The sequence below is a fragment of the Streptomyces sp. NPDC057616 genome (genome assembly GCF_042800575.1).
In the GTDB taxonomy this organism is placed as follows: domain Bacteria; phylum Actinomycetota; class Actinomycetes; order Streptomycetales; family Streptomycetaceae; genus Streptomyces.
In genome coordinates this window covers 1-57,671 of sequence record NZ_JBHVGU010000042.1, presented here as the reverse complement: position 1 = coordinate 57,671, position 57,671 = coordinate 1, and the positions used below count along the sequence as shown (strand labels likewise).

Sequence of the window (57,671 nt, the reverse complement as noted above, 5' to 3'; positions counted from 1 at the left end):
TGCTCACCGTCTTCAGGCCCGCCAGCTTCAGCGCGGTGTGCCCGACCACCGCTCCGGCCAGGCTCTGCCGGGCGCGCGGCGCGGAGATGCCGGGCAGTTCGGCTCGCTCGGCGACCGGCAGGGCGGCCAGCCGGCCGACCGCGTCCCGCAGGTCCCGGCGGTGCATCTGCCGCTCCTCGAACGGGCCGTGGCGCCCGGGTGCCGCCCCGCACAACCGCCCCAGCTGCTGGAACGTACGCGAGGTGACGACCGCGGTGCGCGGTCCTTCCCAGCGGATCCGCGCCGCCACGTCCCGCAGTTGGTGGCGGACCTTGCGGCGCAGCGCCCGCACCTGATCCGGGGCGGGGGGCTCGTCGTCCGGGAAGAACTCATGGGTCAGCCTGCCCGCGCCGAGGGGCAGCGAGGCTACGAAGTCCGGCAGCCGGCCGCGTCCGAAGGCCACTTCGAGGGAGCCGCCCCCGATGTCCAGCAGGGCGAGCGGTCCCGACCGCCAGCCCATCCAGCGGCGCGCCCCCAGGAACGTCAGCTCGGCCTCCACCTCGCCCGGCAGGGTGCACAGCGCGATCCCGGTCTGCGAGCGGACGGCGCGCAGCACCTCCTGGCGGTTCGGCGCGGCCCGCACCACGGCGGTCGCGAAGGCCAGCGGACCGGCGGCACCCCAGCGGGTCGCGGTCCGGCTCGCCTCCGCGACCGCCGTGACCAGCCGCTGCACCGCGTCTTCGGGGATGGCGGCGCCCGGCTTCACCTGCTCGCTCAGCCGCAGCCGCCACTTCGCGGTGTGCACCGGCAGCGGCACGCCGCCCTCGGCGTCCGCCACCACGAGCCGGACCGTGTTAGATCCCACGTCCACCACGCTTGTTCTCATGGCCCGGTGGGTACCCCACTCCGGACTCCCACACTCTCGCCGCGGGTGCCGAAAGCGAACCGGCAAAGCCGCGCGAGGGCACGGGACATGGCGGGCGCAGGCACGGGACAGGGAAGCCGTCCGCATGCGGAGGGGCCGCCGTCTCCCTGCGGACGGCGGCCCCTTGGACCGATGCGGCTCAGGTCCCCCGGATCACATGTGGACGACGGGTGCGGCGTCCTCGTGCTGCTCCGGAACCCCGCGGCGGTAGAGCAGGAACGCGATCACCGCGCCGACGGCGAACAGGCCCGCCGACCACCAGAAGGCGGTGGTGTAGCTCTCGATCGTCGCCTGGGCCCGGGCCAGCTTGTCGGCCGGGTTCTTGCCGACCAGGTAGTTGGTGGCGGCGCTCGCGGCCAGCGTGTTCAGCAGCGCCGTACCGATCGAACCGCCCACCTGCTGCATGGCGTTGACCGTGGCCGAGGCCACGCCCGCGTCCTCGGCGGCCACTCCGCCGGTGGCCAGCTGCATGGCCGCCGGCATCACCAGGCCGAGTCCCGCGCCGGTGACGATCAGCTGCGGCAGCACCGCGCCGGAGTAGGTCGAGCCGAGGTCGATCCCGGCCAGCCAGGCCATGCCGACCGCTGCGATCGCGAAGCCCAGCGGCACGACCGCCTTCGGGCCGATCCGCGGCACCAGGACCGTGGTGCCGAGCTGCGCGGCCACCATCAGCGCGCCGACCATCGGCAGGAACGCCACACCCGTCTTGGTCGGGCTGAAGCCGAGGTTGAGCTGGAGGTAGTAGGTGAGGAAGAGGAAGACGCCGAACATGCCGCCGGCGGAGATCAGCACGGCGAGGAACGAGGCGGCGCGGTTGCGGTCGAGCAGGATGCGCAGCGGCAGCAGTGGGTGCTCGGCCCGCGTCTGCCACCAGGCGAAGGCCGCCAGCAGCAGGCCACCGGCGATCAGGAAGCCCCAGGTCAGCGGCGAACCCCAGTCGTGCGTCTCGGCGTTGGAGAAGCCGTAGACGAGGGAGAAGAGACCGGCGGCGACCAGCACCGTGCCCGGTACGTCCAGCCTGGCGCTGCGGTCGTCGCGGTGGTTGGTCAGCAGGATCCAGCCGCCGACGAAGGCGACGACGGCGATCAGCACGTTCACGTACAGCGTCCAGCGCCAGTCGAAGGCGTCGGTCAGGACGCCGCCGAGCAGCAGGCCCACCGCACCGCCGGCACCGGCGATGGCGCCGTAGACGCTGAACGCCCGTGCGCGCTCCTTGGCGTCGGTGAACGTGGTGTTGAGCAGCGAGAGCGCGGCCGGGGCGAGCAGCGCGCCGAAAGCACCCTGGAGGGCGCGCGCGGTGACCAGCATCCCGAATCCGTTCGCGGCGCCGCCGAGCGCGGAGACCCCGGCGAAGCCGACGACCCCTATGAGGAAGGCGGTCTTGCGGCCGAAGAGGTCGGCGATCCGGCCGCCGAGCAGCAGCAGGGACGCGAAGGCCAGGGCGTAGGCGGTGACGATCCACTGCCGGTTGCCGTCGGAGAAGCCGAGGTCGGCCTGGGCCGAGGGCAGGGCGATGTTCACGATGGTGGCGTCCAGCACCACCATCAGCTGCGCGACGGCGATGACCGCGAGGATCCACCATCGCTTGGGCGACGCCTCGGGCGGCGCCTCGACCGCACCCTGGTGGGTGCCGTCGGTCAAGGTCTTCTGGGACATGGGAGAACCACTCCAGGGAAGTCGTTCGGGCGATACATAAACGAAACGGTTTCGTACACGTCGAAGTTAGACCACCGCGAGCGAAACGGCAACGTTTCGCTGGGGGAGGTGTGGCCACTCTCTCATATGCCTTGCGCGGAATATAACCGGCGAGGCATACTGGGCCCATGTCCGACGCCGCCCTCTGGGCCGCCCTCGCCGACCCGCACCGACGGGCCATCGTCGCGCTGCTCCTGGAGCGGCCGCGGCCCGTGGGCGAGATCGTGGAGGCGTGCGGTCTGAGCCAGCCGAGCACCTCCAAGCATCTGAAGGTGCTGCGCGAGGCCGGCCTGGTCCGGGTCCGGCAGGACGCGCAGCGGCGCGTCTACGCCCTCGACCCGGCCCCGATCGCCGCGCTCGACGCCTGGCTCGCGCCCTACCGCGAGCTGTGGAACCGCAGCCTGGACATGCTGGGCCGGCGCCTCGACGAGACGGCGCCGGACGATCCCGAGGAACCCGCCCCGAAGGACTGATCCGTCATGGCCGCTGATCTCACCGGCACCTATCTGACCCTGGACGACGGCCGCCCGGCCGTCCGCTTCAGCCGCGTCTACGACCATCCGATCGAGCGCGTCTGGCAGTTCGTGACCGACCCCGCGGAACTCGCGCAGTGGTTCCCCTCCCGCGCCGAGATCGACCCGCGCCCGGGCGGCACGATCACCTTCAGCGGCGACCCGAACATGCCCGAGTCCACGGGCCGGGTGCTCGGCCTCGACGAGCCGCGCCACCTCTCCTTCGTCTGGGGCGGCGACGAGCTCCACTTCGACCTGGAGGCGCTGGACGAGAAGCGCACCCGATTCACCCTCACCAACGTCCTGCAGGCCGCCGACACCGCGTCCCGCAACGGCGCCGGCTGGGAGGTGTGCCTGGCCGCCCTCGACGCGAAGGCGCGCGGCGAGCGCGTCGAAGGACCGCCCGCCGGGGCGAGCGCGTCGTGGAAGGAGTTCTACGACGGCTACCTCGAGGCCGGTGTGCCCAGCGGGGCGCCCGTTCCCGGCCTCGACTGACCCCTCACGCCATCTGGCGCCGCACCAGCTCGTGCAGCCGCCCGCCCGTGTCCGCGAGGAGCTGCGCGGGCGGCCCCTGCTGGGCGATCTTGCCGTCCTCCATCACGATCACGCGGTCCGCGTCCATCACGGTGGACAGGCGGTGCGCGATGACGACGCGGGTGGCGTTGAGCGCCTTGGTCGACTCGATCACCGTGCGCTGGGTCTCGTTGTCCAGGGCGCTGGTCGCCTCGTCGAAGAAGAGGATGCGCGGCCTGCGGATCAGCGCCTGCGCGATCATCAGGCGCTGGCGCTGGCCGCCGGAGACGGCACCGCTGCCCGAGACGATGGTGTGCAGGCCCATCGGCATCCGCTTGATGTCCTCGGCGAGGCCCGCCATCTCGGCCGCCGCCATCGCCTCCTCCGGCGTGTACGGCTCGGTGCCGCAGATGACGTCCAGGATGGAGCCGGTGAACGGCTGCGCGTGCTGCAGCACCACACCGCACTGCCGCCGTACGGCCGACTGGTCGAGCGCGGCCAGGTCCTGGCCGTCGTAGAGGACGCTGCCCGAGACCGGCTTGTCGAAGCCGATCAGGAGGCGCAGCAGGGTCGACTTGCCGCAGCCGCTGGGGCCGACGACCGCCACGAACTCGCCGGGCCGCACCGCGAAGGAGAGGTCGTCGAGGACGAGCGGGCCGTCGTCGGAGTACCGGAACGACAGCCGCCGCGCCTCGAGCGCGCCGGTCAGCGGGCCGGGGCGGGTGCTCCCGGTGCGCACCTCCGGGGTGGCGTCGAGGACCGGCTTGATCTCCTCGAACAGCGGCAGCGCGGCCACCGCCGAGACGAAGGCGCCGGTGAGCTGGGTGACCGAGGTCAGCACCATCGTCACCGAGGTGTTGAAGGTGAGGAACGCGGCCGCCGACATCACCCCGCGCGCCGGACCCGCCAGCAGCATGAACATCAGCAGGGTGCACAGCGGCAGGTAGACGGCGCCCGTCACGGTGGTGAGGTTCTTGATCCGCCCCACCTTCTGCTGCAGCTCGCGGCTGTGCGCGAACTCCGAGGCCCAGGCCGCGTACGCGTAGTTCTCGGCCGCCGCGACCCGGAGCTTGGGCAGCCCGCGCAGCGTCTGGAACGCCTGGTTGTTCAGCTTGTTGCCGAGCACGACCAGCTTGCGCTGCCACCGCACCTGCCACAGGCCGAGCCCCAGGAAGACGGCGGAGATGACGACGAGCATCCCGATCGCCGCCAGCGCCATCGAGGCGCTGTACCAGAACAGCAGCGCCAGGTTCATCGCGCCGATGGTCACCGACTGGGCGACGACGGGCCCGACGCCCGCCATCAGCCGGCGCATCGCGCTGATGCCCATGGCCGCGCTCGCCAGCTCACCCGTCGAGCGCTCCGTGAAGAACTTGGTCGGCAGCCTCAGCAGCCGGTCCCAGACGGCCGGTTGGAGAGTCGCCTCGATCCGGCCCTCCATCCGCAGGATGGTGAGGTTCTCCAGCAGCATGAACGCCGCCGCCACCAGGCTGCTGAGCATCACGGCCAGACAGACCTGGACGATCAGGTTCGTCTGGGCCTTCGGCACGTACTCGCCGAGCACCTTGCCGGTCGCGATCGGTACCAGCGCGCCGATCGCCACCGTCACCAGACCGCTCATCAGCAGGTTGGACAGATCGCGTCCGGTTCCCTGCATGCTGAACCGCAGCAGCCCGAGCGGGCTGAGCCGGCGATCGGGGAGCGGCCGGTAGAACATCACCGCGCGGGGCTCGAACTCCTCCGCGTTGGCCTTCTCGATCGGTGTCTCGCGCCCGGTCGCGGGATGGACGGCGACGTAGCCGCCGCGCCGCCACAGCAGCGCGACCGGCGCGCCCGACAGCGCCCGGTGGCCCACCAGCGGGCCGACGTCGTCCCGCCACCAGGTGCCGTCCAGCCGGACCGCGCGGGTCCGGACGCGGGAGGCGATGGCCACGAGCTCCACCGGGTCCAGCCGGTCGTTCTCCGTGCCGCTCTGGGCGGGCTCGGCCAGCTTGATCCCGGCCGCCTCGGCGACCAGCCGGCACGCCGCGTACGAGGCGTCGGCGTCGGCGGCCGTGGTGCGCTTGGACGAGGACTTGCCGATGGAGGCGAGCAGCGTGCGGTCGGCCTCGGCCCGGACCGCCTCGCCCGCCTTGATGCCGGCCGCCGTCCGGGTCTCGTGCGTGCGCTCCAGCTGCTCGATCCAGCGGTCCAGCGTGGTCAGCAGCCGGTACTGCTGGTCGACCATGCTCTGCCAGATGCCCGGGTCCATCAGCAGGTCGGCCGCCGCCTCGGCCCCGTACAGGGAGCCGTACTGGACGCTGCCCGGCGGCACCTGCATCCAGAAGACGTCGTCGTCGGTCAGCTCGGCGGCGCGGTCGTTCGCCATCGGCGCCTGGAAGAGGATGGACAGGCTGCGGCCCACGCCGAGGGCGAGGGCGTACTCCAGGGGGCTGGTCTGCGGCGGGACGTACTGCGGATTGCCGTACTCGTCGTAGGACCAGGTCTGGGTGTTGGCCGGCTGGTACAGCTCGCGCAGTCCGATGCGGTGCACCACGCAGTCGCGCAGCGGGCGCGCCACCAGGGTGTGCTGGGGGCCGGGGACCGGGCCGAGCAGCAGCGAGCCCGCCTCCAGGCGGCCGAGGTGGTGCCAGTGGCCCTGCTGCACGGCGTCCACCGCGAACAGGTCGAGGCTGCCGGACGCGACCAGCCACAGCACCTGCGGGCCTTCGAGGTCGAGCCGGTTCAGGCCGGTGCAGTCGATGCGCGAGCCCATGGACCCGAGCGCGCCGAGGACCAGGTCGCCTTCCTGAGAGGTCGTCATCTCACCGTTCCCTGACCAGCGCGGCGTACGCGCCGCCGTGTGCCACCAGGTCCTCGTGCCGTCCGCGCTCCACGACCGTGCCGTGCTGGAGCACCACGATCTCGTCGCTGTCGCGCACCGTGCTCAGCCGGTGCGCGATCACCACGCAGGCGCAGCCGCGCCGGCGCAGGTTGTCCATCACGACCAGCTCGGTCTCCGCGTCCAGGGCGCTGGTCACCTCGTCCAGGACCAGGATGCTGGGCCGGCGCACCAGCGCCCGCGCGATCTCCAGGCGCTGGCGCTGCCCGCCGGAGAAGTTGCGGCCGTCCTGCTCCACCCTGCTGTGGATGCCGCCGGGGCGGCGCATCACCACGTCGTGGAGGGCCGCGTCGCGCAGGGCGTCCACCACCGCGTCGTCCGGGATCGACGGGTCCCACAGCGCCACGTTGTCGCGCACCGAGCCCTCGAAGAGGAAGACCTCCTGGTCGACGAAGGAGACCGAGGCGGCGAGCGCGCCGCGCGGGATGTCGTCCAGGCGCCGCCCGTCGATGCGGATCACGCCCTCCCACGGGGTGTACAGGCCCGAGATCAGCCGGGAGACGGTGGACTTGCCGCTGCCGGAGCCGCCGACGAGGGCGACCTGCTGGCCGGGGCCCACGGTCAGGTCGAACCCGGTGAGCAGCGGCTTGTCGAGCGGGTTGTAGCCGAAGCTGATGTTCTGCAGCTCCACATGGCCGTGCAGGCGGCGCGTGGAGTCGCCGGCGCCGTTGCGGCCGTAGAGCGGGTCGGCCTGGAAGTTCTCGACGTCCTTGAGGCGGGCCACGTCGGCGGCGAAGTCCTGGATGCGGCCCGCGACGCCGTTGAGGCGGGTGATCGGCGCGGTGAAGCGGGTGACCAGCGACTGGAAGGCGACCAGCAGGCCGACCGAGATGCCGCCCTCGACCGCCCGCATGCCGCCGATCCACAGGATCACCGCGCTGTTCAGCGACGCCAGCGTCGGGGCGACCACGCCCAGCCAGGCGCTCGGCACGCCGAGCCGCTGCTGCTCCTCCAGCGTGGTGGCGTGCTGCCCGGCCCATTTGCGGAAGTAGCCGTCCTCGCCGCCGGTCGCCTTCATCGTCTCGATCAGCTGAAGGCCGGTGTAGGCGGTGTTGGTCAGCCGTGCGCTGTCCGCGCGCAGCTTGGCCGTCCGGGTCGCCCGCAGGCGTACGACGACCCGCATGGCGACGATGTTGAGCAGGGCGACGCCGATGCCGACGAACGTCAGCTGCGGGTCGTAGGTGTAGAGCAGGATCGCGTAGAGCACGACGACCACGCAGTCCACGCCCGCCGCCGCCAGGTCGCGGGCCAGGGTCTCGGCCACCTGGTCGTTGGACTGCAGCCGCTGCACCAGGTCGGCCGGGCTGCGCTGGGCGAAGAACGTCACCGGCAGCCGCAGCAGATGGCGCAGGAAACGGGCGCTGGAGAGGGTGGAGGAGATGATCCGGCCGTGCAGCAGGTTCGACTGCTGCAGCCAGGTCAGCACCACCGTCAGCAGCACGCACGCGCCCATCGACGCGAACAGCACCGTCAGCAGCGAGGTCTTGCCGCCGATCAGGAACTCGTCGATGTAGGTACGGCTGAGGGCGGGGACCGCCGCGCCGACCAGGACCAGCAGGAGGCTCGCCAGCACGGCGGCGGGCATGGTGCCCGCGGTGCCGCGCAGCCGGGCCGGCATCGCGCCCAGGACGCCGGGCTTGCGGCCCCCCTTGGCGAAGCCGTCGCCGGGCTCCATCACCAGCACGACGCCGGTGAAGCTGCCGTCGAAGTCCTCCATGGGCACGAACCGGCGGCCCTTGCCGGGGTCGTTGATGTAGACCCCGCGGCGGCCGAAGCGGCGCCCCATGCCGTCGTAGACGACGTAGTGGTTGAACTCCCAGAACAGGACGGCCGGCGTCTTCACCTCGGCGAGCGCGGCCGTGTCCATCTGCATGCCCTTGGCCGTCAGGCCGTAACTGCGCGCCGCCTTCAGCAGGTTGCTGGCGCGCGAGCCGTCGCGGGAGACGCCGCAGGCGATGCGCAGCTCCTCCAGCGGTACGTGCTTGCCGTAGTGGCCGAGGACCATGGCGAGGGAGGCCGCGCCGCACTCCACGGCCTCCATCTGCAGGACCGTGGGCGTGCGGACGGTCTTCGCCCTGCCCGTGGGCACGGGGCGCTTGGGCGGAGCGGCGCGGCGCCTGCTCCGCGTCTCCTGTGCGGTGCTCACGGCAGCAGCCAATCGACGGGACGCTGGTCGGCCAGCCGGATCGAGCCCGAGGCCAGGGTCATGGAGGAGAGGCGGAAGGGCGGCCCGTCCTTGGACGACCACCGGTAACCGCTCTTCGTGCTCGACGACTTGTCCAGCTTGACCAGTACGGCCACCGGGCGGCCCTTCTTGGTGAACTGCTCGCCCAGCTGGCTGTCCCCGAGGAACGCGGCGATCTGCTGGGACGACTGCGCCGAGCGGTCGACCGACTTCACATGACCGTGCAGCACGCCGTACGTCTGGGTGGGCACCGAGGAGACGGTCAGGTCCACGGTGGCGTCGGCGGGTATGGAGGCCGCGTTCTCGGCCGGGACGTAGACCGTGGCGTAGAGCGGGTCGTCGGCCTTGGCGACCTTCTCCACGGCGGCGACGTTCGCGCCGGTCTGGATGATCTGGCCGATGGTGGCGGCGAGGCCGGTGATCCGGCCCGCGGCGACCGTGCGGACGACGGTGTCGCCCTGGGCCGTCTTGACCTTCAGGACCGGCGCGTCGGCCGGGAGGCGCTCGCCCTGCCGGGCGAGGACCGCGGTGACCTGGCCCGCGACCGGGCTCTGCAGGATGTAACTGCCCTCGCCGTGCGTGAGGATGGCGGGCGCGCCGACCGTGGAGGTCACCGAGCCGGTCACCGCCCACACGGAGGCGGCGGCCATGGCGACCACCGTCACGGACAGCACGAGCCAGCCCTGGGGGCGGGCGAAGCGCACCGGAAGGTCCAGCTCCTCCGGTGACTGGAGCTTGGCGAGGGCCTGTTGGCGGAACTGCACGGAACTTCCCTCACCTGAAAACGAGAGAGGACCGGCTCGCGCGAGCCGGCTGGTTCACGACAACCGAAGGCCCCGGAGCCGCGATACGACTCCGGGACTCAACGATCACAAAAGGTGCGATCAGAGACCGGCGACCAGGTTGGTGACCGGAGCGGTGCTCAGGCCGGTCACACCCTCGACGGTGCCGATGGCGGTGTTCAGGATGCCGGAAACCGGGGCAACGCCGTCCAGGGCACCGGTGACGGTGTTGACCGCGTTCACGGAAAGGCCGCCGGAGACGTTGTCGAGCTCGGCGTCGGAGATCTCGACGGTCTCAACACGGGGGGTGGAGTTCATGATGGAACTTCCCTTCGTATGGATATTTCACAAGGGGGGAGCGGCCCCCCTCTGGGGGACAGAGCGACGGCCGCGACCGCGAGCGCCGGGCGCCCGTTGCCGGGAACCCTTCGCGGCCCCCGCGGTGCGATGGATCAAAGCACGCTGCGGGGTCGGGCTTCCAATCAACCAGGCGCCTCACCAGGCAACTTGGACCTCAGTAATACCGATCGGTGCAGGCCTGCGCACGAATCTGTGGCGAGTTCTTCACATGCGTCACGGCATCGGTTCGCCCGGAGTCTTGCCGCCCGATCGACGAATCCGACACTCCCGTCACAACGGCGTGGGGCAAGCCTCGGGGGTGTGCAGATCCGTCGCGGGCGGTGACTCCGTTGCGTATTGGCTGTGCAGATTGGTTGAAGCTTGGATTCAGATGCGTGTTCTGGACGGAGGGTGGCCGTTCGACTGCGGACGGTGTCCGCCGACGGGGTCCCGGCCGTGTCAGCCCAGCAGCGCGTAGACCGTGCTCGCGCGCGCGGCCAGTTCCCCTGACACCGCGTCGGTCATCGAGATGTCCGCGAAGGCCATCCGGCGGCCGAGCTTGGTGAGCACCGCCTCGATCAGGACATCCGCACCGGTCACCGCCCGCTGGAACGAGGTGGACTGCTGCACCGTCGTCATCGGGACGAACGCCCCGCGCGCGGCCGACACCGCGATCACGGTGGCCGTGTCGGCGGCGGCCATCAGCGCCTGCCCCGACAGCCCGCCGCCCTCCCGCGACAGCCGGTCCGACCAGGGCAGGCGCAGCGTGGCCCGGTCGTCGCCCAACGCCTCCACGGTCAGGCCCAGTTCGAGGACCCAAGGGGCGAAGTTGGCGGAGAGGATCTTGTCGCCTTCGGCGGTGGTCATCGTCATATGGGCGATTGTTCCCCGCACCTGAGAGTCAGTCGCGGGTCATGGCCGATTCGGCATCGGGCAAAGCGAGTTGGCAAACGGAATTGAACGCACCGTGCGGCCCGTGCGTACCAACAGCCATCCAGGCGCCCGAACAGAACAGCTGCCGCACGGCGGCACAGAACTCCGGTCCCCCCAGGAGGTCGAGAAGTTTGAGTCACAAGCGAATTCCGAAGCGCAAGGCCGCGATCGCGGCGGGCAGCGTCGTGGCGCTCGGCGCGGCCGCAATCCTGCTGCCTCATGCCAACGCGTCGCAGGACGGCTCGTCGACCGACGCGGCCCCCCGGACCATGAAGGCGACCGACGCCTCGGATCTCGCCTCGCAGCTTCAGGGTCTCCTCGGTCAGGCCTTCGCCGGGTCGTACTACGACGCAGCCGCCCAGCAGCTGGTCGTCAACGTCATACCGGGCGACAACAACAACGTGGTCGTCCAGGCGAAGAAGGCGGGCGCGAAGGTCCGCGAGGTCAGCAACAGCCTCGCCGCCCTGAAGACGGGCGCGCAGACGCTCAAGGCCAAGGCGACCATCCCGGGCACGGCCTGGGCCGTCGACCCGAAGACCAACAAGCTCGCCGTCACGGCCGACTCCACGGTCACCGGCGCCGACTGGGACAGACTGACCTCGACGGTCAAGAGTCTCGGCGACGGCATGGCCACGGTGAAGCGCTCCTCCGGCACCTTCAAGACGCTGGTGTCGGGCGGCGACGCCATCTTCTCCCAGGTGCAGGGCGGCACCGTCCGCTGCTCCCTCGGCTTCAACGTCAAGGCCAGCGACGGCTCCCCGGCCTTCCTGACCGCCGGCCACTGCGGCGTGGCCGCCAAGCAGTGGTCCGACTCCGAGACCGGACAGCCCATCGCCACGGTCGACCAGGCCACCTTCCCCGGCAACGGCGACTTCTCGCTCATCAAGTACGACGACCCCAACACCCAGGCGCCGAGCGAGGTCAACACCGGCGAGGGCCAGGCCGTCCAGATCACCCAGGCCGCCGACGCCACCGTCGGTGAGCAGGTCTTCCGGATGGGCAGCACCACCGGTCTGCACGACGGCACCGTCACCGGCCTCGACGCCACGGTCAACTTCCAGAGTGAGACCGACCCGAACGGCGTCGACACCGTCACCGGCCTCATCCAGACCGACGTCTGCGCCGAGGCCGGCGACAGCGGCGGCTCCCTGTTCACCCAGGACGGCAGCGCGGTCGGCATGACCTCCGGCGGCAGCGGCGACTGCACCAGCGGCGGCGAGACCTTCTTCCAGCCGGTCACCACCGCGCTGCAGGCCACGGGCGCCACGCTCGGCGACGGCGGCGCGGGTGCGGGCGCCGGTGACCAGGGCGGCTCCGCCGACCCGTCCGCCTCCGCGGGCGACCAGGCCGGTGGCGGCGACACCGTCGGCGGTGGCGACACGGCCGACCCGTCCGCCACGGCGAGCGACGGGACCGGCGACCAGTCCGGGGCCGGTGCGGGCGACCAGGCAGGCGCGGGCGACCAGAGCGGTGCGGGCACCGGTGACCAGTCCGGCGCCGGCGACGGTTCGTCGTCGCTCACCGGAACCCACTGATCGGCCGGACCTGCGCTTCCAGGTCGACGGTGAACGGTCCGGCCCTCCGGCGGGAGGGCCGGACCGCGTCGTCCGGGCGCCCGGCCCTCAGGCCTGCGGCCGGGCCCTGAGGAGCAGCAGCGCCACGTCGTCGAGCCGGTCGCGTGCGGCCGGGCTGTGCCGTACGAGGTGGTCGGCGAGCTCGTCCAGGGGCAGCTCCCCGGCCTCGGCCAGCCGCTCCCCGAGCCCGGCGAGCGCGTCCTCGATGTCCGTGCCGGGGGACTCGATCAGCCCGTCGGTGTAGAGGGCGAGCACCGAGCCGGGCGCTAGGTCGACCTCCGTCGTCGGATACACGGCGCCGCCGTCTATGCCGAGCAGCGGACCGCCGGCCAGGTCCAGCACCCGCACCTGCCCCCCGGGCCTGCGCAGCAGCGGCGGCGGATGTCCCGCCCGCGCCATCACCGCCCGCCCGCGCGCGGGATCGAGCCGCAGGTACAGGCAGCTCGCGAACAGGTCGGCGCCGAGGTCGATCAGCAGCCGGTTGGTGCTGCGCATGACCTCCTCAGGGGCCTGCCCGACCGTCGTGTAGGCGCGCACGGCCGTACGGATCTGCCCCATCAGGCCGGCCGCGGTCACGTTGTGCCCCTGCACGTCCCCGATCACCGCCGCGGCCACCCCCTGGGAGGGGACCAGGTCGTAGAAGTCGCCGCCGATCTCCATGCCGTGCGTGGCGGGCAGGTAGCGGGCCGCCGCCTCCAGGCCGGGCAGTGACGGCAGCGAGTGGGGCAGCAGCGCCGCCTGCAGGCCGTGCGCCAGCTGGTGCTTGGCGTCGTAGAGCAGGGCGCGCTCCAGGGCCTGCGCGATCAGGCCGCCCAGACTCGTCAGCACGGCCCGCTCGTCGGCGGGGAACGCGTGCGGTTCGGCGTAGGCGAGCACACACGTCCCCACCGGCCGCCCCGAGGCGACCAGGGGCAGATAGGCCCAGGCCGCGAAGCCGTCGGGGGTGGCGTGCCGCGAGGGATACAGGCGCTCCAGCTGCTCCTGCGAGTCGAAGAACGCGGGCACCCCGGTGTTGAGGGCGTGCGTGCCCGGCGTCGGCTCCGCCAGCGGCAGCCCGTTGAACCGCTCCACGAGGTGCGGTTCCTCGTAGCCGCGGTGCCCGAGCACATGCAGCCGCCCCGCCCGTGAGCCGAGCATCACCAGCGCCTGGCTGCCCACGGCGGGCGCGATCTCGTCCGCGACCAGCTGCACCACGTCCTGCACACCCACCGCCTCGGTCAGCGCCCCGGCCAGGGTCAGCACCTGGGAGATGGTGACCAGCCGGGAGGGGGCGTCGCCGGGCTGCGGGGCGGCCTTGTGCATCTCCGACACCGCCCGCGCGCGGGTGACCCGGACGCTCAGCCCGGACGTGCTCGGGTACAGCCGGAACGACAGCCAGTCGCCGGGCGGCCGCAGCGCCACGAACGACATGGTCTGCTGGCTGAGCAGCGCGCCCCGGTAGCGGTCCTCGTAGACGGGGTCGTTGAGCCAGGGCACCGACGCCCACAGCTGGGTGCCGAGCAGCCGGCTGACCGGCAGCCCGATCAGCTCGGCCGCCGCCGCGTTGGCGAAGCTGACCCGGCCGTGCAGATCGAGCGAGCACAGCCCGTACGGCAGCCGCGACACCATACGGGCCGCCTCCACCGAGCCGAGCGAGCCCGCCGCACCGCTCACCGCCGGCACGCCGAGCAGATCGGGCTCCTGCAGCACGGGGCGGCTGTCCTCCATGGCGCGTTCCAGCCGCAGCGCGAGCCGGCCGCAGGCCGCGGTCAGATGCTCGCGCTCACGGTCCGACAGCTCGGGCGGATGGGCGCCGGGCCAGGTGACGAAGACGGCGCCGTACGCCGTCGACTCCGTCGCCACCGGCAGCGCCGCCAGCGAGAAGTGGTACGGCAGCACGACCGAGATGCGGGGATAGCTGCGCGCCATCTGCTGCTCGCCGCCGACCCACACCAGCCGCCGCTCCCGCAGCGCGTCGGCCACCGGGATCGGCGCGCTGAGCCCGACCCGCTCCCAGGGAGCGGCGAAGGCGCGGGGCAGCCCGGCCATCACGGCCATCTCCAGCACGGGTTCGTCGGGCGCCAGCAGATACACCGCCCCGGAGTGCGCGTGGACCTCGTCCATCATCGACGCGAGCGCCAGGGACAGCAGTGGCCGGCCGACGCGCGTTCTCGCGGCCGCCGGCGCCTGTACGGACCTCTGCCCGTCGGACACGCCGACCACCTCCTCGCACGGCCGGGCGACGGGTCCCAGGGACTAAATCTGCCCCGTGACGGCCGCTCGCGCACGGCGAGCGGTGCCACCGGGCGCTGGGCCGGTACCGCGGACGGGCGCAGGAGTGCCCCGAGACGGTGAAGAACGGGTGCGTACCCCCCTGGCCCGGAACCATTCCCCCTCGGTCGTTGCGCGCGGTGGTGCGCGAACGCCGGGCGTGCGCCCCCGAGCCCCGCAATGGCCGGAACTTCGCGCCCCTCGGGTGGTGCGGACGCCAGGAATGGGCACGCGTTCACCACTAATCAGACCGGCGAACGGGAAACGAGGGGCGGGCTGTGATCCGGGTATTACTGGTGCACGATGCGTGTCTGGTGCGATCGGTGCTGGCGGAGTGGCTGCGGAGGGAGCCGGACCTGCGGGTGGAGGACACGCCGTGGCGGGGGGCCCACGGCCGTGCGCGGCTGCTGCGCCCCGATGTGTGCGCGGCGGATCTGGAGGCCGCGGACACCTACGGCGTCCCCCCACTCGGCGACCTGTGCTTACGCGGCCAGGACGAGATACGGCCGCGGCTTCTCGTCCTGGCGAGCGCACACCGCCCCGGCCTGCTGAAGCGGGCCATCGAAGCCGGCGCGACCGGCTATGTGGACAAGGAGGGCTCACCGGACCACCTGGTGCGGGGGATCCGGCGGGTCGCCTCGGGGGAACGATTCGTCGACGACTCGCTCGGCTACGGCTTCCTCAAGGCCGCCGAGATGCCACTGACCCGGCGCGAGCTGAGCGTGCTGTCCCTGGCCGCCGAGGGCGCCTCCGTCGCGGAGATCGCGGGCAGCCTCCATCTCTCGCACGGGACCGTGCGCAACTACATGGCGGCCATCACCCGCAAGACTGGCGCCCGCAACCGCATCGACGCGATCCGGATCTCGCAGGGGGAGGGCTGGCTCTGACGGAGTCCCGGGCAGGGCCGCGTCCGGCGGCCCGGACATCCAGCGGCCGACGAGCTCCCGGTACAGCGGCGACCTCTCCAGCAGTTCGTCGTGGGTGCCGTACGCCGTGCCCCGCCCGTCCATGACCAGCACCCGGTCCGCGCGCCGGGCCGAGCTGATGCGGTGCGCGACGACGACGAGCGTGCCGCCCGGCCGCCGCGCGAAGGCCCGCTCGGCGCGTTCCTCGGCCTGCGGATCCAGATGGCAGGTCGCCTCGTCGAGCAGGGCCAGCGAAGCGTCCGACAGATAGGCCCGGGTCAGCGCGATCAGCTGCCGCTCGCCGGCGGAGAGCGCCGCGGGGTCGACCTGGGCGCCGGGCCCGCCGAGCGCGTCGAGCAGCGGACGGAGCCCCACGGCGTCGGCCGCCGCGAGCAGTTCCGCCTCGGGTACCGGGTCCGTCCGCAGGTGGGCGAGGTTCTCCGCGAGGGTGCCGGTGAAGACGTACGCCTCCTGCGGGATGAGCACGCGAGACCGCGCGGCCGCCGCGGAGGGAACCGGCATCCCGCCGATGCGGATCGTGCCGTGACGCGGCTCCAGCAGTCCCGCGACCAGCGCGGTGAGCGTGGACTTCCCGATCCCGCTGGGGCCGACGACGGCCAGATGGGCGCCGGGGGCCAGGCAGAGGTCGAGGTCCTCCAGCACCGGGGTCGCCGCCGCGCCGTAGGCGAAGGTGAGGGAGGCGAGGGAGAGGGCGGGGGAGTCCTCCCGGGGGTGTCCGACCGGTTCCGGCGGCGTCTTCGGCGCGGGCGCCGGCGCCAGGCGCCGCAGGACCACCGTCAGGCGTGAGCCGCTCGTGCCGAGGCCGTGGACCAGGTTGCCCAGCGCCGGCAGGAGGGACTGGGTCACGTAGGCGAGCGCGCCGACCAGGGCGCCCGCGGTCACGCCGTGGGACAGGAGCCAGGGGGCGGCGGCGAGCAGCAGCACGATCGGGAGGTGGCCGCCGACCGCGAGCGCCGCGACCCGTACGACGCCCCAGCGGGCGAGGGAGCGGGCCGCGCGCAGCTCGGCGTCGACGTACTCCGCCGTGCCGGCGGCGATCCGTTGCTCGGCGCCGGTGGCGGTGATGTCCCGCAGCCCCGGGCAGACGGCACCGAGGTGGTCGGCCAGGGCCTCGTCGGCGACGAGGAACGCCTCCTGCCGGCGGGCCAGCGGCCGCAGCGACGCCGCGAACAGGGCGACTCCGGCCACCAGCGTTGGGCCCACGGCCGCCAGCAGCATCGGGGCGAGCGAGAACAGCCCGGCCAGCGCACCCACGGCCGTGAACACGAACGACCGCGACACCATCACCAGTCCGGCGAAGGTCTCCCGCGCGATCTCCACCTGCTGGGTGAGGCCCGACAGCGCTCCGCCGTCGCCCTCGCGCACACCGCGGTCGACGACCCTTTCCACAAGGCGGTCCCGGAGGGGCTCGACCAGCGCGGCCATGGCGCCGTAGACCCGCCCGGTCCCGTACGCCCCCACGACGACCCCGAGCGCCGCCACCCCGAGCCAGGCGAGCCCGACGTCCACCCGCCCGGCCAGGAATCCCGCGTCGAGGGCGCGCGCGGGGGCGTACCCGGTGAGGAAGGTCTGCCCGGTCTCCAGCACGGACCAGCCGCCGAGCCGGAGGAGGACCCCGCGGCGGGCCCCCAGGAAGCGCAGGCCGCGGGCACGAAGCCCGTCGCGGCCCGGCTGCCGCCGCGGCCCGCCGGTCATGCCGCACCACCGTCCCCGAACACCGCCCGGTAGCCGGCCAGCCGCCACAGTCGCGCGTGCGTGCCCACCGCCCGCACCCGTCCGCCGTCCAGCCACGCGACCGCGTCCGCCCGGGCCGCCGTGGCCGCCCGGTGCGCGACGAGCAGGCGGGTGCCGTGGGTGCCGTGGGCCAGCAGGGCGTCCGTGATCTGCGCCTCCGTCACCGTGTCGAGGCTGGAGAGGGCGTCGTCGAGGATGAGCAGGCGGCCGCCGTGCGCGAACGCGCGCGCGAGGCCCAGGCGTTGGGACTCGCCGCCGGAACGCGGGGCGTCGGCGCACCTGGTGGCGTAGCCGTTTGGCAGGCGCCGAACGAAGTCGTCCGCGCACGCGAGCCGGGTCGCCTCACGGACGGCCGCGGGGGAGAGGGGGCGCGGGCCGAGGGCGATCGCGTCCTCGACGGTCGTGCCGAGCAGGGCGGGACGCTCGAAGGCGTGGCCGACGGCCCGGCGCAGTTCGGCGTGGCTCAGGTCGCGCAGGGGGACGCCGTCCAGCAGGATCTCGCCCGCGTCCGGGTCGGCCAGCCGGCCGGCGAGCGCGGCGAGCAGCGACTTGCCCGTGCCGGAGCGGCCGACCAGGGCCAGCGTGGTGCCGCCGGGGACGACGAGGTCGACGCCGTCGAGCACGGTGCGGCCGCCGCGCCGGGCCGTCACGCCGCGCAGTTCCAGGCGCCCCGGGCCCGGCAGAAGCCGGCGGTCGCCGTAGGCGGTGGCCGGCTCCGAGAGGACCTCGTCGAGCCTTCCGGCGGCCGCCCGGGCCCGGGCGAGGGTCGCGAACTGGCCGACCAGCACGCCGATTCCGGTCGCCAGGACCGCGTACCGGGACGCCGCCAGGACCTCGCCGACCGACAGCCGGTGCCGGGCGAGGAGCAGTCCGGCCACGGCGACGATGCCGAGCTGGAGCAGCGGCGCCACCGTGCTGGCCTGCGCCGCGGCCCGTCCCTGCACCCGCCACATGCGGCATCCCGCGCGTGACAGGTCCGGCAGCGGCCGCAGGATCCGTGCCGCCTCCCGGCGGGCACGGCCCGCCGCCTCGATGGTGCGGTGACCGGCGACCGCCTCCGTGAGCGCGCTCGCGATCCTGCCCTGCACCCGCTGGTAGTCGGCCACGCAGCGGGTCGTGTCCCGGGCGAGGCCGCGCAGCAGGAGGGTCAGCACGGGTGCACCGGCCAGGAACACGGCCGCCAGCCACGGGTCGATCAGCCCGAGCGCGACCACGCCGCCCACCGGACCGGCGAACGCGGCGAACAGCAGGGCGCGGGCGGCCGGCGCCGTGCCCGCCTGGGACGCGTTGCCGACGAACCGCGCGACCAGGTCACCGGGCCCGAAACGGGCCGCCGCGCGCGGGCCGACGGCCAGCACATGGCCCGTCAGCCGCCGCCGCAGCCAGGCCGTCGTGCGCGCGTCGACGGTGCCGCCGAGCACGGTCTCGCCCGCGTCGAGCAGCACGGTCAGAAGGACGAGGCCGGCACAGCACAGCACCCAGCGGGTCGCGGGGGAGTGGGCCAGCAGCAGGTCGAGGGTGCGGCCGAGCGCGGCCGGCAGGAGCAGGCCGGCGCCGGTGGAGGCCGCACCCACCAGGCACAGGGCCGCACTTCGGGCCCCGCCGAAGCGGGGGGCCGACTGCGGCGGCGTGGCGGCATCCGCGGCAGGCGTCGTCATGGTCGTCATACGGCCGCTGCCTCGCATCCGGGTCGCAGGGGTGCCCGCAGGGCCCCGGGCGGCCCGTCCCTCGCGGGAGCGGACCGCCCGGAGCCTTGGGTGCGCGGTCTCCGTCAGACGCAGAGGATGACGCTCGCCGCGCTGACACAGGAGAGCAGGCTGACGGTGCTGGCGCCGCCGCCGCCGGTGTGCTCGTCGGATTCCATCGTCTGCAGGTCGAGGAGTGCCATGGTGGTGTCCTTCCTAGGGTGTCCATCCGTGGGGACGGGGTTGGGTCACGACTCCGTCAGGTCGCGGAGCCGAGTCGTGGGAGCCGCCGCAGGGGCGGCAGGAACGGCAGGTGCGCGCTGCCCTCGCAGGCCGCGTCGAGCGCGAGCAGACAGCCGGCCGTGCCGGTGGCGAGGTCCATGGAGAGCCGCATCATCTGGTGTCCGGGAAAGGCCAGTCGGCCTTCGTAGGCCATCGCGAACCAGCCGAGCCCGTCGATCTGCTCGGCGAGCCGCCGCGCGGTCGCGTCCGGATGGGTGGTGCGGCCGAGGTGCAGGATCAGTCCGGCGCGGCCCTGGAACAGACCGGGCTGGGCGTAGAAGCGGGAGGTGGCGGCGGTGAGGATGCCGGCGCGCGCCTTGTCGAACTCCGCGTCGTCGGTGCGCTCGAGGAAGTCGTCGAGGACCATGCCCAGTCCGGCGCTGCCGTCGCCGAGGTAGGGCAGCGTGCGCCAGCCCTCGTCGATCTCCAGGCCGCCGCCGCCCGGCTGCACGACGCAGCACTCGAGGTCCCGGCTCAGCGCCTCGCGGGCCGCCGCCAACAGCCGCTCCTCACCGGTGCGTTCGTACTGCCGCAGCAGGAACAGCGCGGGACCGGCCGCTCCTCGCAGCAGCCCGGCCCGCCGCCTGCGCTTCTCGGGGCGCGGCTCGTCCAGCCGCCGTACGAGGAGATCCGCGGCCTCGGCCGCCCTCTCGCGCAGCTCCGACTCGCCCGTGCCGGTGGCCAGTTCGCCGAGGACCAGGCCCAGTCCGGCCAGACCGCCCTGGAGGTCGGAGGAGAGGCTCTGCCACTTCTCCGAGAGGACGATTTCGATCAGGTCCAGGGCCGGCTGCCGGTGGCCGAGCCGGTCGAGCACGTGGGCCACGCCCGCGAGTCCGTCGTACAGGCCGAGCGGTGTGCCGGCCGGCGGTGGGTCCGCGTGGGCCAGCAGCCAGCGCTCGCCCTCCTCGTAGCGCTCGGCCCCGCTCTCGGCCAGCGCGTACAGCACACCGGCCGCGCCGTACGCGAGCCCGAGGCCGCCGCCGTCGGAGAACTGGGCGATGTCGCCCGGGAAGAGCCGGTCGTCGCGCTCCGGGGTGGCCGAGGCGAGGATCGCCCTGACCATCGAGTCGCGGCTGTGCGGCCGGTCGGCGGGCCGCACGTACGCGGGGGCGCCCGGTCCCGGTCCCCGGGTGATCTCGGCGACCGCCTCGTCCAGGAACTGGCGCGGCACGTCCGGGAACTGCTCCGCGATCACCTCGGCCAGATGGGCCGCCTTGGCCCGGTCGACCACGAACAGGGTGGTGACGGGCAGGAACAGTGCGAGCCGCAGGCAGGCGAGCGCGTAGCGGTCGACGGCGGTGCCGGTGCGGTCGGGCGGGGCGAAGAAGCCCGGGTGGGCGACGACTTGGCGGCCGTTGTCGGTGACCGGGGCCGCCGCCTCGAAGTCGAGCAGGAAGACCGACTCCTCGTCCGGGGCGACCATGATGTTGAAGACGTGCAGGTCGTTGAAGACGATGCCCCGTGCGTGCACCGCCTCCACCGCACGCTCGACCGCCCCGTGGATGCGCACCGCCCACCGGGTGTACTCCGCCACGGCGTCCGGGTCCGGGTCCGGCGTGAGCAGCGGATGGCGTTCCGCGAAGAAGGAGTTGAGCGTGCGACCCTCGACGAAGTCCATGACCAGGAAGCGGTGGTCGCCGAGGACGAACCAGTCCCGCACCTCCGGCACCACACCGGTCCCCGCCACCCGCTCCAGCGCCTGCTTCTCGCGCTCCAGCCGGGCGATCGCGTCCGCGCCGTCGGCGGCCAGCCCCGCGTGCGGCCGGCCCTCCTTGAGGACGACCTTGCGCCCGTCGCGGGTGTCGGTGCCCGCGTACACGCCGCCGCCGTTGGAGAAGTGCAGTGCCTTCTCGATGCGGTACGGCAGGTCGCCCACCGTCGTGGTGTTGCGTGCCGCCAACTGCGGTGCGAGGAAGGCGGGGAGCGTCACCCACTCCGGCACCTGGAAGGACGGCGCGCGCCGGTCCGGCACCAGCCGGCCCTCGCCGTCGCGCACCGCAGGCACGAGCGAGCCCCGCTCGTCGACGGTGAAGGTGCGGGCGAAGGCGCCGTAGCGGACGTAGAGCGGACCGTCGTTCCAGCGCAGGTCGGTGAGGATGTACGGGCCCGCCAACCCGTCCAGCAGCGTGCCGAGTTCACGCAGCACCTGGTGGAGCCGGTCCTCGTCGGCCGGGTAGACGGTGACGAACTTGCCGCTGGTGTCGCGGCCCGCGTACTTGGCGTTGCGCAGATGCAGCAGATGCGGGGCCGGTACGAACTTGAACGGGATGCGGCGCGGTACGCAGTAGTCCCACACGGCCGCGGCGATGCGCTCCGCGTCGTGCCGCGTGGCCGAGGCGTGGACCTTCCAGCCCTGGGCCGGACCCGGCTCCGGGTTCCCGTCCGCGCCGAGCGGCTGCAGCATCAGCCAGTCGCCGGTCCGCGCCGAGGCCCAGCCCTCCGGCACCGGGCGGCGCGCGGTGGCGAACCAGGGCGCGTCCTGCCGCCCGGCCGTGCCGAGCCGGTCCGGCGTCTCGTAGAAGTGTCTGTCGGCGAGCGCGTACACCTCGTACCGCTTGTCCATACGTCCCCCTCCGTGGTCCGGCATCGAGATTTCCAGCCGGGCGGTGGGGCGGGACAGTCACGGGTGTCACCAGAACACCGTGCGATACGCATGCGTCAACTCATGTTCGGCGGGTTTCGACCGGGCGAGTCCGGCAAGCCGCACGGAATGCGCACAGGGGCTGCGCACGCGTCGCATACGCGCTGTAATACGGACGTGGTCAGTGAGGGCGCTGAGGGACGCAGATCTGGAACGCTGCGTGCCGAAGATGCCCTGAAAGCGCTCACCTCCGGTCCGGCTTCACCCGATCGGGTGCGCCGTGTCCTGGAACAGGCGCTCGTCTTCGCCTCGGCGGCCTTCGTCGCCGTGTACGCGCCGGGGGAGGACGCCGACCTGCTGTGTCTCGGCGAGTCGGCGGGTGTGCCGAGGACACTGTTCGGCCTGCGGGAGACCTATCCCCGGGCCGGCAACTCCCCCGTGGCCGAGACCCATCGCTCCGGCAGCCCGGTCTCGCTCGGTCCCGAGGAGGCGGGCGCCGGCGCGCAGGCGCGGGACTTCTTCCTCACGGTGCTGCCCGTGCCCGGGGACGGCGACGGCGGCCGCGCCTGTCTGCTGGCCGTCAGCGAGCGGCCCGACGGCTTCGGCACCGAGGACCGCAAGTGCCTGGAGCTGATCGCCGACGCCGTCGGCTGCCCGGCCCCGGCCCGGCCCCCCGAGAGCGGCGAGCTGCCGGCCAACGCGTTCAGCCTGGCCATGGACAGCGGCCGGGTGGCGGTCGGCGACGACATCCTGGAGCTGTTCGCCCTCACCCGCGCCGAGTTCGACGGCAAGGTGGAGACCCTGCTGGGCCTCACCGTGCCCGAGGACCTGCCCGCGCTGATGTCCGTGGTCGAGGCCGACCACCTGGCCCTTGGCGACCGCGACCTGGAGTTCCGGGTGCTGCAGCCCTCCGGCCCGCCGTTGTGGCTGCGGCTGCGCGGCCGTCTGGTGCCCGGCGGCGACGGGCAGCCCGCCCGGCTGGAGGGCACGGTCGCGGACGCCTCCAAACTGCGCTCCGACGTCACGGACGTGGCCCGCGTGCAGCGCCTCGCGGCCATGCTCGCCACCGCGGGCACGGTCCGCGACGTCAGCCAGGCCGTGGTCGCCGCCCTGCGCAAGCCGCTGCAGGCCGACCGGATCGCGCTGGCCGAACTGGAGGGCGACCGGCTCGTCGTGACGGTCCTCGACCCGCCCGAACCGGAGTCCTGGCCCGAGCTGTGGCGCCTGGAGTGGCGCTCGGAGTGGCCCGACGCGCCCGTGCGCGCCATGCCCACCCTCGCCGCCGCGCTACGTGAGGGGCGCGCCCACATCTGGCCCGCGGGCACGCCCCTGGAACCCGCGCTCGCCGACGTCGGCCCCGGCGGACTGGCCGTCCTGCCGCTGCCCGCCGGCAACCGCATGGCAGGCGCCTGCCTGATCGGCTGGGACACCCCGCACGACTTCGGCCCCGACGAACGCGCCCTGCTCACCGCCTCCGCCGGGCTCGCGGGCCAGGCCCTGATGCGGGCCCACGCCTTCGACGCCGAGCACGAGCTCGTCGGCATGCTCCAGCGCCAGCTGCTGCCGCGCCGGCTGCCCAAGCTGCCCGGCGCGGTCGCCGTCGCCCGCTACCTGCCCACCACGGCGGGGCTGGAGGTCGGCGGCGACTGGTACGACGTCATCCCGCTGCCCGACAACCACGTCGCCCTCGTCATCGGCGACGTCCAGGGCCACAGCGCGGCGGCCGCGACCCTCATGGGCCAGATGCGCACGGCACTGCGCGCCTACGCCGTGGAGGGCCACCCGCCGGACGTGGTCGTCTCGCACGCCAACCGGCTCCTGGTGGACCTGGAGACCGACCTCTTCGCCACCTGCTGCTACGTCGACGTGGACATGGAGGAGGGCTCCGCCTGGTACGTGCGCGCCGGGCACCTGCCGCCCGTGCTGCGCCACCCGGATGGCAGCACCCACATGCCCGACGCCGAGGGCGGACCGCCGCTCGGCGTGGTCGCGCAGGCCGACTTCCCCATCAGCGTGCTGCGGCTGCAGCCCGGCACCGTGGTCGCGCTCACCACCGACGGCCTCGTCGAGTCCGCCGGTGCCGACATCGACGACGGCCTCGAGCGCCTCGCCCACGAACTGTCCCAGGCCGACCCTTCCCGCCTCGGCCAGGTCGCCGACGCCCTGCTCGGCAACGCCCACCGCAGCGACGACGTCGCCCTGCTCCTGCTGCGCTACGACGGCATGGCGCTGCGCCCGCAGCGCGAGAGCTGGACGGTGTGGCGCGTCCCCGAGGCGGTCGGGCACACCCGCCGCTTCACCCGGCGCACTTTGCGCGCCTGGGGCGTGTCCCGGGACGACGCCGACGCCGTGCTCCTCATCGTCTCCGAGCTCGTCACCAACGCCCTGGTGCACACCGACGGCCAGGTCCGCCTCGATCTCACGCTGCTGGACAACCGGGTGCGCGTCTCGGTCGCGGACTCCTCGCCCCGTACGCCCGTCAAGCCGACCAGCATCGGCTGGGAGGCCACCGGCGGCCGCGGCATCCTCCTGGTGGAGGCCATGTCGGACACCTGGGGGACGGTGCCGGTCAGCGGCGGCAAGCAGGTGTGGGCCGAGGTCCCGCTCAGCGCGGCGTGACGTTGGCCGTGATGAGCCGCAGGAGCTGCTTGGCCAGGGCGTCCTGTTCAGGCGTCAGGCCCATGGCGTCGCCGATGGCGAGGGGGACGGCGGCCGCCCTCTCCCGCAGCCGCGACCCGGCCCCGGTGAGCCGGATGGCGACCGAACGCTCGTCGTCCGTACGGCGTTCGCGGCGCAGCAGCCCGTTCGCCTCCAGCCGCTTCAGCAGCGGGGACAGGGTGCTGGACTCCAGCTGGAGCGAGGCGCCCAGCTCCCGTACGGAGATCGAGTCCTGTTCCCAGAGCACGAGCATGACCAGGTACTGCGGGTAGGTCAGGCCGAGTTCGTCCAGGAGCGGGCGATAGCGCGCGGTGACGGCGCGGGAGGCGGCGTACAGGGCGAAGCAGAGCTGGTCGTCGAGGAGCAGCGACCCCTCGCTCGGTTCCGCTGCGGCTGGGCTCACGGCGTGGCTCCCGGTTGGAGTGCAGTTCACGGCGATCACACCCTATCGTTCAGGTCTGTCCGATTGTATCGAGCACAAACTGATACTGCCCTGATTAGTTGCGCACGACTTAATCGCGGGCTACTGTTCGAGGTGTGCCGCAGAGCGCGGCACCACGTCCCAGGAGGCGCCATGTCCACCGCACCCCGCCCCGTTCTCGAGGCCGCCGCCCAGGCCTTCGCCGAGGCCACCGCGAACCCGCCGTACCTCTTCGACCTCGGCCCCGTCGAGGGCCGCAAGGCCGTCGACGAGGTGCAGTCCGGCGAGATCGCCAAGCCCGCGGTCGACGAGGAGTGGATCACCGTGGCCGGCGGCCCCACCGGCCAGGTCCGGGCCCGCATCGTCCGCCCGGCCGGCGCCGCCGGCACCCTCCCGGTGATCGTCTACATCCACGGCGCGGGCTGGGTCTTCGGCAACGCCCACACGCACGACCGGCTGGTGCGCGAACTCGCCGTCGGCACCGGTGCCGCGGTGGTCTTCCCCGAGTACGACCTCTCGCCCGAGGCGCGCTACCCGGTCGCCATCGAGCAGAACTACGCCGTCGCGAAGTGGGTCGTCGAGCAGGGCGCCGCGAAGAACCTGGACGCCTCCCGCATCGCGGTGGCCGGCGACTCGGTCGGCGGCAACATGACCGCCGCCCTGACCCTGATGGCCAAGCAGCGCGGGGACGTGCGGCTGGTCCAGCAGGTGCTCTTCTACCCGGTGACCGACGCGAACTTCGACACGCCCTCCTACCACCAGTTCGCCGAGGGCTACTTCCTGCGCCGCGACGCCATGCAGTGGTTCTGGGACCAGTACACGACCGACGAGGCGGACCGCGCCCAGATCACCGCCTCCCCGCTGCGTGCCACGACCGAGCAGCTCACCGGTCTGCCGCCGGCCCTCGTCATCACCGGCGAGGCCGACGTCCTGCGCGACGAGGGCGAGGCGTACGCGAACAAGCTGCGCGAGGCCGGCGTCCCGGTCACCGCGGTCCGCTACCAGGGCGCCATCCACGACTTCGTGATGCTCGACGCCCTGCGGGAGACCCGCGCCGCCGAGGGCGCCATCGCCCAGGCCGTCGCCGTTCTGCGCGCGGCCCTCGGCGCGGCCTGAACGTCCCGCGCCCCGCGGCGAACTCCACCGCGCCGTACGGCGGATGCACGCGCGTCCGCCGTACGGCGCCGTCGTGCGCCCCCGGGCCGCACCGGGAGGACGGGGTTTCGGCCGGCCGGCGCTGGGGACCCGAGGCCCGGGCACCGATGTGGGAAGAGGATGAGTCAACGTGACCGCGCAGACCTCTGTGAAGCTCGTGATACGCCGGCCCGAGTCCGGCTGGTCGAAGGCGCGGCGCCGGAGGGGCGAGGGCGTCGTGCGGACCTGCATCCCGGCCGTCCCCGAGGGCGACGCGACCCGGACGGACCAGTACGGCCAGGAAGGAAACATCGTGCGGGGCGAGGACTGAACCCGCTGCCTGACGGGCCGGCGGGGCGGCACGGTCCTTACCAAGATGCCACCTTGTAAACGCTCGCCTTACCGTGATCGACGCTAGGGTGAAGCAGATGAAGGCTCTCGTGCTGTCCGGCGGTGCCGGTACCCGATTGAGGCCGATCACGCACACATCGGCCAAGCAACTAGTCCCCGTGGCCAACAAGGCCGTGCTCTTCTACGGACTGGAATCCATCGCGGAGGCCGGCATCACCGAGGTCGGTGTCATCGTGGGTGACACCGCCGAGGAGATTCAGGAATCTGTCGGTGACGGATCGAAGTTCGGCCTGGAGATCACCTACATCCCACAGGAGCGGCCCCTCGGGCTGGCCCACGCGGTACTGATCGCGCGGGACTGGCTGGGCGACGACGACTTCGTCATGTATCTCGGCGACAACTTCATCGTCGGCGGCATCAGCCCCCTCGTCGACGAGTTCCGCCGCAACCGGCCCGACGCCCAGATCCTGCTCACCAAGGTGGCCGACCCGCGCGCCTTCGGCGTCGCGGAGCTCGACGCCGAGGGCCAGGTCGTCGGCCTGGAGGAGAAGCCCAAGGAGCCCAAGAGCGACCTCGCCCTGGTCGGCGTCTACCTGTTCACGCCCCGCATCCACGACGCGGTGCGCGCCATCCGGCCGTCGTGGCGCGGCGAGCTGGAGATCACGCACGCCATCCAGCAGCTGATCGACGACCACGCCGACGTGCGCTGCACCGTCATCAAGGGCTACTGGAAGGACACCGGCAACGTCGTCGACATGCTGGAGGTCAACCGCACGGTCCTGGAGACCCTCGACCGCCGTATCGACGGCGAGGTCGACGACGACTCCGAGGCGATCGGGCGCGTGGTCGTGGAGGAGGGCGCGCGCATCGTGCGCTCACGCATCGTCGGACCGGTCGTGATCGGCGCGGGCACGGTGGTGGAGGACTCCTACATCGGCCCGTTCACCTCCGTCGCGGAGAACTGCCGGATCACCGACAGCGAGCTCGAGTTCTCCATCGTGCTGCGCGACTCCTCCATCCTCGGAGTGGGCCGGATCGAGAACTCCCTGATCGGCCGGCACGCCGAGGTGACCCCCGCCCCCAATGTGCCCAGCGCCCACCGCCTCGTGCTCGGAGACCACAGCAAGGTGCAGATCCACACATGAACCTCCTCGTCACCGGCGCCGCCGGATTCATCGGCTCCTGCTACGTCCGCACCCTGCTGGCCTCCGGAGCACCCGAGGGACTGCGGATCACCGTGCTGGACAAGCTCACCTACGCCGGGAACCTCGACAACCTCGATCTCGATCACCCCCAACTCCAGTTCGTCCAGGGCGACATCCGCGACGCCGAACTCGTCGACAAGCTCATGGGCGAGGCGGACCAGGTGGTGCACTTCGCCGCCGAGTCCCATGTGGACCGCTCCATCGCCGGCGCGACCGACTTCGTGCTGACCAACGTGGTGGGCACCCAGATCCTGCTGGACGCGGCCCTGCGCCACCGGGTGGGCCCCTTCGTGCACATCTCCACCGACGAGGTCTACGGCTCCATCGAGTCGGGCTCCTGGCCGGAGGAGCACCCGCTGAGCCCCAACTCGCCGTACTCCGCGTCCAAGGCGTCCTCCGACCTGCTCGCCCTGGCCTACCACCGCACCCACGGCCTGGACGTGCGCGTGACCCGCTGCTCCAACAACTACGGGCCGCACCAGTACCCCGAGAAGGTCATCCCGCTCTTCGTCAGCAACCTCCTCGACGGCAAGAAGGTCCCGCTCTACGGCGAGGGCCTCAACGTCCGCGACTGGCTGCACGTCGAGGACCACTGCCAGGGCATCGAACTCGTGCGCACCAAGGGCCGGCCGGGGGAGGTGTACAACGTCGGCGGCGGCACCGAGCTGAGCAACAAGGAGCTCACCGGCCTGCTGCTGGAGGCCTGCGGGGCCGGCTGGGACCGCGTGGAGCACGTCGCGGACCGCAAGGGCCACGACCTGCGCTACTCGGTCGACTGGAGCAAGGCCCGCGACGAGCTGGGCTACCACCCGCGCCACGACTTCACCACCGGCCTCGCCGACACCGTCGCCTGGTATCGGGACAACCGCGCCTGGTGGGAGCCCCTGAAGGGGCGGTCGGCATGAGGTGGCTGGTTGCCGGAGCCGGCGGCATGCTCGGCCGGGACACGGTCGACGAGCTGGCCCGGCGCGGCGAGGACGTGGTGGCCCTCGACCGCGCCGCCCTGGACATCACCCGACAGGCGGCCGTCGACGCGGTGCTGGCCGAACACCGCCCCGACCTGGTGGTCAACTGCGCCGCGTACACGGCGGTGGACGACGCCGAGACCGATGAGGAGCGGGCCCTGCTGATCAACGGCGACGGGCCCCGCAACCTCGCGCGCGCCTGCGCGGCGCACGGCGCCCGCATGATCCACGTCTCCACCGACTACGTCTTCGCGGGCGACGCCACCACCCCGTACGCGGAGGACGAACCCACCGCGCCGCGCACCGCCTACGGCCGCACCAAGCTCGCCGGCGAGCAGGCCGTGGCCAAGGAGCTGCCCACATCGAGCGCAATCGTGCGAACCGCTTGGCTCTACGGGGTCCACGGGCGTAGTTTCGTCCGCACGATGATCGACCTGGAGTCACGCCGCGACACCCTCGACGTCGTCGAAGACCAGCGCGGACAACCCACCTGGAGCGCGGACGTCGCCGCACGCCTCGCCGACCTGGGCCCGCACCTGGGCCGCGGCGTGCGCGGTGTCTTCCATGCCACCTGCTCCGGCGAGGCCAGCTGGTACGAGCTGGCCCGCGAGGTCTTCAGGGGCCTGGGCGCCGATCCCGAACGGGTGCGGCCCGTGGGCAGCGAGGCATTCGTCAGGCCCGCGCCCCGGCCCGCGTACAGCGCCCTGGCCCACGGCCGCTGGCAGGAGCTCGGTCTGCCGCCTCTGCGCGACTGGCAGGCCGCCCTGCACGAAGCTCTTCCACTGATCCGCAAGGAGTCCCTTCGTGAAACGCCATGAGTTCCTGCGGGAACTGCACAAGGTCACCGCAAACCGCAACTACCTGGAGATCGGGGTCAACGACGGCCGCAGCCTGACGCTGTCGCGCGTCCCCAGCATCGCGGTCGACCCCGCGTTCAAGGTGGTCACGGAGATCAAGTGCGACGTCCACCTGGTGAAGGCGACCAGTGACGACTTCTTCGCCCGCGACAACCCGCTGCAGTACCTGCGCGGCGGCCGGCACCCGCTGCGCAACCTGCGCCGGGGCCGCAGCCCCCTCGGGTACTGGCGGCGCACCACGCTCGACCTGGCGTTCATCGACGGCATGCACCTGTTCGAGTTCGCGCTGCGGGACTTCATGAACATCGAGAAGCACTCCGACTGGTCGAGCGTGATCGTCTTCGACGACATGCTGCCGCGCAGCGTCGACGAGGCGGCCCGCGACCGGCACACCACGGCCTGGACCGGCGACGTCTACAAGGTCATCGAGATCCTGACCCGCTACCGGCCCGACCTCGAACTGGTCCTGGTCGACACCCAGCCCACCGGCCAGCTCGTCATCTTCGGCGCGGACCCCAAGAGCACCGTGCTGAAGGACAAGTACGACGAGATCATGGCCGAGTTCGAGGTGCCCGACCCGCAGAAGGTCCCCGAGGCGGTCCTGGAGCGCGTGAAGGCGGTCAAGCCGGAGACGCTGATGGGTGCCGACTTCTGGCGGCCCCTGGTCCGCGCCCGCAACCGCGGCCTGAGCCGGGCCCGCGGCTGGAAGGCGCTGAGCTCGGCCCTTGAGCCCTACGCGGTCAGTCGCTGACCTCGCCGCGCAGCTTCGCGTAGTAGGCGGTGCAGGCCTCGTACGACGGCAGCAGTCCGTCCCGCTGCGCCTCGGCCAGTGTCGGGGCCTCGGCGTCCTTCGGGGACAGCAGCGGGCGGATGCCCTCGGGCCAGGTGATCCCCAGCTCCGGGTCCAGGGCATGCACACAGCGCTCACGCTCGGGCGCGTAGCCCTCCGAGGTCAGATACACCACGGTGGCGTCGTCGGTCAGCGCCATGAAGGCGTGCCCGAGCCCCTCCGCGATGAACAGTGCGTGGCGGTTGCCGTCGTCGAGGCGCACTGCCTCCCACTGCGCGAAGGTGGGCGAGCCGACGCGCAGGTCGACCACGACGTCGAGGATCGCGCCGCGCACGCAGGTCACGTACTTGGCCTGCCCGGGCGGCACGTCGGCGAAGTGCAGGCCGCGCACCACGCCCCAGCGGGAGACCGAGCAGTTGGCCTGCCGCAGCGTCAGGTCGTACCCGGTGGCCTCGCGGAACTCCGTGCCGCGGTACCACTCGTGGAAGCTGCCCCGCTCGTCCGGGAAGACCTTGGGCTCGAGCGCCCAGGCACCGTCCATCCCCAGTGATCGCACGCTGTCACGCCTTTCCGGCTCGGGTCTTGGGTTCGGTGCGCCGGCCGAGTACCACGGCGAGCCTGCGCCGCACCCTGCGGGCCAGCCGGCGCAGGGGCGAGGGCTGCGGAGCTCGTGCCACCTTCACTGTGTGGGAGTCCGCGCGCAGGGCGAGCGGCAGCGGCAGGAAGCGCGGCTCGCTGGCGTCGGGCGCGGCGCACAGCGCGGTCCGCCAGGTCGCACCGCTGAGGTCGGCGACCGGCAGGTCGGCCTCCAGCACGGCCCCGTCCCCGGCCGGGGAGAGCGTGCCGGACGTCTCGACCGACCGGGCGGGCGAGGTGAGCCGCACCAGCACCGCCGTGCCCGCCGGCACGTGCAGCGGCAGCGGCGCGCGCAGCCGGTTCCCCGACAGCTCCACTGCGTCGGGGGAGAGCCCGCTCAGTCCCAGCCGCTTGCTCGCGCGGTCGACGTCCAGGGAGAGATGGCCGTACTGGTCGGTCCAGTACGGCAGGACCACGTGCCCGCCCACGACGGCGGCGCAGGTGGCGGCGCGGGCCTTGCGCGGGCCCGGTCCGATGCGGGCCTCCTTGCTCCAACCGCCCACCCTGGCACGGGCGTAGGTGTCCCACAGGCCGATGCGCAGTGGCGCCCCTTCCACCGCGCGGGCGGGGTCGAAGGCGACCGTCGCGCGCAGCACCAGGCGGACGCGCCCGCTGTCCTCGACGGGCACGATCTCGCGGGTGACCTCGACCGGCTGGAAGTACTGGGCGGCGCTGGAGCGTTCGCGCATCAGCAGGTCGAGGGTCGCGTGCCCGAACTGGGCGACGGTGTCGGTGCCCACCCAGGCGATCGCCTCCTCGGTGCTCTTGGGCGGGCCGTCCAGCGGGGTGGGGACCCCGCTGCCGGGGAACGTCAACGGCGTTCCGCCGGAGGTGAGTTCGGCGGTGTAGTCGAAGTGGAGCCGGCCGTCACGCCACTGGAGCGTGCCGGGCCGGGCGCTCAGCCTGAGCCCCGCCTCCCACTCGGCGAAGGCCACCAGGTCGTCGTAGCGGCAGGCGCTGATCAGGGATGCCACGACCTGCTGCGTGGCGGGCAGTCCGGCGGCGACGGCGGGGCCGAAGCGCTCGGTGACGACGTGGTGGATCTCCTCGAACTGCTTGCGCCGGTAGTCGTCGGGCATGGCGAGCAGACGCTTGGCGCGCATCCGCTCGACCATCTCGACGCGCAGCCAGCGCCGGTAGAGGCCGTCGCGCACCGGGCCCGGCTCGGTGTACCGCTCGACGACGTCGAGCGCCTCCCGCAGGTTCTTGAAGTACCCGGCGGGGTCGAAGCGTTGGAAGCCCGCGTTGGCGGAGTCGTCGCGGCGCACGTGGTAGTAGCAGACGTAGTCGCCGATGACGCAGACGTTGGCCGCGCGCAGATAGGCCTCCACCACGAAGACGTGGTCCTCGAGCCGCCTTCTGCCCTCGGGGAAGCGCAGGCCGATCTCGTCGAGGAAGGCCCGGCGGAACATCTTGTGCGGGGTGAGGCTGTCGATGAGCGGGGCGTCCTCGACGCTCGCGCGCGGCCGGTTGCGGCGGAACAGCTCCACCGGCACCTGACGGCCCTGGCCGGCCATCTTGCCGACGACCACGTCGGCGCCGTTGGCCACGCCGTAGTCGTACATGCGCTCCAGGGCCTCGTCGCCGAGGTGGTCGTCGTTGTCGACGAACATCACGAACTCGCCCTGGGCGGCGTCGATTCCGACGTTGCGGGGCTTGCCCGACCAGCCGGAGTTCTCCTGGTGGATCACCTTGACCCGGGGCTCGTCCGCGGCGAGGGCGTCGAGCCGGGCCGGGGTCTCGTCGGTGGAGCCGTCGTCGACGAAGATCACTTCGTACGTGTCGGACGGGAGGGACTGCCTGAGCAGAGAGTCGATGCAGTCCTCGATGTAGCGTCCCGGGTTGTAGACCGGGACGATGACGCTGACCTTTACCGGCATCGTGCTCCGGGCCCCCTCGGGTCGCTCGCCGTGTGTAGATGCGGGTGGCCAGATGCTATCTCCGCCGGGGGCTTCGTCCCACTCCGGGGCCTTCGCCGCGTCTTGGCGGGTCGGTCAGGAGTGCGTCCCGGCGAGCAGTTCCAGGATCTCGGCCGTGGTGCCCCGCTCGCCCAGGCGCGGGAAGATCCGCTCGACGCTGTTGCGGTGGGCATCGGGGTCCAGGTCGGTCATCGCGTCGGTGGCCAGCGTGACGTGGTAGCCGTGCTCGTGCGCGGCGCGGGCGGTGGACTCCACGCCGATGCTGGTGGCGACGCCCGTCAGGACGATCTGCGTGACACCGCGGCGGCGCAGCTGGACGTCGAGATCGGTGCCGTGGAAGGCACCCCAGTTGCGCTTGGTGACGGTGATGTCGCCGGGGTGACCGGCGAGTTCGCCGACGATGACGTCCCAGCCGTCGGGGCGGGTGCCGCCCGGGCGGGACGCCTCGCTGCGGCCCGGGACGGCGTCCGCGCCGTCCTCGGCGAAGGAGACCCGCACCAGGACAACGGGCAGGTCACGGGCGCGGAAGGCGTCGGCGAGCTCGGCCGACCGTGTGACGACCTCGGTGGTGGTGTACGGCTGCGCGGGCGCGGCCACTATGCCGCGCTGGAGGTCGATCACGACGAGGGCCGTGCGCGGGTCGAGGGCGGTGACGGTCATGGGGCAGGCCTTTCGAGGGGTACGAGTGCGCTGGTCGAGGGGAGCGAGCGTGCTCGGTGGAGGGTGGGGCCACGGACGGCCGGGGGAGGGCGGTCAGGGCCGGGTGAGCCGCTCCAGCAGCGTCAGCCCCTCCAGGACCCGCTGCCGCTCGTCCTCCGTGAAGCGGTCCTGGAGGGCGCGGGCCAGCCACTCCTCGCGCGCCTGCCGGTCGCCCTCGACCCGTTGCCTGCCCGCGTCGGTCAGCGTGACGAGCTGGCGGCGGCCGTCGTCCGGGTCGGGACTGCGCCGGATCAGCCCGTGCCGGTCGAGCGCGCCGAGCGTGGTGGCCATCGACTGCGGCCGTACGCCCTCGGCGACGGCCAGCGCGCTCGCGGTCGCGGCGCCGTGCTTGGCGATCAGGGTGAGGGCGGAGACCTGGGGTGGTGTCAGCTCCTCGCTCTCGGCGACCTCCCTGATGCGGCGGCGCAGCCGGCTGAACACGACCCGCAGGTCGCGCGCCGCACGGGCGGCGGAGTCGGAGATGCCTTCGGCGGGGCCGGCGCCCTGTTCGTTCATGACCCCACGGTAAAACCGTAAGATGAAACTGTCCAGTTAAGCCTGAACAGTTTGACCTGTAGATCCCTCCCCTCCACATCCTCTCCCGCCCCCCTGTCGATCCCCTGTGAGTCCCTTCAACTTGGCTTGTTCTCCTGCCTGTTGGACTACCGTGGGCCGCGACGGCGTACGGCGGCGACGGGAGCGGGCCTTGGTGAACGAGCACCCGACGGGCGGCATCGCGCCGATCGACTCCTCCGTGGCGCACCCGGCGCGCGTCTACAACGCCTGGCTGGGCGGACGGGACAACTACGTCGCCGACCAGGAGGCGGCCGAGCTGGCCGCGACGGCCAACCCGCAGATCGTGCCCGCCGTCCGGGCCAACCGGGCCTTCCTGGGACGCGCCGTGCGCGAGCTGACCGCGAAGGCCGGGATACGCCAGTTCCTCGACATCGGCACCGGCATCCCGGCGGCGGACAACACCCACGAGGTGGCCCAGCGGCTCGACCCCGGCGCGCGGGTGGTCTACGTCGACAACGACCCGGTCGTCCTCGCCCACGCGCGGGCGCTGCTGATCGGCACCCCGGAAGGCGCGACGGACTACCTCCAGGCCGACGTGCGCGACGTGGACGGAATCCTGGCCTCCGCGCAGGAGACCCTGGACCTGTCGCGACCGGTGGGGCTCATGCTGGTCGCGATCCTGCAGTACGTGCCCGACGCCGACGACCCCCACGCCCTCGCCCGACGCCTCCTCGACGCGCTCGCACCCGGCAGCCACCTCGTCCTGTCCCACCCCGCCGCGGACATCGGCGCCGAGGCAGTCGCCGCGTCGATGCGCGTCTACAACGAGCGGGCCGCCGACCACGCCGGCGCGACACCGCGCACACGCGCCGAGGTCGTCCGCTTCTTCGACGGCGCGCAACTGCTCGATCCGGGCGTCGTCGAACTCCCCGACTGGCGCCCGGGACCCGAGGACACGCCCGCGCCGGGTCTGCCCATGTGGTGCGGGGCAGGCCGCAAGCCCTGACCGGACAACGCGGCCCGGCGGCGCACCGGACGGCTCCGCTCCGCTCGCGGCGCGGACATCCTGCCTAGGCTGCCGTAGTGCGCCTTCTGCTGACGACCGACACCCACCTGCCCAAGCGCGCCAAGGAACTGCCCGCCGGGCTCCTGGCCGAACTCCCGCGCGCGGACGTCGTGTTCCACGCCGGGGACTGGGTCGACACCGACACCCTCGACCTGCTGGAGGCCCGCTGCCGCAGACTCGTCGGCGTCCACGGCAACAACGACGGCCCGGCGCTCAGGGCCCGGCTGCCCGAGGTGGCGTACGCCGAACTCGGCGGCCTGCGCTTCGGATGCGTGCACGAGACGGGCGCCGCCCAGGGCCGCGAGGCGCGCTGCGCCGCCCGGTTCCCGGATCTCGACGTCCTGGTCTTCGGGCACAGCCACATCCCGTGGGACACCACCGCCCCGGGCGGTCTGCGGCTGCTCAACCCCGGTTCCCCGACGGACCGCCGCCGGCAGCCCCACTGCACGTACATGACCGCCACGGTGGCCGGCGGCCTGCTCACGGACGTGGAACTGCACCGGCTGCCCCGCAGGTAGCCGCCCGTTTCGGGGTTCCGGAGCGGGGGGACCCGGCAGTGGTGCCCGCACGTCGCCGTCCGGTGTGCGGCGGCGCTGTCAGACCCGCCTGTTACCAAGGAACCATGACTGGATCGCCGTCAACGCTTCTGCGGCGCGCAGTGAACCCGGTACGGCACGAGGGCTCGCCGCGCACCGTCCTGCTCGTCATGTGCACCGGGTACTTCCTGGTGCTGCTCGACGTCACCATCGTCAACGTCGCCCTGCCCGACATCGGTTCGGGCCTGGGCACCGGCGTCGGCGGCCTGCAGTGGGTCGTGGACGGGTACGCGCTGGCGCTGGCCGCGCTGATGCTGACCAGCGGGACGGCCGGCGACCTCTACGGGCATCGCAGAGTGGTGCTCGCCGGACTCGTCGTCTTCGGCGCGGGCTCCCTCGCCTGCGGACTCGCGCCGGACGTCCCCCTACTCGCCGCCGCCCGCGTCGTCCAGGGCGTGGGTGCGGCGCTGCTCCTTCCGGGCACGCTGGCGATCATCAGCCGCGCGTTCCCGGACGACGCCGGGCGGGCCCGTGCCATCGGCGTCTGGGCCGGCGTCGGCAGCCTCGCCCTGCCCGCGGGTCCGCTGCTCGGCGGCGCACTCGTCGAGGCCCTCGGCTGGCGCGCGATCTTCCTGGTGAACGTGCCGATCGTGCTGGTGGCCCTGATGTGGGCCGCGGCGATCGTGCGCGAGAGCAGGGACGAGCACACCCGGCGGCTCGACGTGCCCGGACTGCTGCTCGCCAGTGTGCTGCTGCTCGCGACGACGTACGCCTTCATCGAGGGCGGCCGCGCGGGCGCCACCGCACCGCAGGTGCTCACGGCCGCCGTGGTCGCGGTCCTCGCCGTGCCCGCGCTGATCGTGGCCGAACTGCGCCGCGGGGACGACGCGATGCTGCCCGTGTCCCTGCTGCGCCGACCGGTCTTCGGCACGGCGAACGGGGCGGCCGGGATCATGAACCTGGGCACCCTCGGCACGCTGTTCGTGCTGATGCTGTTCCTGCAGTCGGTCCAGGGCCGCTCGGCGCTGCTCGCGGGCGCGGCGGTGATACCGCTGTTCGCACCGCTCGCGGTCCTCGCACCCCTCGGCGGGCGCATCACCAGCCGGATCGGGGCCCGTCTGCCCGCCGTCGCGGGGCTGGTCATGGGCGCCGCGGGGCTCGCGCTCCTGGTCCTGGCCGAACCGCACTCGCCGTATCCGGTGCTGCTGCCCGCCTTCCTGCTGTGGGGCGCGGGCATGGGCCTGCTGACTCCGGCCGTGGTGGCCGCCGCCATCGGGTCCGTCCCCGCCGAGCGCGCGGGACTCGCCTCCGCGACGAACAACACCGCACGTCAGACCGGCGGGGCGATAGGCATCGCGGTGGCGGGCGCGGTCGCCGGCGAGCCCGGCGACGGGGCACGTTTCGTACGGGGATTCCACGCGGTGGCGCTGGGAGCCGCGGGGCTGTACGCGGCCGCCGCGGTGCTCGCGCTGGTCATCCTGCCCGGCGTGCTGTTCCCGGGTGGCGGCGAGAGGTGATCCGGACGCGGCGCCTCAACAGGATCCGGGCCGCTTCAGGCGAAAGGAAGCGGCCCGGGCGCTGCGAGTGTGCGCTGTCACGGACCTCCTTCCCGCAGAAGGTGCTGTGTGTGCGTGGAGGCGCTGTCGCCTCCGTTAGGCGCCGACTACCCCGCTTCCTCCGGCTCACACCTGAAAATTCGGTGGATCTGAAGCCGTCGTCCCGGTGAACTGGACCGCGTGCTGATCGACGAATCGCTCGTACGCCGTCTGCTCGCCACCCAGTTCCCGCAATGGGCCCATCTCCCGGTCGCCCCGGTGCCGCAGTCCGGCATGGACAACGCCACCTTCCGGCTCGGCGAGGACCTGTCCGTGCGTCTGCCGCGCTATGCGCACTGGGCCGGGCAGGTGGAGCGCGAGCACCGCTGGCTGCCCCGTCTGGCACCGCAGCTGCCGCTGCCCGTCTCCCAGCCGGTGGCCAAGGGCGAGCCCGGCGAGGGCTATCCGTACCCCTGGTCCGTCTACCGGTGGCTGGACGGAACGACGATGACCCCCGGCGACCTGGCGGACCCGGTCGCCACCGCCCTCGACCTCGCCGGATTCCTCACCGCGCTCCAAGCCGCCGACGCCACCGGCGGGCCCGGCCCGCAGCAGAGCAACGCCTTCCGGGGCGTGCCCCTCGGCGACCCCCGCGACTCCATCGCTGTCGAGGCACGGGTGCGGCCCAAGATCGAGGCGCTGAAGGGGACCGGCCTGGTCGACACCGACGCGGTCACCGAGGTCTGGGAGGCGGCGCTCGCGGCGCCCGCCTGGCACAGGCCGCCCGTGTGGATCCACGGCGACCTCGACGCGGGCAACTTCCTGACCCGGGACGGCAGACTCAGCGCCGTCATCGACTTCGGCACGCTGGCCGTGGCCGACCCCGCCGTGGACCTGGTCCCGGCCTGGAAGGTGCTGCCCGCGCGAGCCCGGGACGTCTTCCGCGAGCGGGTCGGCGCGGACGACGCGACCTGGGCGCGGGGCCGCGGCTGGGCGCTCGCCGGCTCGCTGCCGGTGCCGGACGACCCCTACTTCCGGGACCACCCGGCGCGGATCACCGGCGCACTGCACCACCTGGAGCAGATCATCGCCGATCACCGGGGGACCGGCTCCTGACGCGTCGGCCCACCGGCGTCAGTGCCGTCGCCTGCGCCGCAGTCCCAGGGCCACCACCGCCACCACGGGAACCGCTGGCGCTCGGGGCCGCACTGCACCACCTGGAGCAGATCATCGCCGATCACCGGGGGACCGGCTCCTGACGCGTCGGCCCACCGGCGTCAGTGCCGTCGCCTGCGCCGTAGCCCCAGGGCCACCACCGCCACCACGAGAACCGCCGCCGCTCCGACGGCTGCCCGTTTGGCCACCGGGAGTCCGGCCGTGCGGAGCAGGTCGATCGGCTCCGCCTCCGCGAGCGGTTGCCGGGCCGGCGCCCCCTTCGCGCCCTCGGCCGCCTTGCCGCCCAGTGCCGTCTTCGCGCCCTCCGCAGCCTTGGTGCCCTCGGTCGGCATCCCGCCCTCCACCGTCTGCCCGCCCTCCGCCGGCTCCTCCTTTGCGGGGGCGCCGATCCGCTGCGACAGGCAGTCGGCGAACTGGCCGATGATCCGGTCACCGACCTCCGCCATCACACCGCGCCCGAACTGCGCGGGCCGCCCGGTCACCGTCAGATCGGTCTGCACCGACACGGTCGTACCGCCGTCGCGCTCGGCCATCGTGGCGGTCACCCTGGCGCGTGCGGTGCCCTGGCCGCGGGTCTCCCGGCCGCTGGCGGTCAGCACCATGCGGTGCGCCGCCTCGTCCTGCTCGTCGAAGACGGCGGTGCCCTTGTAGGTGACGGTCACCGGACCCACCTTGACCTTCACCGAGCCGGTGACGGTCTTGCCGTCGTACTCCTGCACGGTCGCCCCGGGCATGCACGGCGCCACACGCTCGATGTCGAGGAGCGTTCCCCAGGCGTCGTCTACCGGGACGGGCACGGTGAACTCGTGGTGCAGTTCCATGACTTGCTGCCTCCTACGGGCGTTGCGTCGACGGATGGATGGCGCCACCGGTGGCGGTCAGCGGGGACCCGGTGCCGCCCCAGCGCAGCGAGACGATCTCCGCGGCGACGGACACGGCGACCTCCTCGGGCGTACGGGCGCCCAGGTCGAGACCGACCGGTGAGCGCAGCCGGGCCAGTTCGGCCTCGGTGAGGCCGGCCTCGACCAGGCGTTTCATGCGGTCGTCATGGGTACGCCGGCTGCCCATCGCCCCGATGTACGCGGCCGGCCTGCGCAGCGCCTCCTCCAGCAGCGGCACGTCGAACTTGGGGTCGTGGGTCAGCACGCAGATCACCGTGCGCTCGTCGGTGTAGGTGTTGCGGAGGTAGCGGTGCGGCCACTCGACGACCACCTCGACGGCGCCCGGGAAACGCTTGGGCGTGGCGAACACCGGCCGGGCGTCGCAGACCGTGACCCGGTAGCCGAGGAAGGTGCCGATGCGGGCGACCGCGGCCGCGTAGTCGATCGCCCCGAAGACCAGCATGCGCGGCGGTGGGGCGAAGGAGTGCAGGAAGACGGTGACCGCGTCCTCACGGCGCTCCCCGCGCGGGCCGTAGTGCCGCAACCCCGTGGCGCCGAGGGCGAGTTCGCCGCGCGCGTCGGCGGTGACCGCCACGTCCAGACCCTCCGCGCCCAGCGTGCCGGAGACCTTGTCCGGCCACACGGCGAGGGTGGCCCCGATCGGCGCGGGCCCGTCCGTCACCGTCGCCACGGTCACCGGCCGGCCCGCCTCGACGGACTCCGCGACCTCCGTGAAACCCGGATCGGTCGCCGCCGTGACCGGCCGGATCAGCAGCGTGATCTCACCGCCGCAGGTGAGGCCGACGGCGAAGGCGTCCTCGTCGCTGTACCCGAAGGTCTCCAGCCGCGCCTCGCCGCTCTCCACGACCTCCTTGGCGAGCTCGAACACCGCACCCTCGACGCAGCCGCCCGACACGCTCCCCACCACCTCGTCGCCGGGCCCCACCGCCATGGCCGCGCCGGGGTCGCGCGGTGCGCTGCGGCTGACGGTGACGACCGTGGCGAGGCCGAAGGGGGCTCCCGCCGTGTACCACCGGCCGAGGGCCGGGAGGATGTCACGCACGATCGGCTCCTTCCGTACGGGCCCGTTCGGCCCCGCGTACCACCGCTGCCAGTTGCTCCAGCGCCGCCAGGCTGTGGCCCGGGACGAAGGCGTCCACGCTCGGCAGCGCCGCCGCCATCCCGGCGGCCAGCGGCGCGTAACCCGGCCGCGCCTTGAGGGGATTGGCCCAGATCACCCGGTGCGCCAGCCGTTGCAGGCGGCGCATCTGCGCCCCGAGCAGCTCCGGGTCGCCGCGCTCCCAGCCGTCGGACAGCAGCACCACGACCGCACCGCGCGCCATGCCCCGCTGCCCCCAGAGATTGAGGAACTCCCGCAGCAGCTCCCCGAGCCGGGTACCGCCGCGCCAGTCGGGCACCGCCGCCGCGAGGGCCGTCATCGCCAGGTCCGGGTCGCGATGCGAGAGTTCGCGGGTCACCCGGGTCAGCCGGGTGCCGATCGTGAAGACCTCCGTACGGCTGCCGCGGACGGCCGCGTGCGCGAAGCGCAGCAGCGCGTCCGCGTACGGCGCCATCGAGCCGCTGACGTCCACGAGCAGCACGACCCGCCGCGGCCGGTCGGCCCGGGTGTGCCGGCGCAGCCGCGCGGGCTCCCCGCCGCGCCGCAGCAACTCGCGTACGGTGCGGTGCGGATCGACGTCCCCGCGCCGGGCCGGCCGCCGGCGCGCGGTGCGCCGCGCCTCGCCGCGCAGGGCGAACGCGGCCAGCAGACGCCGCAGTTGCTCCCGTTCGGCGGAGTTCAGCTCGGCGACATCACGGTGGCGCAGCACCTCGGAGGCGCTGGCGAGCGCGGCCGCGGGCGGCGCCTGCGGGTCCTCCTCCCGGTGGGCCGGGCCGCCCGCCGGGCTCTCCCGCAGGACCAGCCGCAGCCGTGGTGGGGGAGTGCCGGGCGCCGTCCGCCCGGCCGGCGGCCTGTCCCCGAAGTAGGCGGCGAACACCCGCTCGTAGCGCTCCAGGTCGTCCCGCCCGCCGCACAGCGTGAGGCGCCCCGCCCAGTACACGTCGGCCCGCATGCCGGGCCGCAGTTCGTCCACCGCGCGCAGGAAGGCGTGCACCCGCTCGGCGCTCGCGTCGACACCGGCGGCCCGCAGGGCGCGCGCGAAGCCGAGCAGGACGGCGTCGGCGTGCCCGCAGTCCGGACCGAGCCGGTCGCCGCCCTCCCCGGCCTCGGCGTCCACCCACCCCGTGCCATGCGCCACGCCGCTCACGCCCCCCGCGCCGCGAGCACCGCCGCCAGATCGAGCCCTTTGGCCCGCTCCGCGTCCTCGCGGTACTTGAGGACCGAACCCAGCGTCGCCACCGCCAGCTCCGCGTCCACCTCGGTCGCGCCCAGCGCGTCCAGCGCCTGCGTCCAGTCGATCGTCTCGGCCACCCCCGGCGGCTTCAGCAGGTCCTGGGCGCGCAAGGCCTGCACCAGCGTGGTCACCTGCTCCGCCAGCCGCGCCGACACACCGGGCAACCGCCGCCGTACGATGGCCAGTTCGCGGGCGAAGCCGGGGTGGTCGAACCAGTGGTACAGGCAGCGCCGCTTCAGCGCGTCGTGCACCTCGCGGGTGCGGTTGGAGGTCAGCACCACGACCGGGGGCACCTCGGCGCGCAGGGTGCCCAGCTCCGGGATCGTGACCGAGAACTCCGACAGCAGCTCCAGCAGGAACGCCTCGAACTCGTCGTCGGCGCGGTCGATCTCGTCGACCAGCAGCACCGACGGCTGCGTCTCCAGCGCCTTGAGCAGCGGCCGGGCGACCAGGAAGCGCCGGGCGTACAGCTCGCCCTCCAGGCGGTCGGCGTCGGTGACTCCGGCCGCCTCCGCGGCCCGCAGATGCAGCAGCTGACGGGGGAAGTCCCAGTCGTACAGGGCCTGCGAGGCGTCGATGCCCTCGTGGCACTGCAAGCGGATCAGCGGCGCGCCGAGCGCCTCGGCGAGGGCGGACGCCAGCGCGGTCTTGCCCACGCCCGCGTCGCCCTCGCAGAAGATCGGCCGGTGCAGCCGCACGGCCAGGAAGCAGGCCGTGGCAAGCCCGTCGTCGACGAGGTATCCCGTCTTCTCCAGGCGGGCCCGTACCTGCTCCGGGCCGTCGATGTCCGCGCTCGGGTCGTGCTTGTGCGTGATCGGTCCTCACCCCATTCCGGCGGCGGTCAGCACCGCCCGCCTGGTGAGGACCCGCGCCAGGTGCTCGCGGTACTCGGGCGAGGCCGACATGTCCTGCGAGGGGTGTGTCCCCTCGGCCGCCGCCTCGGTGGCCCGCTTGACCGCCTCGGCGTCGCCGGCACCCGTCAGGGCCTGCTCCGCGGCCGAGGCGCGCAGCGGTGTCGCGCCCATGTTGGTGAGGCCGACCCGCGCCTCGGCGATGTGCCCGTCGTCGCGCCGCACCAGGGCGGCGACACCGACGATCGCGTAGGCCTGGGCCACCCGGTGGAATTTCTCGTAGTGGAAGCCCCAGCCGTCCGTCTTGGGCACCCGCACCTCCACCAGGAGTTCGTCGGGGGACAGCGCGGACTGCAGGTAGTCGACGAAGAAGTCACGGGCCGGGATCGTGCGCCGCCCGCTCGGGCCCTGCACCACCAGTTCGCCGTCGAGGGCCAGCACCACCGCGGGCAGATCGGCCGCCGGGTCGGCGTGCGCGAGCGAGCCGCCGAGCGTGCCCCGGTGGCGTACCGCGGGGTCCGCGACGGTCGCCGTGGCCGACGCGAGCAGCGCCGCGTGCCGGCGGACCAGCGGATCGTGGATGACGTCGTGGTGCGTGGTCATCGCGCCGATGACGAGCGTGCCGCCGTCCTCACGCACCCCGCGCAGCTCGGCGATGCGGCCGACGTCCACGATCAGCTCGGGGAAGGCCAGCCGCAGCCGCATCAGCGGCACCAGGCTCTGCCCGCCGGCCAGGACCTTCGCCTCGTCGCCGGCGTCGGCCAGCGTGCGCACCGCCTCGTCGACCGTGGCCGGCCGGGTGTAGTCGAATGCCGGGGGAATCATGCCTGGGCCTCCCTCACCGCTCGCCAGACCCGCTCGGGGGTGCAGGGCATCTTGATGTCGTTGACCCCGAAGGGGCGCAGCGCGTCCACGATCGCGTTGACCACGGCGGGCGTCGACGCGATCGTCCCGGCCTCGCCGACTCCCTTGACGCCCAGGGGGTTCGAGGTGGCGGGCGTCTCGGTGCGGTCGGTGGTGAACTCGGGCAGGTCCGCGGCCGACGGCACGTAGTAGTCCGCCATCGAGCCGGAGACCAGGTTGCCCTCGTCGTCGTAGACGGCCTCCTCGTACAGCGCCTGCGCGATGCCCTGCGCGAGGCCGCCGTGCACCTGTCCCTCCACGATCATCGGGTTGACGACCTTGCCGACGTCGTCGACGCAGACGTAGGAGCGGATGTGCGTCTCGCCCGTCTCGGTGTCGACCTCCACGGCGCACAGGTGGGTGCCGTGCGGATAGGAGAAGTTGTCCGGGTCGAGCAGGTGCTCGGCGTTGATGCTCGGCTCGATGCCGTCCGGCAGGTCGTGCGAGGTGAAGGTCTCGAAGGCGATCTCCTGGATCGTCTTGCGGGCTTCCGGGGAGCCCTTCACGGAGAACACGCCGTCCGCGAAGTCCAGGTCCTGCTCGCTCGCCTCCAGGAGGTGGGCGGCCACCTTCCGCGCCTTGTCGACCACCTTCTGCGCGGCATGGTGGACGGCGGACCCGCCCACGACCAGCGACCGCGACCCGTAGGTGTCCATGCCCTGCGGGGACGCCTTGGTGTCGCCGTGCACCACCTCGACGTCCTCGAACGGCACGCCCAGCACATCGGCGGCGATCTGGCTCCAGCAGGTCACATGGCCCTGGCCGTGCGGGCTGGTGCCGGTGACGACCTCGACCTTGCCGGTGGGCAGCATCCGGATGCTCGCCGCCTCCCAGCCGCCGGCCGCGTACCTCAGGTCGCGCAGCACCCGGCTCGGCGCGAGACCGCACATCTCGGTGTACGTCGACACGCCGATCCCCAGCCGGACGGCGTCACCGCGGCGGTTGCGGTCGGCCTGCTCGGCCCGCAGCTTGTCGTAGTCGAACAGCGCCAGCGACTTCTCCGTGGCGGCCTCGTAGTTCCCGCTGTCGTAGGTCAGACCCGCGATCGAGGTGTACGGGAACTCCTCGTGGCCGATCCAGTTCCGGCGCCTCAACTCCACCGGGTCCAGGCCGAGTTCGACGGCCAGCTCGTCCATGATGCGTTCGATGGCGTACGTCGCCTCCGGGCGCCCGGCGCCGCGGTAGGCGTCGGTGGGCGTCCGCGTGGTGAAGACGCCGGTGCAGGTGAAGTCGTAGGAGTCCATCTTGTAGATGGCGGGGTACATGAAGGCGCCCAGGATCGGGATGCCCGGGGTGACCAGCATCAGGTACGCGCCCATGTCGGCCAGCAGGTCGACCTTGAGGCCGAGCAGCTTGCCGTCCCGGGTCGCGGCGATCTCCAGGTCCTGGATCATCCCGCGGCCGTGGTGCGTGGCCAGGAAGCCCTCGGAACGGGACTCGGTCCACTTCACCGGCCGGCCGATCCGCCGTGCCACGGCGAGCGCCAGCGCCTCCTCGCCGTACACCTGGAGCTTGGAGCCGAAGCCGCCGCCGACGTCGGGGGCGATCACCCGGATCTTGTGCTCGGGGATGCCGGTGACGACGGCCATCATGACGCGCACGATGTGCGGGATCTGGGTGGCGGAGTACAGCGTGTACTCGCCGGACGCGGCGAGCGGCGTGGCGACGACCGCGCGGGGCTCCATCGCGTTGGGGATGAGCCGCTGGTGGTGGTACCGCCGCTTGAGGGTGACGTCGGCGCGCCGGCGTACGGAGTCGAAGTCCTCGCCCGTCTTCAGCGGCCAGACGTAGCTGCGGTTGGTGCCCTTGTCCGAGTGGACCAGGGGGGAGTCCTCGGCGAGCGCGGCCTCCAGGTCCAGGACCGGGGGCAGCGGCTCGTAGTCGACCTCGATCGCCTCCAGGGCGTCGGCGGCCGCGTAGCGGTCACGGGCCACCACGAGCGCGACCGGGTCTCCCGCGTAGCGCACCTCGTCCACGGCCATCGGCGGGTGGTCGGGCAGCACGATGTCCTCGGTGACCGGCCAGGCGCAGGGCAGCGAGCCCAGGCCCTCGGCGAGGTCGGCGCCGCTGAACGCCGCGATGACGCCCGGGCGTTCGAGCGCCGGCGAGACGTCGACGCGCGTGATGCGGGCGTGCGCCATCGGGCTGCGCAGGATCGCCATGTGCAGCAGGCCGTTGACGCTGATGTTGTCGGTCCAGTTGGTCTGGCCGGTGATCAGCCGGGCGTCCTCCTTGCGGGCCCGGGAGCGGCCGACCTCGGGTTCCACGGCCTGGTCGGTCATGCCGTGACCTCCTCTTCGGAGGCGGCCTGTACGGCCCGCACGATGTTCTGGTAGCCGGTGCAGCGGCAGAGGTTGCCCTCGAGGGCGTGGCGGATCTCGTCCGCGGTGGGGTGCGGGTGCTCGCGCAGCAGGTCGCGGGCGGCCATCAGCATCCCCGGGGTGCAGTAGCCGCACTGGAGGGCGTGTTTCTCGTGGAAGGCACGCTGGAGGCCGGTCAGCTCGCCGTCGCGGGCGAGTCCCTGGACGGTGGTCACTTCACCTCCGTCGGCCTGTACGGCGAGCACGGAGCAGCTCTTCACGCTGGCGCCGTCGAGTTCGATCGTGCAGGCCCCGCAGTTGGAGGTGTCGCACCCGATCGGGGTGCCGGTCAGACCGAGGCGGTCGCGCAGGTAGTGGACCAGGAGGAGACGCGGTTCCACGTCGTCCTCGTACGTCGTTCCGTCCACCTTCACCGAGATGTGGGTCATTGGCCCTCCCAGGACCACGGGGACGTGATGTTCGTCACTCTATGACCGAGCAGGGGCGACGGCGAGTGCTGTGGCGCAGTTCGTTGAGCGTTAATCCATTGCTGTCGGGGGCCCGGCTCTGCTGGACTTTCCCGAGTCCCACCGGCACGCGATCCAGGAGATGCAATGCGCACACCGCTCATGTCCACCCAGGAAGGAACGACCCCCTCTTTTAAGGACATGAAGCTTCGTGCACCTGCTCAACCTCGGGATCCTCGCGCACGTAGACGCGGGTAAGACCAGCCTCACCGAGCGCCTGCTGCACACGGTCGGGATCACCGACGAGATCGGCAGCGTCGACGCCGGCAGCACCCGCACCGACACACTCGCGCTGGAGCGCCGGCGCGGCATCACCATCAAGTCCGCGGTCGTCTCGTTCGCGATCGACGACGTCACGGTCAACCTCATCGACACACCGGGTCACCCCGACTTCATCGCCGAGGTGGAGCGGGTGCTCGGCGTGCTCGACGGCGCGGTCCTGGTCGTCTCGGCCGTCGAGGGCGTCCAGGCGCAGACCCGCGTCCTGATGCGGACCCTCCAGCGGCTGCGCATCCCGACCCTGCTGTTCGTCAACAAGATCGACCGCCGCGGCGCCGACCCCGACCGTGTGCTGCGCCAGATCTCCGAGCGGCTCACGCCCGCGGCCGTGCCGATGGGCGAGACCGGGGCGCTGGGCACACCCGACGCCTGGTTCCGGCCGGTGCTCGGCACGGCGGCGCTGGAGGTGCTGGCCGATCACGACGACGAACTGCTGGCCGCGTACGTCGAGGGGAGCGGCGCGGACGCCGTGGCGGGGCGGGCCGGCCTCGCGCAGGCGGATGTCGCGGCAGGTGGGGAGGGTCTCGCGCACTCGGATGTCGTGCTGGGCCGGGAGGGTCTCGCGCACTCGGATGTCGCGCTGGGCCGGGAGGGTCTCGCGCACTCGGATGTCGCGCCGCGCCGGGAGGGTCTCACGCACTCGGATGCCGTGCTGGGCCGGGAGGGTCTCACGCACTCGGATGCCGTGGCAGGGCGGGGCGGCCTCGCGCACTCGGATGTCGTGCCGGGGCAGGAGGGCCAAGCGCGCGCCGATGTCGTGCCGGGCCGGGACGGCCTGGCGCGCGCGGATGCCGTGCCGCGGCAGGACGGCCTCCCGCAGGCGGTGGCCGGCGGCCTGTCGCACCGCACCGTCGACGCCCTGCGCGCGGCCCTGACCACCCGGACCCGCCAGGCCCTCGTCCACCCCGTCCATTTCGGCTCCGCCATCACCGGCGCCGGCGTGGACGCCCTCGTCACCGGGATCAAGGAGCTTCTGCCCCCGGCCGACGGCGACCCCGACGGGCCCGTGTCGGGCACCGTCTTCAAGGTCGAGCGCGGCCCGGCGGGGGAGAAGGTGGCGTACGTCCGCATGTTCTCCGGGACGCTGCGCACCCGCGACCGGATCCCCTTCGCGGAGAGCCGCCAGGAGGGTCGGATCACGGCGATCAGCGTCTTCGACCAGGGCACCGACGCCCGGGCCGACGCGGTGCCCGCGGGCCGCATCGCCCGCCTGTGGGGACTGACCGACATCAGGATCGGCGACGCGATCGGCGAGCCGCGCAAGGCGTACGAGCACTTCTTCGCCCCGCCGACCCTGGAGACCGTGGTCGTCCCGGGCCCGGGCGTGGACGGCCGGAAGCTGCATCTCGCGCTGGCCCAGCTCGCCGAACAGGACCCGCTGATCGACCTGCGTCACGACGAGGTCCGCCAGGAGACCTCGGTGTCGCTCTACGGCGAGGTGCAGAAGGAGGTCATCGAGGCCACCCTCGCCGAGGACTTCGGGCTCGAGGTCACCTTCCGGGAGACCACGACGATCTGCATCGAGCGGCCGTCCGGCACGGGAGCGGCGGTCGAGTTCAACAAGAAGGACCCGAACCCCTTCCTGGCCACCGTCGGCCTGCGCGTCGACCCGGCCCCGGCCGGCTCCGGCGTCTCCTTCCGCCTGGAGGTGGAGCTGGGCGCCATGCCGTACGCCTTCTTCAAGGCCGTCGAGGACACCGTCCGGGAGACGCTCGGGCAGGGGCTGCACGGCTGGCAGGTCACCGACTGCACCGTCACGATGACCCACTCGGGCTACTCGCCCCGGCAGAGCCACGCCCACCAGGGCTTCGACAAGAGCATGTCGAGCACGGGCGCGGACTTCCGTGGGGTGACCCCGCTGGTCCTGGTCGAGGCGCTGCGCCGGGCGGGCACCCAGGTGTACGAGCCGATGCACCGCTTCCGGCTGGAGGCCCCGGCGGACACGCTCGGCGCCCTGCTGCCGGTGCTCGCCGCGCTGCGGGCGGTGCCGCAGACGACCGAGACGCGGGGCGCGGCCTGTGTGCTGGAGGGCGCGGTGCCGGCGGGCCGGGTGCACGAACTGGAGCAGCGGCTGCCCGGGCTGACACGGGGCGAGGGCGAGCTGGAGAGCGCCTTCGACCACTACGCACCGGTCGCCCACGGAGTGGTTCCCGAACGTCCGCGCACCGACCACAACCCCCTCAACCGCAAGGAGTATCTGTTGAACGTCACCCGCAGGGTGGGGAGTTGAGTCCGATCCCGGAAGCGGCCCAGCCGAAATCCTGATACTTACTCAGGAGTCAGAAGTATTGACGGTGTCAGGACATCGCCGGACTGTAGTGGACATGCCGAATATCCGGGCACGTCTGCTCGTTGTTCTGGTTGTCCTCCTCGGATCACTGACGGTGGCGGGCGCGCCGCCCGCCACCGCCGCCACCACGCTCCCCGGTTCCCTCTGGTTCGACGAAACGCCGCTCACCGTGCGCGGCGGCCGGTTCGTCGACGGCAACGGCCGCGAGGTCGTGCTGCGCGGCTACAACGTCTCCGGCGAGACCAAGCTGGAGGAGAACGGCGGCCTGCCCTTCGCCTCGGTGGCCGACGCGAAGAAGTCGGCGACCGCGCTGCGCGCACTCGGCGGCGGCAACTCGGTCCGCTTCCTGCTCTCCTGGGCCCACGTCGAGCCCACCCGGGGCACGGTCGACACGGCCTATCTGGCCGCCGCCACCGAGCAGATGCGGGCCTTCCTCGACGCCGGCATCCGCGTCTACCCCGACTTCCACCAGGACCTCTACTCCCGCCACCTGTTCAACTCGGGCAGTTGGTACACGGGTGACGGCGCGCCCAAGTGGGCCGTGGCGCTGGGAGGTTACCCGCAGGAGTCGTGCGGGATCTGCTTCTTCTGGGGCCAGAACATCACCCAGAACCAGGCCGTGACCAAGGCCCAGTACGACTTCTGGCACAACGCCCACGGCCTGCAGGACTCCTTCCTCGACACCGCGCAGAAGACCATGTCGTACGTCGAACAGCACCTGAGCGAGGCCGAGTTCGTGGCCGTCGCCGGCTTCGATCCGTACAACGAGCCCTACGCCGGCAGCTACGACTCGGGCCGGACCAGCCGCACGTGGGAACAGAGCCTGCTGTGGCCCTTCTACGAGAAGTTCCGGGCCCGGATGGACGCGGCCGGCTGGCAGGACAAGCCCGCCTTCGTCGAGCCCAACCTCTTCTGGAACGCCAACATCGACTCGCAGAAGCAGGAGGGCGGCCTCCTCGACGCGGGCACCCTCGGCCCCCGCTATGTCTTCAACACCCACTTCTACGACCAGAAGGCCATCTCCGGCATCCTGATGTGGGGCAACGCCTCCGACGGCCAGTACACCGGCGACTTCGGCACGATCCGCGACCGGGCCTCCGCCGCCGCGACGGCCGCGATGGTCAGCGAGTTCGGCCATCCCCTGTCCGGCACGGTCTCCGGCAAGGCCCCCACCGTCGACAAGGCCATGTACCAGGCACTCGACTCCCGTGTCCCCGGAGCGAGTTGGTGGAGCGACCCGGCCGCCTCCGGCCCGGTGCTCTCCGGTAGCCAGTGGCAGTGGGACCTTTACAACGGGCGCCACCACGAGCTGATGAACGACAACCCCGACAAGGTGCGCACGTCCGGGGACGCCTGGAACGACGAGGACCTCTCCGCCGTGCGGCTCGACGACTCGGGCGCGGTGACGCTGCGCCAGGACGCCCGGCTGCTGGACCGCCTCTACCCGAGCGCCACCGCCGGGACGACGCTCGCCTTCACCTACGAGGACCGTTCGCGTGACGGTTCCACGACCCTGACCTGGAACCCGGTGCCGAGTTCACTGCCGAACGTGTCCCGGCTGGTCGGCTCCGGCCAGTACGGCCTGCTCGTCTGGCGCTCGGGCTCCGGCTCGGCCCCCACCGAACTCCACCTGCCCGCCTCCTTCCCGACCGCGGCCACCACGGTGGTCTCCGACCTCGGCACGGTGTACGCCCCGCCCGCCTACGCCCCCTCGGTCCCGATCGCCGCCGCGCCGGAACCGGGCGGCACCGGCAGCCGCCGCCTCCTCCTCACGAACACGGACACGGACACGGGCGTGCTGCACTACGCCCTGGTGACGAACGGCGCCACCTCCCCGTCGGCCACGCAGCTGGACGCGGCCCGGTCGGAGCTGTCGTCCTGGGCGGCGGGGCACTTCTGACGGGCGCCCTCGCAGGCGCGGTCCGTCGCCGACCGCCGGAGCGCGCTACCCCGGCACCTTCTCCGACACGTCCCTGCGCCTGCCCGTGTCCACGTTCCGGCCCGCGTCGCGCATACGGCCGTAGGCGTGGACGCAGCCTGCCAGGGGCGAGGTCGGCCAGGAGCATGAAGCCGACGGAGCAGGAGTTCTTGGCGCTGTAGACCGCGCCCATGACCAGGGCGGGACGAAGCCGCCGAGGCCGCCCGTCGCGCCCACGATGCCGGTCACGCTGCCCACCTGCGGCTGCGGGGTGACCCGGGCGACCAGGGCGAAGACCGAGCCGCCGGCCGTGCCGCGGCCGGCGGCCATCATCGGCAGGCTGATCGTCGCGCCGGGCGGCAGCGAGGGGGCGAAGACCTGGACGACGGAGAGGAGGGCCACCGTGCCGGGCACTCGGCGGCCGCCGGGGCTCGGGGCGTCCGGTCGCCCACAGCGCCTCTCGTGATCGGCGGTCCCCACCGGGTCCGCATCTCGGCGACGGGCCCGCGGCCCGACGGCGCGAACGGCGCCGGACGCGGTCGTCCGGCGCCGTTCGCCAGGGGGTCAGCCGCCGGACGGACCCGTCCAGTCGGCCTGCACATGCCCGAGCCGCACCCGCTGCGGGTGGTCGCCGACCGCGACGGACGTGACCTTCTGTCCGGTCGCGAAGTCGATGGCGGTGACCTGGTCGGCGCCGCTCTCGGAGACGATGCAGTCCTTGCCGTCACCACTGACCGTGGCCCAGTAGGGCTTGGACGCGGTGATCAGCGGGCCTTCCTTGAGCGTGGCGCGGTCGACGACCGTCGCGTAGTCGTCCATGGTGCCCGCGACGCACAGCTTGGTGCCGTCCGGGTTCATCGAAATGCCGTGGTGGCGCGAGTCGTTGACCCAGGTGGTGCGGTCCTCGCTGGTCGCCGGGTTCTTCGGCAGCGTCTTCATCCGGGTGATCTTGTCGGTGGCGACGTCGTACTCGAGGAAGCCGTTGAAGAAGGACACCTGGAAGTAGAGCTTCGACTCGTCGGGTGAGAAGACGGCCGGGCGGACGGCGTCGGAGAAGTCCTTCAGACCGAACGCGTCGAGCCGCTGGCGCATGTCGATCGTCCTGACCTGCTTGTACGTCGTCGCGTCCACGACCGTGATGTGGCGGTCGCCCTTCGTCCAGTCCCAGCCCGGGTCGTCGAGGGAGGTGTTGACGTCCCCGATGGCCATGTTCCAGATGTACTTGCCGTCCTTGGTGAAGATGTTCTCGTGCGGCTTGTCGCCCGTCGCGAACGAGCCGAGCTGCTTGCCCGTGTCGATGTCCAGCACGTGCACGGTGTTCGAGGTCGAGGCGGACACCGCCACGCGGGTGCCGTCGGGGGAGACGGCCATGTGGTCGGAGCGGTAACCCGACACGGGGAAGCGCCAGTTGATGCTGCCGGTGGCGAGGTCGATCGAGACGACGTCGGCGAAGCTGGGCCGCGAGACCACCACGGACCTTCCGTCCGGCGTGGAGTACATGTCGTCCACGAACTGGTCGTGGCCCTCGCCGACGCCGTTGCGGATCGCCATGAAGTAGATCCACTTGATCGGGTCGGCGTTGATCTCGGCCATCCGCCGGTCCTTGTCCGGGATGACGTTGAGACGGCCGACCTTCGCGAAGTCGCCGCTGGATCTGATGACGTCCGCGGTGCCGTCCCAGTTGTTGCCGACGAACATCACCTCCCGCAGAGCGGCGGGCGAGGCGGTGCCCGCCGCGGTGGCGGCGGTCGCGGGAGCGGTGACGGTCAGGACGAGGGCGGCGGCTACGGAGCAAAGGTGCCTGGGTCTGAAGGCAGGCATGAGTGCTCTCTCCTCTGGAAGGTGGGGCGGGCGGTGGGGAAGGGGGTGCGCGAGCTGACGTGATCGGTGCATGCCAAGCGGAAGGGCGCGAATCTGAAGTGAGATGCCTTCAGATTCCTACTTACTGGAAAGTAAGGAAGAGGCGCCCTTCTCCACAAGACTGCGTACACGACAAAATTGGCGGAACGGGCGACGAGGGAGGTTCGGTGGCGGGCAGGCTCAAGGCGCCGACGGGGCGGTACGGGGGCAAGACCGCCGAGGAACGGCAGGCCGAGCGGCGCAGGAGGTTCCTGGACGCCGCGCTCGAACTGTTCGGCGCCGACCCCGGCTACCGGGCCACCACGGTCGCCGCGCTGAGCGAGGCCGCCGGCCTGTCCACCCGGCAGTTCTACGAGGAGTTCCGCACCCTCGAGGACGTGCTGGCCGCGCTGCACCTCCAGGTCAACGCATGGTCCGAGGAGGCCGTCCTCACCGCCTTCGCCGAGGTCGAGGGCCGGCCGCTCGCCGAGCGCGTGACCGACATCTTCCGCGCCTACGCCGCCAGCGTCACCGGCGATACGCGCCGGATCCGCATCACCTTCGTCGAGATCATCGGGGTGAGCCCCCGGCTGGAGGCGCAGCGCCTCGCCCGCCGCTCCCGCTGGGTGGACCTCATCTGTGCCGAGGCGGAGGCGGCCGCCGCCCGCGGCGAGGCCGCCCCGCGCGACTACCGCATCGCGGCGACGGCCTTCATCGGCAGCGTCAACGGCCTGCTGCACGACTGGAGCGCGGGCTGGGTGAACGCGACGCTGGACGAGGTGGTGGACGAACTGGTCCGGCAGCTGCTGGCTATCATGCGGCCTACGGGCTGGGGGGAGCGCTGACCTCGTTCACCGCGGCCAGGACCGGTGCCACCCCGTCCTCCCGCCGGATCAGTGCGCCCACCTGCGCCGCGCGCCGCGTGAAGGCCGGGTCGCGGGTGGCGCGCGTCAGTGCCGTGGCCAGCGTGTCGGTGGTGAGGCGGCGCAGGGGAAGAGCGCGTGGGGCGACGCCGAGAGTGACGAGGCGGGTGGACCAGAAAGTCTCGTCGAACTGGATCGGTACCGGTACGGCGGGCACCCCCGCTCGCAGGCCCGCCGCCGTCGTGCCCGCGCCCGCGTGGTGGACCACGGCGGCCATGCGGGGGAAGAGCGCGGAGTGCGGGACCTCGTCCACGGTCAGCATGTCATCGCCGGACGCCTCGAGTTCGGCCCAGCCGCGCTGGACGACACCGCGCAGCCCGGCCCGCCGCAGGGCGCGCACGACGGTGGCGCTGAGCCGCTCGGGCTCGGGCACGGTGGCGCTGCCCAGGCCGACGTAGACGGGTGGCGGTCCCGCGTCGAGGAAGTCCCTCAGTGCGGCGGGTAGTTGGGCATCGGCGTCGTAGGGCCACCAGTAACCCGTCACCGCATGACCCGGACGCCAGTCGTGTGGGCGCGGCACCACCCGCGGGCTGAAGCCGTGCAGGACCGGACGTCCCTGCCGCTCACGCTCCCGCCACACGACGGCGGTGTTCCGCCGGGGGAGGCCCAACTGCTGCCGCAGGGCGGGCAGGGCTCCGGCGAAGACGAGCTCCACCGCCAGACCCACCCCGTGCCCGGCGACCTGGTTGACCGCTGCCCCCAGCGAGCGGCCCCCGAGCATGGGCGGCCCGAACTCCCTTGTGGCGGCGAGCGGTTGGAGCGGCAGGTCCAGGTACGGCAGCGACAGGCCCTCTGCGATGGTGTGTCCGAGGGGGCCCACCGAGCCGGACAGCAGCAGCATGTCGCTGCGCCGGGCCGCCGCCACGAGGTCGTCGGTCATCCGCCCGACCAGCGCCCGAGCGAGCGCGACCACGCGCACCAGCTTCCCCGCGCCGGTCGCGCTGCGGTGCAGCCCGCGCCCGCGCGAGGACTCCAACTCGGCCCGCGGATCGACCGGGAGCGGATGGAACCGCACCCCCGACCCCGCGACGAGCGGCTCGAAACGGGCGTGGGTGACCAGCGTGACCTCGTGCCCGGCACGGGCGAGCCCGTGCCCGAGTCCGGTGTACGGGGCCACGTCGCCCCGCGAGCCCGCCGTCATGATCGCTACGCGCACGAGGGTCAGTATGGCGCCGCGGCGTGCCACCCGGGGAGAACGCCCCGCGTGCAATGGCCACTTCGCGCCTGTCCCTTCCGTTGACTTCCGTTTCCTGCGAGCTCTACTTTCGGCGCGGTATGTTCGGCTAATCGATCTGTGTTCGGAATATCGACCAACTACCGCCATCAGCCTGCGCGTTCGCCCCCATGAAGGAGCCCCATGATCCCCCCTCCGCGCTCGCCTCACAGAGGACCGGCCCGCCGCTGCAGAGCCGCCGCCGTACGTCTCCTGGTCCTCGCGCTGGCCGCGGCCGCCGCGCTCCTCTTCGCGGCGCCCGCCCCCGCACAGGCGGCGACGACCCGCCAGGTCGCCGTGCCCACGGCCCCGATGGGCTGGGCCTCCTGGAACAGCTTCGCCGCCAAGATCGACTACAGCGTCATCAAGCAGCAGGTCGACGCGTTCGTCGCGGCAGGGCTGCCGGCGGCCGGATACCGGTACATCAACATCGACGAGGGCTGGTGGCAGGGCACCCGCGACAGCGCGGGCAACATCACCGTCGACACCGGTGAGTGGCCCGGCGGGATGAGCGCCATCGCCGACTACATCCACAGCAAGGGCCTGAAGGCCGGCATCTACACCGACGCCGGCAAGGACGGCTGCGGCTACTACTACCCGACCGGCCGCCCCGCCGCCCCGGGCAGCGGCAGCGAGGGCCACTACGACCAGGACATGCTGCAGTTCTCGACATGGGGCTTCGACTTCGTCAAGGTCGACTGGTGCGGTGGCGACGCCGAAGGTCTCGACGCTGCCACGACGTACCGGTCGATCAGCGACGCGGTCGCGAAGGCGACCGCCGCCACCGGCCGCCCGCTGACGCTCTCCGTCTGCAACTGGGGCAAGCAGAACCCCTGGAACTGGGCACCGGGCCGGGCCCCGATGTGGCGGACCAGCACGGACATCATCTACTACGGCAACTCGCCGTCGATGACGAACCTGCTGTCCAACTTCGACCAGACCCTGCACCCGCTCGCGCAGCACACCGGGTACTACAACGACCCGGACATGCTGATGGTCGGCATGAACGGCTTCACCGCCGCCCAGAACCGCACCCATATGAACCTGTGGGCGATCTCCGGCGCACCACTGCTCGCCGGGAACGACCTCGCGACGATGACGAGCGAGACCGCCGGCATCCTCAAGAACCCCGAGGTCGTCGCCGTCGACCAGGATCCGCGCGGCCTCCAGGGCGTCAAGGTCGCCGAGGACACGAGCGGACTCCAGGTGTACGGCAAGGTGCTGGCCGGCACCGGCAACCGGGCCGTCGTCCTGCTCAACCGCACCTCCTCCGCGCAGAACATCACCGTCCGCTGGTCCGACCTCGGCCTGACCGGCGCGCAGGCGACGGTTCGCGACCTGTGGGCGCGCTCCGACATCGGTTCCTACGGCACCGGTTACACGGCCGACGTCCCGGCGGGCGGCTCGGTCCTGCTGACGGTCACCGGCGGCACCGAGGCGTCGAGCAGCACCTACACCGGCACGTCGGCCTTCTCCGGTGTGGTCGCCGGAAGCACCGGAGTCAAGGTCGTCGACGTCGCCTACACGAACAACACGTCCGCGCCCCGCACCGCGACCCTCAAGGTCAACGGCCAGGGCTCGACGACGGTCTCCTTCCCGCCGACCGGCTCCTCGCTGGGCACGATCTCGGTCATGGCCGGCCTGTCCAAGGGGTCCTCGAACACGCTGACCTTCTCCAACGCGCCGACGCTGGCCGACATCACGGTCCGCCCGCTGCCAGGAGCCCATGGCGACCAGGTCGTCGGCACCCGGTCCGGCCGCTGTCTCGACCTCTACGACAACACCATCACCAACGGCACCCAGGCCGAGCTGTGGGACTGCAACGGCGGCCAGAACCAGGCCTGGACGTACACCTCCCGCAAGGAGTTCGTGCTGTACGGCAGCAAGTGCCTCGACGCCTACAACCAGGGCACGACCAACGGCACCAAGGTCGTCATCTGGGACTGCAACGGCCAGAACAACCAGAAGTGGAACGTCAACAGCGACGGCACGATCACCAATGTCAACGCGGGCCTCTGCCTGGACGCCCACGACAACGGCACGGCCAACGGCACCTCGCTGGTGCTGTGGTCCTGCGGGACGGGAGACGACCAGAAATGGAGGCTCAACTAGCGCCGGCCCGACCGCCTAGGCGAGCGACAGCAGCACGACCCCGACGGCCACCACCGCGGCGCACGCCAGCAGCCAGCCGGCCAGCAGGCGGCGCCGCAGGGCGCGGTGGACCTCCTCGTACTCGCCCCGAACCTCGCGGGCACGCTCGGCCGTGTGCTCCCACGAGTTGCGGGCGAGTGCGAGGTACTCCGACTCGAACCGGCGCTCCACCTCCTCCCGTTGACCCTCGGTGAGCCAGTCGAAGGGGGCGGAGAACCGCGCGGCGGCCGTACGGCCCTCCTCACGGGCGGCGGCGATCAGCAGGTGCCCCTCGATCTCGTTGAGGAGCACCCGCGCGTCCTCACTGCTCACGGTGCCGTCAACTCCCTTTCCACAGGCGCGATGTGGGGGTGGTGCAGGTCGAACGCCGGGGATTCGCTGCGGATCCGGGGCAGCGCCACGAAGTTGTGCCGCGGCGGCGGGCAGGAGGTCGCCCACTCCAGCGAACGGCCGTAGCCCCACGGGTCGTCGACCTCGACCTTCTCGCCGTACTTGGCCGTCTTCCAGACGTTGTAGAAGAAGGGAAGGAGCGACGATCCGAGGAGGAACGAGAAGATCGTCGACACGGTGTTGAGGGTCGTCAGGCCTTCCGCCGCCAGGTAGTCGGGGATCCGGCGCTGCATGCCGTTCGCGCCCAGCCAGTGCTGCACGAGGAAGGTGCCGTGGAAGCCGATGAACAGCGTCCAGAACGTGATCTTGCCGAGGCGCTCGTCGAGCATCTTGCCGGTCATCTTCGGCCACCAGAAGTGGAAGCCGGAGAACATCGCGAACACCACGGTGCCGAAGACGACGTAGTGGAAGTGCGCCACCACGAAGTACGAGTCCGAGACATGGAGGTCGATGGGGGGCGAGGCGAGCATCACGCCGGTCAGGCCCCCGAAGACGAACGTCACGAGGAAACCCATCACCCACAGCATCGGGGTCTCGAAGCTCAGTGACCCCTTCCACATGGTGCCGATCCAGTTGAAGAACTTCACGCCGGTGGGGACGGCGATCAGGAAC

The 57,671-nt window shown here is 72.5% G+C and carries 46 protein-coding genes and 2 pseudogenes (1 of these 48 running past the window's edge); 19 read left to right on the top strand and 29 right to left on the bottom strand.

Annotation, left to right across the window (positions count from 1 at the left end):
• Both ACFU97_RS37965 and ACFU97_RS37960 read right to left on the bottom strand, forming a co-directional pair.
• A protein-coding gene (locus ACFU97_RS37965) for a Ppx/GppA family phosphatase (protein WP_384265624.1) crosses the window boundary here: on the bottom strand, window positions 1–865 show its 5' portion. It extends 146 nt beyond the left edge of the window; the window shows 865 of its 1,011 coding nt (coding positions 1–865); its start codon is at window positions 863–865; the stop codon falls past the left edge of the window.
• 192 nt (window positions 866–1,057) lie between these two features.
• Window positions 1,058–2,560, bottom strand: coding sequence for an MFS transporter (locus tag ACFU97_RS37960; RefSeq protein ID WP_384265622.1), 1,503 nt, complete (start codon window positions 2,558–2,560; stop codon window positions 1,058–1,060).
• A 167-nt stretch (window positions 2,561–2,727) separates the two neighbouring features.
• Between ACFU97_RS37960 and ACFU97_RS37955 the strand changes: the two genes are divergently transcribed.
• Entirely contained in the window at window positions 2,728–3,072 is a 345-nt protein-coding gene (locus tag ACFU97_RS37955) for an ArsR/SmtB family transcription factor (RefSeq protein WP_384265619.1), read from the top strand.
• A 6-nt stretch (window positions 3,073–3,078) separates the two neighbouring features.
• The gene (locus ACFU97_RS37950) at window positions 3,079–3,606 is read left to right on the top strand and encodes an SRPBCC family protein (protein WP_384265617.1); all 528 of its coding nucleotides are present in this window, start codon (window positions 3,079–3,081) and stop codon (window positions 3,604–3,606) included.
• A gap of 4 nt (window positions 3,607–3,610) precedes the next feature.
• On the opposite strand, the gene ACFU97_RS37945 is transcribed toward ACFU97_RS37950, so the two are convergent.
• The 5 genes from ACFU97_RS37945 to ACFU97_RS37925 form a co-directional block, all read right to left on the bottom strand.
• Window positions 3,611–6,427: an NHLP bacteriocin export ABC transporter permease/ATPase subunit gene (locus tag ACFU97_RS37945; protein ID WP_384265615.1), complete on the bottom strand. Its 2,817-nt coding sequence runs from the start codon at window positions 6,425–6,427 to the stop codon at window positions 3,611–3,613.
• Between the two features lies 1 nt (window position 6,428).
• Entirely contained in the window at window positions 6,429–8,651 is a 2,223-nt protein-coding gene (locus ACFU97_RS37940; protein WP_384265613.1) for an NHLP family bacteriocin export ABC transporter peptidase/permease/ATPase subunit, read from the bottom strand.
• Window positions 8,648–9,454, bottom strand: a complete 807-nt coding sequence (locus tag ACFU97_RS37935) for an HlyD family efflux transporter periplasmic adaptor subunit (RefSeq protein ID WP_384265610.1) — start codon at window positions 9,452–9,454, stop codon at window positions 8,648–8,650. Before ACFU97_RS37935 ends, ACFU97_RS37940 begins: the two co-directional genes overlap by 4 nt.
• A 120-nt stretch (window positions 9,455–9,574) precedes the next feature.
• Entirely contained in the window at window positions 9,575–9,790 is a 216-nt protein-coding gene (locus tag ACFU97_RS37930) for a type A2 lantipeptide (RefSeq protein ID WP_384265607.1), read from the bottom strand.
• 480 nt (window positions 9,791–10,270) lie between these two features.
• The gene (locus ACFU97_RS37925; protein ID WP_384265604.1) at window positions 10,271–10,684 is read right to left on the bottom strand and encodes a PaaI family thioesterase; all 414 of its coding nucleotides are present in this window, start codon (window positions 10,682–10,684) and stop codon (window positions 10,271–10,273) included.
• A 191-nt stretch (window positions 10,685–10,875) separates the two neighbouring features.
• On the opposite strand from ACFU97_RS37925, the gene ACFU97_RS37920 reads away from it, so the two are divergent.
• The gene (locus ACFU97_RS37920; protein ID WP_384265602.1) at window positions 10,876–12,279 is read left to right on the top strand and encodes a S1 family peptidase; all 1,404 of its coding nucleotides are present in this window, start codon (window positions 10,876–10,878) and stop codon (window positions 12,277–12,279) included.
• An 87-nt stretch (window positions 12,280–12,366) separates the two neighbouring features.
• Here the strand turns inward: ACFU97_RS37920 and ACFU97_RS37915 are convergent, their stop codons facing one another.
• Window positions 12,367–14,511 carry a SpoIIE family protein phosphatase gene (locus ACFU97_RS37915; protein WP_384265599.1) on the bottom strand — a complete coding sequence of 715 codons (2,145 nt, stop codon included), beginning with the start codon at window positions 14,509–14,511 and terminating at the stop codon, window positions 12,367–12,369.
• Window positions 14,512–14,846: 335 nt separating this feature from the next.
• On the opposite strand from ACFU97_RS37915, the gene ACFU97_RS37910 reads away from it, so the two are divergent.
• A complete protein-coding gene (locus ACFU97_RS37910) occupies window positions 14,847–15,455 on the top strand; it encodes a LuxR C-terminal-related transcriptional regulator (RefSeq protein ID WP_384265597.1) in 609 nt (202 codons plus the stop codon).
• 306 nt (window positions 15,456–15,761) lie between these two features.
• Here ACFU97_RS37910 and ACFU97_RS37905 read toward each other — a convergent pair.
• From ACFU97_RS37905 to lanKC, 4 genes and pseudogenes are all read right to left on the bottom strand, one after another.
• A pseudogene (locus ACFU97_RS37905) lies at window positions 15,762–16,712 on the bottom strand (ATP-binding cassette domain-containing protein); the annotation flags it as partial.
• Window positions 16,713–17,185: 473 nt separating this feature from the next.
• Entirely contained in the window at window positions 17,186–18,895 is a 1,710-nt protein-coding gene (locus ACFU97_RS37900) for an ABC transporter transmembrane domain-containing protein (protein ID WP_384265595.1), read from the bottom strand.
• 104 nt (window positions 18,896–18,999) lie between these two features.
• Window positions 19,000–19,116 (bottom strand): SapB/AmfS family lanthipeptide, encoded by a 117-nt coding sequence (locus tag ACFU97_RS37895; RefSeq protein WP_384265593.1) that lies wholly within the window; start codon window positions 19,114–19,116, stop codon window positions 19,000–19,002.
• A gap of 56 nt (window positions 19,117–19,172) precedes the next feature.
• A complete protein-coding gene (lanKC, locus tag ACFU97_RS37890; protein WP_384265591.1) occupies window positions 19,173–21,758 on the bottom strand; it encodes a class III lanthionine synthetase LanKC in 2,586 nt (861 codons plus the stop codon).
• Between the two features lie 147 nt (window positions 21,759–21,905).
• Between lanKC and ACFU97_RS37885 the strand changes: the two genes are divergently transcribed.
• Complete coding sequence (locus tag ACFU97_RS37885; protein ID WP_384265683.1) at window positions 21,906–24,395, top strand: SpoIIE family protein phosphatase; 2,490 nt, start codon at window positions 21,906–21,908, stop codon at window positions 24,393–24,395.
• Here ACFU97_RS37885 and ACFU97_RS37880 read toward each other — a convergent pair.
• The gene (locus ACFU97_RS37880; RefSeq protein ID WP_384265588.1) at window positions 24,382–24,837 is read right to left on the bottom strand and encodes a MarR family winged helix-turn-helix transcriptional regulator; all 456 of its coding nucleotides are present in this window, start codon (window positions 24,835–24,837) and stop codon (window positions 24,382–24,384) included. The genes ACFU97_RS37885 and ACFU97_RS37880 overlap by 14 nt on opposite strands.
• A gap of 171 nt (window positions 24,838–25,008) precedes the next feature.
• Here ACFU97_RS37880 and ACFU97_RS37875 point away from each other — a divergent pair, with 171 nt between their 5' ends.
• From ACFU97_RS37875 to ACFU97_RS37850, 6 genes are all read left to right on the top strand, one after another.
• Window positions 25,009–25,971: an alpha/beta hydrolase gene (locus ACFU97_RS37875; RefSeq protein ID WP_384265585.1), complete on the top strand. Its 963-nt coding sequence runs from the start codon at window positions 25,009–25,011 to the stop codon at window positions 25,969–25,971.
• Between the two features lie 169 nt (window positions 25,972–26,140).
• Entirely contained in the window at window positions 26,141–26,320 is a 180-nt protein-coding gene (locus ACFU97_RS37870) for a hypothetical protein (RefSeq protein WP_384265583.1), read from the top strand.
• A 97-nt stretch (window positions 26,321–26,417) separates the two neighbouring features.
• Entirely contained in the window at window positions 26,418–27,485 is a 1,068-nt protein-coding gene (locus ACFU97_RS37865; RefSeq protein ID WP_384265581.1) for a glucose-1-phosphate thymidylyltransferase, read from the top strand.
• Window positions 27,482–28,450 (top strand): dTDP-glucose 4,6-dehydratase, encoded by a 969-nt coding sequence (rfbB, locus tag ACFU97_RS37860; RefSeq protein WP_384265578.1) that lies wholly within the window; start codon window positions 27,482–27,484, stop codon window positions 28,448–28,450. The genes ACFU97_RS37865 and rfbB overlap by 4 nt, the downstream gene beginning before the upstream one ends.
• Window positions 28,447–29,328: a dTDP-4-dehydrorhamnose reductase gene (gene rfbD / locus ACFU97_RS37855; RefSeq protein ID WP_384265576.1), complete on the top strand. Its 882-nt coding sequence runs from the start codon at window positions 28,447–28,449 to the stop codon at window positions 29,326–29,328. The genes rfbB and rfbD overlap by 4 nt, the downstream gene beginning before the upstream one ends.
• On the top strand, window positions 29,315–30,118 hold the full coding sequence (locus tag ACFU97_RS37850) for a class I SAM-dependent methyltransferase (protein WP_384265573.1): 804 nt from the start codon (window positions 29,315–29,317) through the stop codon (window positions 30,116–30,118). Before rfbD ends, ACFU97_RS37850 begins: the two co-directional genes overlap by 14 nt.
• Here the strand turns inward: ACFU97_RS37850 and rfbC are convergent.
• From rfbC to ACFU97_RS37830, 4 genes are all read right to left on the bottom strand, one after another.
• The gene (gene rfbC / locus ACFU97_RS37845) at window positions 30,108–30,713 is read right to left on the bottom strand and encodes a dTDP-4-dehydrorhamnose 3,5-epimerase (RefSeq protein ID WP_384265570.1); all 606 of its coding nucleotides are present in this window, start codon (window positions 30,711–30,713) and stop codon (window positions 30,108–30,110) included. The genes ACFU97_RS37850 and rfbC overlap by 11 nt on opposite strands.
• A gap of 4 nt (window positions 30,714–30,717) precedes the next feature.
• Window positions 30,718–32,673 carry a glycosyltransferase family 2 protein gene (locus ACFU97_RS37840; protein ID WP_384265569.1) on the bottom strand — a complete coding sequence of 652 codons (1,956 nt, stop codon included), beginning with the start codon at window positions 32,671–32,673 and terminating at the stop codon, window positions 30,718–30,720.
• A 114-nt stretch (window positions 32,674–32,787) separates the two neighbouring features.
• Window positions 32,788–33,372 (bottom strand): hydrolase, encoded by a 585-nt coding sequence (locus ACFU97_RS37835; protein WP_384265566.1) that lies wholly within the window; start codon window positions 33,370–33,372, stop codon window positions 32,788–32,790.
• Window positions 33,373–33,465: 93 nt separating this feature from the next.
• A complete protein-coding gene (locus tag ACFU97_RS37830; RefSeq protein WP_384265564.1) occupies window positions 33,466–33,927 on the bottom strand; it encodes a MarR family winged helix-turn-helix transcriptional regulator in 462 nt (153 codons plus the stop codon).
• A gap of 193 nt (window positions 33,928–34,120) precedes the next feature.
• Here ACFU97_RS37830 and ACFU97_RS37825 point away from each other — a divergent pair, with 193 nt between their 5' ends.
• The 4 genes from ACFU97_RS37825 (at window position 34,121) to ACFU97_RS37810 (ending at window position 38,180) form a co-directional block, all read left to right on the top strand.
• Complete coding sequence (locus ACFU97_RS37825; protein ID WP_384265562.1) at window positions 34,121–34,933, top strand: SAM-dependent methyltransferase; 813 nt, start codon at window positions 34,121–34,123, stop codon at window positions 34,931–34,933.
• A 77-nt stretch (window positions 34,934–35,010) separates the two neighbouring features.
• Window positions 35,011–35,511: a metallophosphoesterase family protein gene (locus ACFU97_RS37820; protein ID WP_384265559.1), complete on the top strand. Its 501-nt coding sequence runs from the start codon at window positions 35,011–35,013 to the stop codon at window positions 35,509–35,511.
• Between the two features lie 104 nt (window positions 35,512–35,615).
• Window positions 35,616–37,046: an MFS transporter gene (locus ACFU97_RS37815; RefSeq protein ID WP_384265557.1), complete on the top strand. Its 1,431-nt coding sequence runs from the start codon at window positions 35,616–35,618 to the stop codon at window positions 37,044–37,046.
• A 219-nt stretch (window positions 37,047–37,265) separates the two neighbouring features.
• A complete protein-coding gene (locus ACFU97_RS37810) occupies window positions 37,266–38,180 on the top strand; it encodes an aminoglycoside phosphotransferase family protein (protein ID WP_384265554.1) in 915 nt (304 codons plus the stop codon).
• Window positions 38,181–38,341: 161 nt separating this feature from the next.
• Here the strand turns inward: ACFU97_RS37810 and ACFU97_RS37805 are convergent, their stop codons facing one another.
• From ACFU97_RS37805 to ACFU97_RS37775, 7 genes are read right to left on the bottom strand one after another with little or no spacing between them, the layout of a single operon-like run.
• Window positions 38,342–39,061, bottom strand: coding sequence for an SRPBCC family protein (locus tag ACFU97_RS37805; RefSeq protein WP_384265552.1), 720 nt, complete (start codon window positions 39,059–39,061; stop codon window positions 38,342–38,344).
• 13 nt (window positions 39,062–39,074) lie between these two features.
• Window positions 39,075–40,184, bottom strand: coding sequence for an XdhC family protein (locus ACFU97_RS37800; RefSeq protein ID WP_384265549.1), 1,110 nt, complete (start codon window positions 40,182–40,184; stop codon window positions 39,075–39,077).
• A complete protein-coding gene (locus ACFU97_RS37795) occupies window positions 40,177–41,358 on the bottom strand; it encodes a VWA domain-containing protein (protein ID WP_384265681.1) in 1,182 nt (393 codons plus the stop codon). Before ACFU97_RS37795 ends, ACFU97_RS37800 begins: the two co-directional genes overlap by 8 nt.
• Window positions 41,359–41,384: 26 nt before the next feature.
• A complete protein-coding gene (locus ACFU97_RS37790; RefSeq protein ID WP_384265678.1) occupies window positions 41,385–42,290 on the bottom strand; it encodes an AAA family ATPase in 906 nt (301 codons plus the stop codon).
• A gap of 6 nt (window positions 42,291–42,296) precedes the next feature.
• Window positions 42,297–43,151, bottom strand: a complete 855-nt coding sequence (locus ACFU97_RS37785; protein ID WP_384265547.1) for an FAD binding domain-containing protein — start codon at window positions 43,149–43,151, stop codon at window positions 42,297–42,299.
• Window positions 43,148–45,511 carry a xanthine dehydrogenase family protein molybdopterin-binding subunit gene (locus tag ACFU97_RS37780; RefSeq protein WP_384265544.1) on the bottom strand — a complete coding sequence of 788 codons (2,364 nt, stop codon included), beginning with the start codon at window positions 45,509–45,511 and terminating at the stop codon, window positions 43,148–43,150. The genes ACFU97_RS37785 and ACFU97_RS37780 overlap by 4 nt, the downstream gene beginning before the upstream one ends.
• Window positions 45,508–45,978, bottom strand: a complete 471-nt coding sequence (locus ACFU97_RS37775; RefSeq protein WP_384265542.1) for a (2Fe-2S)-binding protein — start codon at window positions 45,976–45,978, stop codon at window positions 45,508–45,510. Before ACFU97_RS37775 ends, ACFU97_RS37780 begins: the two co-directional genes overlap by 4 nt.
• Window positions 45,979–46,207: 229 nt before the next feature.
• Between ACFU97_RS37775 and ACFU97_RS37770 the strand changes: the two genes are divergently transcribed.
• The gene (locus tag ACFU97_RS37770; RefSeq protein ID WP_384265539.1) at window positions 46,208–48,565 is read left to right on the top strand and encodes a GTP-binding protein; all 2,358 of its coding nucleotides are present in this window, start codon (window positions 46,208–46,210) and stop codon (window positions 48,563–48,565) included.
• A gap of 94 nt (window positions 48,566–48,659) precedes the next feature.
• Window positions 48,660–50,525 carry an endoglycosylceramidase gene (locus ACFU97_RS37765; RefSeq protein WP_384265536.1) on the top strand — a complete coding sequence of 622 codons (1,866 nt, stop codon included), beginning with the start codon at window positions 48,660–48,662 and terminating at the stop codon, window positions 50,523–50,525.
• Between the two features lie 45 nt (window positions 50,526–50,570).
• Here the strand turns inward: ACFU97_RS37765 and ACFU97_RS37760 are convergent.
• Together ACFU97_RS37760 and ACFU97_RS37755 are read right to left on the bottom strand one after the other, a co-directional pair.
• Window positions 50,571–50,951, bottom strand: a pseudogene (locus tag ACFU97_RS37760) (hypothetical protein); the annotation flags it as partial.
• A gap of 156 nt (window positions 50,952–51,107) precedes the next feature.
• The gene (locus tag ACFU97_RS37755) at window positions 51,108–52,364 is read right to left on the bottom strand and encodes a YncE family protein (RefSeq protein WP_384265534.1); all 1,257 of its coding nucleotides are present in this window, start codon (window positions 52,362–52,364) and stop codon (window positions 51,108–51,110) included.
• 206 nt (window positions 52,365–52,570) lie between these two features.
• Between ACFU97_RS37755 and ACFU97_RS37750 the strand changes: the two genes are divergently transcribed.
• Entirely contained in the window at window positions 52,571–53,227 is a 657-nt protein-coding gene (locus ACFU97_RS37750) for a TetR/AcrR family transcriptional regulator (RefSeq protein WP_384265531.1), read from the top strand.
• Here ACFU97_RS37750 and ACFU97_RS37745 read toward each other — a convergent pair.
• Window positions 53,205–54,446: a glycosyltransferase gene (locus ACFU97_RS37745; RefSeq protein ID WP_384265676.1), complete on the bottom strand. Its 1,242-nt coding sequence runs from the start codon at window positions 54,444–54,446 to the stop codon at window positions 53,205–53,207. The genes ACFU97_RS37750 and ACFU97_RS37745 overlap by 23 nt on opposite strands.
• A 216-nt stretch (window positions 54,447–54,662) precedes the next feature.
• Between ACFU97_RS37745 and ACFU97_RS37740 the strand changes: the two genes are divergently transcribed.
• Window positions 54,663–56,630: a ricin-type beta-trefoil lectin domain protein gene (locus tag ACFU97_RS37740; protein ID WP_384265529.1), complete on the top strand. Its 1,968-nt coding sequence runs from the start codon at window positions 54,663–54,665 to the stop codon at window positions 56,628–56,630.
• A gap of 15 nt (window positions 56,631–56,645) precedes the next feature.
• Here ACFU97_RS37740 and ACFU97_RS37735 read toward each other — a convergent pair whose 3' ends face one another.
• Window positions 56,646–56,981: a hypothetical protein gene (locus ACFU97_RS37735; protein WP_384265527.1), complete on the bottom strand. Its 336-nt coding sequence runs from the start codon at window positions 56,979–56,981 to the stop codon at window positions 56,646–56,648.
• On the bottom strand, window positions 56,978–57,671 hold a 694-nt coding region (locus ACFU97_RS37730), incomplete at its 5' end, for a cbb3-type cytochrome c oxidase subunit I (protein WP_384265525.1). The genes ACFU97_RS37730 and ACFU97_RS37735, both read right to left, overlap by 4 nt.

Coding starts and splice junctions, on each gene's coding strand:
- ACFU97_RS37955 (WP_384265619.1), top strand. CDS start 2,728: ATGTCCGACGCCGCCCTCTGGGCCGCCCTCGCCGACCCGCACCGACGG.
- ACFU97_RS37780 (WP_384265544.1), bottom strand. CDS start 45,511: ATGACCGACCAGGCCGTGGAACCCGAGGTCGGCCGCTCCCGGGCCCGC.
- ACFU97_RS37835 (WP_384265566.1), bottom strand. CDS start 33,372: ATGACCGTCACCGCCCTCGACCCGCGCACGGCCCTCGTCGTGATCGAC.
- ACFU97_RS37875 (WP_384265585.1), top strand. CDS start 25,009: ATGTCCACCGCACCCCGCCCCGTTCTCGAGGCCGCCGCCCAGGCCTTC.
- ACFU97_RS37945 (WP_384265615.1), bottom strand. CDS start 6,427: ATGACGACCTCTCAGGAAGGCGACCTGGTCCTCGGCGCGCTCGGGTCC.
- rfbD (WP_384265576.1), top strand. CDS start 28,447: ATGAGGTGGCTGGTTGCCGGAGCCGGCGGCATGCTCGGCCGGGACACG.
- ACFU97_RS37830 (WP_384265564.1), bottom strand. CDS start 33,927: ATGAACGAACAGGGCGCCGGCCCCGCCGAAGGCATCTCCGACTCCGCC.
- ACFU97_RS37865 (WP_384265581.1), top strand. CDS start 26,418: ATGAAGGCTCTCGTGCTGTCCGGCGGTGCCGGTACCCGATTGAGGCCG.
- lanKC (WP_384265591.1), bottom strand. CDS start 21,758: ATGGACAAGCGGTACGAGGTGTACGCGCTCGCCGACAGACACTTCTAC.
- ACFU97_RS37950 (WP_384265617.1), top strand. CDS start 3,079: ATGGCCGCTGATCTCACCGGCACCTATCTGACCCTGGACGACGGCCGC.
- ACFU97_RS37765 (WP_384265536.1), top strand. CDS start 48,660: ATGCCGAATATCCGGGCACGTCTGCTCGTTGTTCTGGTTGTCCTCCTC.
- ACFU97_RS37840 (WP_384265569.1), bottom strand. CDS start 32,673: ATGCCGGTAAAGGTCAGCGTCATCGTCCCGGTCTACAACCCGGGACGC.
- ACFU97_RS37960 (WP_384265622.1), bottom strand. CDS start 2,560: ATGTCCCAGAAGACCTTGACCGACGGCACCCACCAGGGTGCGGTCGAG.
- ACFU97_RS37930 (WP_384265607.1), bottom strand. CDS start 9,790: ATGAACTCCACCCCCCGTGTTGAGACCGTCGAGATCTCCGACGCCGAG.
- ACFU97_RS37755 (WP_384265534.1), bottom strand. CDS start 52,364: ATGCCTGCCTTCAGACCCAGGCACCTTTGCTCCGTAGCCGCCGCCCTC.
- ACFU97_RS37785 (WP_384265547.1), bottom strand. CDS start 43,151: ATGATTCCCCCGGCATTCGACTACACCCGGCCGGCCACGGTCGACGAG.
- ACFU97_RS37895 (WP_384265593.1), bottom strand. CDS start 19,116: ATGGCACTCCTCGACCTGCAGACGATGGAATCCGACGAGCACACCGGC.
- ACFU97_RS37815 (WP_384265557.1), top strand. CDS start 35,616: ATGACTGGATCGCCGTCAACGCTTCTGCGGCGCGCAGTGAACCCGGTA.
- ACFU97_RS37805 (WP_384265552.1), bottom strand. CDS start 39,061: ATGGAACTGCACCACGAGTTCACCGTGCCCGTCCCGGTAGACGACGCC.
- ACFU97_RS37885 (WP_384265683.1), top strand. CDS start 21,906: ATGCGCACAGGGGCTGCGCACGCGTCGCATACGCGCTGTAATACGGAC.
- ACFU97_RS37745 (WP_384265676.1), bottom strand. CDS start 54,446: ATGACGGCGGGCTCGCGGGGCGACGTGGCCCCGTACACCGGACTCGGG.
- rfbB (WP_384265578.1), top strand. CDS start 27,482: ATGAACCTCCTCGTCACCGGCGCCGCCGGATTCATCGGCTCCTGCTAC.
- ACFU97_RS37775 (WP_384265542.1), bottom strand. CDS start 45,978: ATGACCCACATCTCGGTGAAGGTGGACGGAACGACGTACGAGGACGAC.
- ACFU97_RS37925 (WP_384265604.1), bottom strand. CDS start 10,684: ATGACGATGACCACCGCCGAAGGCGACAAGATCCTCTCCGCCAACTTC.
- ACFU97_RS37900 (WP_384265595.1), bottom strand. CDS start 18,895: ATGACGACCATGACGACGCCTGCCGCGGATGCCGCCACGCCGCCGCAG.
- ACFU97_RS37740 (WP_384265529.1), top strand. CDS start 54,663: ATGATCCCCCCTCCGCGCTCGCCTCACAGAGGACCGGCCCGCCGCTGC.